The sequence below is a fragment of the Bradyrhizobium sp. BRP22 genome, from assembly GCF_020194175.1.
GTDB lineage: Bacteria > Pseudomonadota > Alphaproteobacteria > Rhizobiales > Xanthobacteraceae > Bradyrhizobium.
Genome location: NZ_JADYVX010000031.1, coordinates 1 through 57,671 on the forward strand (window position 1 = coordinate 1; position 57,671 = coordinate 57,671).

A 57,671-nucleotide genomic window follows, 5' to 3' on the forward strand; every position below is an offset into this window, starting at 1 on the left:
AGCTCCTCTCGGCCTTTGCCGAAGAACTCGAACTCGGTGCAGATCTTGGCGCCGGCCAGCGTCGCCGCCAAGGCGATGACGAGGATGTCCACCAGACTGTGTTGGGCGTTGCTGGCACGCGGATCCTTGAGCGGTGGAAACATGCGCCTGAGATTGCGCACCTTGGTCTCCTTCGGGAATCGGAAAACACCCGAAGAATCCAATTCGCACCGCTATGCAATACCCCTCTAAGGCCATATGCGATTCCCCTACATTTGCAGTGCACTCAGTCCAACCATTCGCGCGCGACCTTAAGAAACTACGCCTCGCGGATGACCTCAGCCGCCCTCGCGGATCACTGTGGCGTTCCATCTCGGGCCGCGGCCGTCGCGAGAAGCTCTACCAACGTGTCACAAACGCACACGAGGAGCATTGGCCGCCGAAGGCTGCTTGATGAATCGGAGGATGCCGACAAAATGTAAGCGGTGATCACGGCTGAGAATAACGGATACCCGATGGTCATGAGGGGCGGGGCTCAGAATGCGATGATAAAGCCGAATAAAACGGATGATGCACAAATATGTGATGTAGCGGCGCAGGTATGCGCGGCTTCCGAGATCGGGTGTGACTTGATGTAGTCGGAACAAGTGGAAATCATCGATCGGGACGTGCTTATGAACACGATCATCCAGCCCACGATGAGACTGTCGCAGCTGTCACCGCGCGAATCTCTTCCGCGGCCTGCCGGGTGTCACTACCAGATGAGCAGCTTAAGGCAGACGCTCGCATCGCATAAGTACTTCGTTCAATGCACTTCGGCAGATATTGTCTCCAGCAATCTTTGTAGCGCTTGCCCGCGATGACGCTGTGTCGCATGGCAAACGGCGCCATCCGACCCCTCTGCGGCAAGCGATTGGATGCACGTCTGCGAGCCCGTGTCGATCGTCTTCGGCACGACCAGGCCGCTTACGAAGGCGACAACAGATAGAATAATGATGAAGAAAGCGATATCCACGGCCGATCCGTAGAGAATATTGACGATCCTTGAAAATCGGCTGCCGGACGACCCCTCGATAGTGAGGCGGGTTGGGGTCATGATCGACTCCGTTAACCCAGCACTGCCCCGTGCAGTGGGGCGCTGAAGAACACAGAACTCCGGCTCACAGCTTTGAAGAGGCTGGTTTGTCGCTAACACCATAGCAGCTATCATTGAGGACAGAGTCGCCGGAAATCTACTCAACACGAAACTGGGCCTCTAGACCTCTAGATCCTGGTAGTTGAACAGTGGTCGAACGGTCGAGCTCCGACCGTGCGGTCGTTCTTGAGAGCGCGCTATCCAGCGCGTCCGACCGAATTGCGCTAACCGCGACGAGATCAAGGCGTTTTTCCTCGGCGGCTCGCCGGCGAAGTAGCGTCAGCGAGAAGCCGCTGACGCATACGTTGCCTGACTTTTGTTGACAGAGAGCGGACTGACCACGCCTATGACAATCTGCGCGTAAGATCGATCAAGGCGTCTTTTCTCGAATTATAGGCAGCGCAAGCGACATGGTCCGGGCGAGCTGCACTATGAACCCGATGATCGGCGGCATGGCGATCCGCGAGGGTTTGCGCTAGGACGACAGTGTTCATGGCGCCAGCGGGTGGATAAGCCGGCCCTCACGGTCAGAAAGTTGGAGATGAACGAGCGCATAAGCCTTAGCTCCCATGGAGGCGATCGGCGGTATCAGTTTCCATACGAGGGCAACGACTTTAGAAGTGGGTGGGACATCAGGCACCGCCGGTAGACGCGGCTGGACAGAAAACTGATCGGAGTATCAGTTTTTGTCCTGCGGGAACTGGTTGGCGCGATGGCGAGGACTGACAGAAGACCCACGTTTGCGGCAGCCGCGACACGGGGCGGCATAGATCAAGACGAACCGCGCCGAGTATTTGCCTTGCCCGCCCTCATCCACGGCGCGAGTAACGCAGCTGAGAGGCCGCACCGTTCACGGCTACCGAAAACGATCGTCCGGTTCGCCATGGACGCTGGCTCTCATCACGAGAAATCGAGATTGTCCAATCGTACTCGGAATGTCGAGCAGAAGGAGATCCGATTCGATGAGCTTGTCGAGCATCGAACGCGTGTGCTGCTAGTTTCCACTAATCTTGTGATTGTAAGTCTTAGCGCACAATGCCACCGCTTCGCTATAGTGTCTTTAGTTGGCAATCCCGTCAACTACCAGCGCTAGTATTTGATCGGAATGACGCAAGCATGTCACGTAAGCACTGAGCTGCGGTGACCCCGTTGCGCCTTGCCCTGATCACGAGCTAGGTGAAGCACCCGCTGAATGTCACGCCGATCGAACGCCCCTGCAAGGAGCGGCATGCAAGAGCAGTCACAATCCTTTGTCGCCAACGGCCCCAGTCGAGCGGCTGACTACTCACTTGCGGAGATGCTGCGCACTGAGATATGCGGCAAGCCCGACCTCACCTTTCTCATGGAAGCCCATGATGCCCTCTCCGGCACGATCGCCAAGCGCGCGGGCTTTAAGGGCTTGTGGGCGTCCGGCCTGTCAATTGCCTGCTCTCTCGGCTACCGCGATGCCAACGAAGCGTCATGGACCCAAATCGTCGAGATGGTCGAGCGCATTGTGGGCTCGACCGAGCTGCCTGTGCTCGTTGACCGCGATGGCGGCTTTGGGAATTTCAACAATGCACGCCTCTTGGCACGTAAACTCCGCCAGCGCTGCGCTGCTGGCGTAGCGATCAAGGACAGCTGTTTTCCGAAGATGGACTCTTTTGTTGGCAATCGGCATCCGCTGGCCGACATCGATGAATTCTGCGGCCGCCTGCGGGCGGTGAAAGATGCAGTCGCCGACGACTTGGTGCTCGTGGCGCGGATCGAAGCACTGATCGCCGGCCACGGAATGGAAGAGGCACTTTTACGCGCTAGCGCTTACGCTGCCTCGGGAGCCGACACGATCCTCATTCACTCGCGTAAGAGCACGGCGGACGAGATCCTCTCGTTCGCGAGCGCTTGGGGGAACTGCCTACCTGTCGTGATCGTTCCAACGAAATACTATCGAACACCGGCCTCTAAATATCGGGATGCCCGCATCTCTACAGTGATCTGGGCCAACCACTCCATGCGGGCTGTAATAGCGGCAATGCGGCATGTCTGCGACCGCATTATCGCAGAGGAAGGCATTGCCGGCATTGAGAAAGATATCGCGACTCTTGACGAGGTGTTCGACTTGTTGAGGTACGATGAGCTTGCCCTTGCGGAAGCGCAATATCTCCGTCCCCCTAGCTGCAGCGATAGCATCTCATCCCGGTAACCAGATACTCGCCTTCGAGCGACTGCCGCATACAAGCGCCTGCCCGATTGGCTCTGCTGCCATCCTGAGCGGAGCATCCGTTTGCCATTTCTATGATGGGAATGTTGTCAATGCCGCAACAGAACTTACACGCTCGCACGATGCAATCCTGCCGTGTTGGATCGGTCTGCTCACCCACGCCTATGGCTAGATGTCGACGCACAGGCATGGGCTCATTTATCGTTCGGAGACCGGCCAGCGAGGACCATGATCCGGCTCTTTCAGCCGTAGCTCGCTTTTCAAGCACGCCGGCAGCTGCGGCAACCACAAGCGATAACAGGAGCTGCTCATCGATTCGTCGGCAATTGGGACGGCGGGACAGGAACTCCCGCGAGGATGGAAAGAAGTAAAATGATTGCCACTGCTCCCAAGAACGCCATCATTCTCGCAGCTGGGTTGGGCTCCCGCCTCCGTCCTCTGACCAATATCTGCCCGAAGCCGCTGGTCACGGTCAACGACACTCCGATCCTTCACAACGCTCCGCACAATCTGCAATCCGTCGGCGTGGAGGAGGTGACGATCGTCGTCGGTTTCCGGAAGGGATGCCATTCAATATGCCTGCGGCAGCCGTTTTGGCGAGCTCAAAATCAACTACGTCGATTCGCCCCTGTTCGACCGTACTGGTAGCGCCTATTCCCTATGGCTTGCGCGTGAGGTGCTTCTTTCGGGAGACTGCTTTCTTCTCGAAGGCGACGTGTATTTCGAGGAGGATGTACTGCGTTACCTGATGAACAGCGAAGCGGCCGATGCGGCCGCAGTTGCTCCCTTCACTGAGTTGATCGAGGGTTCGGCGGTTCTGGGAGCACCGCGCTTCTGTCATTGTTCGGCACGCATCTGGATTTCCTGCAGATCCTTGCGCCCGATGGCGCAATGCAGGTGCCCGCGCGCTCAACTTGGCATTCAATGCCGTGCTTTTCGATGAGCTCGAAAACCTTTTGCGGTCCACGACCGAGCAGTTCGATCAGCCGCTCCCCGAACGGAGAGCCAAGTGTATCTGCGAGCGTGTCGGGCATGACCCACATACCTGCATTGACCAGACCGACGTTACGCCCGGAACAACCGAATCCAATTTCGGATGCCTCGAGCAAGCCGACGCGTATGCCGGCCTCCGCAAGGTGAATGGCCGAAGAGAGCCCAGTATATCCGCCGCCAATCAAAACAACGTCGGCGTCCGCATCTGCCACAAGAGGACCGGAATCGGCCAGCAGTAGCTGCGGCGCTGCAACCTCAACAACCTGCCGCAGCTGAGCGGACGGATAGGCCGGATCGAGCGGCAGATAGGCGGCCCCTGCCTTAAGGATCGCGAGCACCCCCACCACCATCGCCACACTGGGTTGAAGGCAGATCGCGACCGGCTGATCCGGCTTCACCCCGAGCGCGATCAGATGATGCGCCAGGCAGTTCGCCCATTGAGCTCGCCATAGCTTAAGCGCTCGTCGGCATGGAGCACCGCCACTGCGTCCGGCGCGTTCCGCACCTGCGCCTCGAACAGCTGATTGATACACTGCTCTGACGGATAAGGTGCCGCCGTCCGGTTCAGCTCCTCGAAGAGGTACGCGCGCTCTTCAGGCGGCATGATGTCCAGGTCTCTCGCACCGGCGTATTGGGCGCATGCTCTAGCGCATCAGCCAGCCGCTCGAGTGCCCGCTGCATATAGCCGCAGACCCGATCCGGAGAGATGACCGCGACCACCCTCGCCGTCAACCCGAGCGCCTCGCCAAAATCCTCCACCGCCAATGTAAGGGGATACTTGGTGCGCTCCTCGCCGCCGAGCCATTCAAGGCCCGACAGGACCTCATCGACTGCGGAGACGACCGGTGGCGTGTTGTGGCGGTAGCTTAACAGTGAACTGAACAGCGGCGCCGGGGCCGCAACGCCGCTGCAGCGTTGCGCCAGTGCCAGCGGGGCCTGCTCGTGCGCCAGCAGCGCGGCCAGCCGGACGTGTGTGATGCGCAGGCTCGCCTCGACGGCGGTCTCGTCAAGATCAAGCCGCAGCGGCAGCGTGTTGATGAGCAGGCCCATGGTGCGGTCGCCACCCGCCCCGCCATCCACGGGGCCGAACAGCACCTTGCCGAACACCACCTGCTCGCGGCCGCTGCTGCGCGCCACCACCTGCCCCCACGCCAGGTGGCACAGGCTCGCCAGGCTCACCCCAAGCCGCCGCGCCTGGCTGCGCAATCGCGCGTTGAGCGCCTGCGGCAGCCTCCGATGCGCCTCATGAACCCTGTAGCCTTCGCCGCGGACCTCGCTTAAGCCGAACGGCAGGGTCGGCTCATCGATATCTGCGAGCCACGACCGGAAGAACTCTTCATGCGCCTTTGCATCAACGCCCACGCGCGGCTCCGTCACCAGCTGCAAAAGGGGGACTATCAGCTCATGTTCACGTCCATCAAGCATGGCCTGAACCTCGGCATGAATTACTTCCAGCGTGGTGCGATCCCCGAGCGAGTTGTCGAAATAGCGCAGCACAAAGCCGCGCCCGATTGCCCAGGGCCGCGAGTCCAGCCACATGTACCAGGGATAGCCGGTGGAGAAAGGCTTCCGGGAATGCAATCGACTTGGCGCCTTTTGAGGCGGCTTCCTCGATCAGCGCGATGGTCCTGTCGACGGAGGCATCAAGGTCGAGCCAGACGGGCTCCGCATGCACTGCTGCGACCTCGTATTTTGGATGCTTAATGCCAACCGCTCTGCACCTTAGTGTCATACGCCTGGCCGATCGCCTGTGAACGGCCGAAATGTGCACGCGGCTGCTCGGTCAGATCTGTTTCAGTCGCTTCCTGCAGCCAAGGTAAATCACGCTAAAACTGCGGAGATGCTGGCAAGCGTGCTTTGGTCTGGCCTGGCCCCGAGAGCTGACCAAACTCGACGGCCTGCCGCTCGAACAGGCTGCGATAGATGCCGCCGGGTTGCGTGGTCAGCGCGGCATGGGTGCCCTGCTCGACGATCTCGCCGCGATCGAACACCAGGATGCGCTCGAGGCCGCGCACCGTCGATAGCCGGTGCGCAATCACGATCGAGGTGCGGCCCTTCATCAGCCGTTCCATCGCCTCTTGGATCAGCGCCTCCGATTCCGAATCCAGGCTCGAGGTCGCCTCGTCCAGGATTAAGATCGGAGCATCGGCAAGGAACGCACGCGCCAGCGCGACGCGCTGCCGCTCGCCGCCCGACAGGTTTATGCCGCGCTCACCCACCAGTGTGCCGTAACCCTTTGGGAATCGTATGATGAAGTCGTGCGCATTGGCGAGCTTCGCCGCCTGCTCGATCGCCGCCATGCTGGCGCCCGGCCGGCCATAGGCGATGTTCTCAGCCAGCGAGCGATGAAACAGGATGGGCTCCTGCTCCACGATCGCGATCTGGCTGCGCAGCGACTGCTGCGTGGCTTTCGCAACGTCCTGGCTGTCGATCAGGATTCGCCCGCCGGAGACTTCATAGAGCCGCTGAACCAGCTTCACGAATGTGGTCTTACCGGAGCCGGAGCGGCCGACCAGACCGATCCGCTCTCCGGCGCGGATGTTGATCGACAATCGGTCGTAGAGCGGCGCGCGATCCCTGCCATAGAGGAAGGTGATGTCCTCGAACGTGATCCTTCCATCGTGAATGTCGATCGGCTTGGCGTCCGCGGCGTCGACAATGCCGATGGGCTCGCCATGGATGGTGACCAGTTCCTCCATGTCGTTCGCCGAGCGCTGCAGGTTGTTGATGTGCATCCCGACATCGCGCAAATAGGCGTGGATGATGTAATAGCTCGACAACACATAGGTGACATCGCCCGGCGAGGCGCGCCCCGCTATCCAGAGCAGGACAGCCCCGCCGATCACCGAAGCGCGAAAGCACAAGAGCATTACGAGCTGCACCGCGCTCGTGCCGTTGGAGCGCAACCAGGTGCGCTGCACCCGCGCCCGCCAGCGTCTGAGGACACTGCCAAGCCGCGCATCCTCACGCGCCTCTGCGCCGAAGGATTTCACCACAGAATTGCAGGTGAGTGAGTCCGCAAGCGTACCACTGACTTTGCTGTCCCAGGCGTTGGAGACGCGCGCCGCCGGCGCGATGTAGCCGATCGTGAATGCCGTCGTCATGGCGACATAGATCACTGCGCCGAGACCGACCACACCGCCGAGCACGGGCCAATGCAGGCCGAGCAGGATCGTCGAGCCTACGAGTACCACGAGCGACGGCAACAATGCCATCAGGATCGTGTGGTTGAGCAGGTCGAGCGCCCACATGCCGCGGGTGATCGTGCGCACGGTCGAGCCGGCAAACGAGTTGGCGTGCCAGTGGGTTGAGAACCGCTGCACGCGCATGAAGGCCTCACGCGCCACATCCGACATGGTCCTCAGCGTGAACGGCACGATCGCCTGCAAGCCCGTAAGCCGCAATATGATCGAGAGCAGGCCAAGCGCGAGGGTAGCAACGAACGCAATCAAGGCGGCATGTCGCGCCGCCTGATCGGAGGGGTCCGACGTCAATGCATCCACCAGACGGCCGGAATAGACGGGCATGAACAGGTCGGCGACTGTCGCCCCTAAGAAGCCGACGAGGATGATCGTGGCACGGACTGGCTGCTTCAGCCAGTGCTCCAACACAAACGGAAGAACAAGGCCGATGGCTGCGGCTCGTTTGTCATCTTGACTGGTCATGGCGCCGGGGGGTTGTGCCGCACGCGGTGTAAAGCCCTTCGATCCAGACGCGATGTGCCCAACGCGCCGTCCGAGGGACACAAGAAATGCCCGGATTCTGCGGGCTGCGGCCGAAATCTTCTACCCATTTCACCCACTCTTTACGTAAGCGTTTAGCTGAAGCGGCTCACGCTTTGCGGACTCTCCAGCTGAGAGCATCCATTTTCCACATCGGCCAGCCTTGCGCGATCTGTTCGAGAGCTTGTGTGAGCCAGGTATGCGGTATCGATGTCACTTATCTTTGCCCGTCTGCAGAACCGTGGCTCGTTCCGGCCGCCGCCATGGCTATACGCAAAGCTGCATTTCGATGAAGACGTGTTCAGCATATGACCGTCAGAGGCTTTGCATTATGGGATCGCGGCGCAACTTCACCTCGAAGATCACCTCCGCCTCGATCCGGACTGAGATCATCGCAATCCGAATCTCCAACGTGCCGCAAACGATGCACCGCTGTGCTCCTTATCGTTAGTTGCCGCCGCCCGCCGGATAAATGGACGAATTGGCCAGTCGGCAACTCCGATCGTCACCCTTTTTCATGTTTTCTCCTCCGGCGCCTGCGCCTTGGTACTTTGGCAAAGCCGGGTTGCGGAGTGGCACAAACTGACCCGTAGCAGGCCTTCTCACCCTTGTAGTTGGCCAGCGTTTGGACCAATGCCGACATAACCTGCTGTTTCAGCTTGTCCGGGATAGGTGCGGGGCCGTCCAGCGACTTCAGCGTCACCTCGACCAACTCGATCGCGCGATCCTTGTTACCGCTCTCGTAATAGTACTGAGCGACCGCCCCATAGGACAGGAACCTAGGGCCCTCGCCGCGTTGTGGAGGATTCACTGCCAGAATGTGTTCGGATAACTCCTTGCCCATCGCAAAGCGCTCGGCCTGCGGCAAGTGAGAATTGTCATTCGCCGGATCAAAGAGCTGGCGCATCGCCCCGGCCATCCACACCTCGGATTTTTTGTTGATCGCATCACGAACCAATTGGCGCATCACCGGCAGGCCGGCCTGCAAGTCGTGCATTTTGTGAAGCAACAGATCCGCGTGGAGCACGCGGAAGTTCACGTCATCGGGAAGAACAGCGACGGCTTCTTCGAGCACTGAAACCGCCTTCGCCCAATCCTGCGCCTTCATCGCCGGCGTCAGTTTGGCGAAGATCGGCTTTGTGCGTTTGCCTTCGGAGATCCGCTCAGCATCGCGGGCTTTCGCTTCATCGCTGGTGCGCCAGCTGCCGCTCAGAATCTTGGGCAAAACGTCAGCAAGTTTCGCCGGAAAACCGATAAAAGCGATGTGGCCGTCACGGTCGACGACGAACGAGGTGGGAATCCCGACAGAAAAGCTGGGATCCATCCAAAGCTTGTCCATTTCGCCTATGTAGTCGAACCCGATCCTGTAGTTGAGGTTCGGCAACTTTTCGGTCAACCATGCGTCCAACTTGCTTCGGGCCTTGTCCGCTGTTTGAGCGCGTTCAAGAGCTGCTATTCCGACAACCTCAACTCCGCTATCTCTGTATTTCTCTTGCAGCTGTACCAGATCGGACAGCGCCGCCACACACGGTGCGCACCAAGTCGCCCAAAATTCGACGATGTACACTTTCCCGGGCTGAAAGCTCGTGAGGGGCTGGCCACGCAGCCAGTTCTCCACCTTGATCGGAGGAGCTGGAGATTCTAAGCCCAGCGCCATGTTACTCTCCAAAACTATTGCCAAAAGTTGCGCGACTTTTTTTCGCTAGCTGATCTCTGATCGCGGCCGCGACCGATGGAAGTGGTGCCTTGGGGTAGACCGCCTGCCGAGCGAGATCCGCCGCGAATGTCGGTGCCGCCGCGCCAAGCGCGACGACGCACGAAATCACAAGCAACAAGTTCTTCCTCTCAGGAGCAGCAAGGAAGGAGAGCACCGCTCATCTCGCGTCTGTGTGCACGCAGCACCCGTTCAGTATTGCTGCACCTTAGTAGCAACCTCCGTGCCAGCATCGTCTGCGCGCGCTAAGCGCCTGATTGCGCATGAATACTCGACGGCACTCCACGCCGACCAATGTTTTGAACCCGACGGGCTTTGTGCCGCTGTCGGAATTTGAACAAGAATTGCGCGCTTCTCACCGCGAGATAGCTGATTTGGTGTTGTGAGCCGCCGAACGGAGACTTGGTAATCCCGCTGCCTGCTAGACAGGATTAGAAGCGAGCGACGATGTAGATCGGGCTCGAACGAGCCAACGCCGTGGACCGGCGGTTCGTATTCGTGGTCGCTGACGACGGAATTATTCGTCGGGCACTTTCGCGGGTACTGCGGATGTCGCGTTTCCCACGTATGTCGCATTTGCGCCGATCGCCGAACATCGGTCATTGGATCGCAAATTCTCTCATCGCTTGTCTTCACGTCAGATTTTCGGAAGCGCTGCGACTGGTACGAGGATTGCTATTCTCATCCCAGGTGCCCAGAACCTGTGGACGGCCGCATGCACGATACCGCCTGGACCAAGCACGTCTCCTATTTCGCCCAGGGTCATGTGCGACATGTGGCCACGGGCAACTCCAAGCAGAGGGGGGATCGTCATCAACTCACACGATCTTCTTACGACGTGAGGCGTGCTGCAGCCTGGCTATCAGATCGACGGCGGGTTCGCCGTCATCATGATGGGGCTCCTGATGCCGCGCAGTTCTTTACGGCGCCGCCCCGAGCCTGCGGTCGCTCATCCCGTCTGCCGCCGGCGTCGGCATAATGGCTAGCACTCCGCATCATCCAGAAAACTTGGCACCGCGTTTCGAAAGAGACCATTGATAAGCAGAAGGCTGAAGCGTTGCGCTCCTATCGTGGACACCAACTACGGAGACTGACTCATGAATATCGAACCCTCACATCGGCTCGAGGAGAAGCCAATCTATAACGGCGTTCCCATCGATCTCGCTCGTCTCCTTGTCGGGGTGCGCTCGCCCAATGCCGCGGCCGCAACGGTTGTTGCTCGTGAAGGCCGGCCCCCGTGCGGTGTTAGGATAAGGCAGAGCGCGATGTGGAGATCACCCGAGAGGGCTGCGTCGAATGCGGCGACTACCGCGTCGTCGGCGAGGCCGCCGGCCGACATCAGATGGAGCCAACCGCCGAGAGTTATGGTGTCCTGTTCGCGTGTAGGTGCACGTAATATCTCCGTTGCTGACCGGCGGACTCGCGGGTTCGGGTTGACCCTGTCCCTTCTGAGCGCCTGATGCGACAGGTCAACGAATTCGGGAACGGCGTTTGCCGCAGCGCCCGAATGCTCAGGCTGAATGAAGGCTCCCCGGGCAAGGGCTTCCCTGGGCGGAAATAAACTCGAGTCTGCCTAAACACGCTCAATCGAACGGCGCAATACCGCGTCTTCGCGGGCCTTGTGAGGCGCCAGATGGATTTATTCGGCTTCGTCGAATGCGCTCAGCGAACGCGCTCTACTAAATCGCTGTTCGATCTTCTTGTGAGCTGTGCGAGCGAGGAGGGCTTCAGTGAAGTCGCTTACGGAGCACTCACCTTCGCGGAACCGCCTCGTCTACCGGAATATCTGCCACCCGCAGTAACCGTGAACTTCCCGGCTGACTGGTGCCATCACTATTTTGAACGCAACTATCATGTCATCGACCCGGTGGTCCGGCGGACACCAACGCGCCCTGGGCCGTTTCTGTGGGACGAACTCGCCAAACACTATCAACTGCAGTCCAGCGAGCAGCGCGTATTAGACGAGGCCAGAGAGGCGGGTCTGAAGCATGGTATGAGCGTGCCATTGTTTGGAGCATTGGGCCGAATATCGGTGGTATCCTTTGCATCACCTTTCGACGACGCCGATCCGCAGTATCGCATGAGCCACCTCAAGGCGCTGGCTTGGCACTTTCACGTCGCGTTTGGGGAGATCGAGCCGCCCTCGGATAGCAGCTGCAACGGGAAAGTGGTCCTATCCGAGCGCGAAAAAGACTGCCTGCGCTGGGTTGCAGAAGGAAAATCGTCGTGGGAAATTGGGAAGATACTGCAGATCAGCGAGAATACAGTCAATTTTCATCTTAAGAACGTGATGCGCAAGCTGGGGACGACGAGCCGCACCAAGGCCATCGTGAAGGCGATTCGCGACAATCTCATTTGAAATCTAAGCGGCAGCAGCGTTGGCAATTGAATGTGGGGCTGCAAACTGATTTGCGCGGCAGCCCTAGCCTGGATTGATGCAAGTTGGATGAAAGCGATAGCTGACGGCAAGCCCCCGCGGACAGCAGTGAACAAGCTCCGGATATCCAGGTGGCCGCGGTAAGAACGAATGCGCCCTGCAGACGCAAGGATGATGGAGCTTCATCGGCCCACTGCAGCGGAACGACACAGGAAATGCAGTGCCCCCCAAACAAGCGCGCTACCACAAGCAAAAAAAGCCAATCGCCGGATCAATTCGACCTCGATCGTTGGAAGATCGCGGCACGTTCGCATTCCGGCTCTTCGCTTGGGAGGTCGATCGGATTCGGATAAAGCGTGCGCGAGAATAACGCGATCCTGAGCACCGGCGTCTGGATCGGACGCCTCGGTGGCGGTTGCCGGCGGCCATTTCTCGCTACCTGCATTTCAGGGCTGCTGATCGAAGCGGTGTTTGCTCCAGAGCGCTGCCTGAAGCAGTAACCCACGACCTACAGAATTGCGACAAAAGTCTGCACCAGGCCGAAATTCAAGGAGTTTCGAGGGATCAGGAGCGCTGCAATCGGCGCGGCCAGGATCAGCATGAGGCGGTGCCGCCATCGCTGCGCTCCCCGTTTAACCGGCCGCCTTGATGTCCGCGCGCGATTCCACATAGTAGCTCGAGTAATTGTCGAAGGAAGAAAGATGATGGCGAACCTCCTTAACGCCTGCGGTGTTCTCCGCAAGGACGACGGCCGCTTTTCGGACGTTCTCGTCGAGGATGAGGCCGTGCAGGTGAACAACGCCCTTCCGTACCGCCACCTGGAAGCCGGTGGGACGCCGATCCGTTCCGTCGATCTGACGGATGATGCTGTCGTGGATGCGCTCGTCGTCAGCGGTCGGATTCGGGATTTCCTTGGCCAAGCTGGCGACAGCCTGAAGAATGTTGGCGCGGGTGACGATGCCACCAGCGACTTGCCGCTGATCACGGGAAGGCGTTTTACCCCTTCATCTCCATGAGACTTACAAGCTCATCCAGCGGGGGGCCTGCTCGTTCATCGTGATGGGGTCGCGCGTCATCACGTCACGTCTTCCACGCCGCGTCCGCGCTCGCGCACGAAATCGATGGCGGCGCGGCCGGGGCCGGTGAAGAACTCAAGCCAGGCGGGCGGCATCCGGTGCCGATCTCACTGCGGCGAAGGAAATAGCTCTTGGAGACGATTCCCTCGAGCGTGCCGTCCTCATCCATCACGGGCAGGCCGCTTACCTGGCAGCGCAGCATGATATTGGCGGCATCCGTGATGGAAGTGTGAGGCATCACCGTGATGACGTCTCTGGTCATGATCTGGTGTGTGCGCGCATAGTGGTTCCTACAATTTTGCGCCGACCTCTCGCGGATGAGGACGAGGGCGGTCACGCGTTAATAGCCAGCGGCATCGCACTCTTTGTTGAGCCAGATCAACAAGCCATCGGTCCTCCTCTGCTGTTGTCTGCAACAGAGTGGCGGTCAAAAGGGGCAAGGCATGGCGCGCGTTGCGTTGGTTACTGGCGGGATCCGGGGCATCGGAGCTGCAATCGCGCGGGCGCTCCAATCCGCCGGCTGTCGCGTCGCCGTCACTTTTTCCGGAAACGCAGAGGCCGCCCAGGCCTTTCAGGCTGAAACCGGGATACCCCCTTTTCAGTGGGATGTCGGCGATTTCGCGGCCTGCATCGGCGGGGTGAGACAGGTCGAGGCGGTGATCGGGCCGATCGACATTCTCGTGAACAGCGCCGGCATCGGCCGCGACAGCGCCCTGCACAAGATGACGAGGGAGCAGTGGGATGCCGTGATCAGCACCAATCTCAATGGGATGTTCAACATGTGCCGTGCCGTGATCGAGGGCATGCGATCTCGCAAGTTCGGCCGGATCATCAATATATCATCAATCAATGGCCAGAGGGGACAGTTTCGGCCAGACGAACTATGCCACCGCAAAGGCGGGTGAACTTGGCTTCACGCGCGCGCTGGCGCTCGAAAGTGCCCGCAAGGGAATCACCGTCAACGCGGTTTGTCCCGGCTATATCCACACCGAAATGCTTAATGCGGTCTCACCGGAAATTATGGCCAGCGCCATCCTGCCGCAAATTCCGGTCGGCAGGCTCGGTCGGCCGGACGAAATCGCACGCGCCGTTGTGTTTCTGGCCGCCGATGACGCCGGCTTCATCACTGGCTCGACGCTCTCGATCAATGGCGGCCAATACATGAGTTGAGTGCCGATTCGAGCCTGCTTGCCGGAGAGGTGTCACAATGGCGGAACCTGTCATGACCGTCGAAGTGCGCGATCTACCGGTTCTGGATGTTCCCGCGCCGTTGCCAGCCAGTTCGAACGTCACCACGCGTCCTGAGCAGGCGCCGGCTAAGGCGCTCGCAGCACTGGAGGTGATGGATCGCCCGATTCATGCGATGGCCGCGCGCTGGACCGGTGGACTCTCGCCCGCCGCGGTTACGCTTGCACTTCTTCGACTGGCAACTTCATCTCGCGAGCTTGCCGAGCAAACAACTCGCCCTGGCAAGCGAGGCGGTTCGCGACGCCCTGCGGTTTTTCGAAACATCTGGCGGCCCCGCATCCGTTCTTTCCGAGTTGGTCGATGATTGCGCCGGCGGCCAACGATCGTCGATTTTCTGATTCGGATTGGGAACTACCCGCCTTCAACATGCTGGCACAAGCGTTCCTGCTCCGCCAGCAATGGTGGAAATCCGCGACATCTGATGTCCGCGGCGTGGCGCGGCCGCATGCGGCGGTCCCGCAATTTGCGATCAGGCAATCCCTGGACGTGCTGGCGCCGTCGAATTTCCCGCTGACCAATCCGGAAGTGCTGCGCAAGATCATAGAGACCGGCGGCGGCAACTTCGTCGCCGGCCTGCACAATTGGCTGGAGGATTGGAAGGCGCTGGTGACCGGCCACCGACCGGACCACAATTTTGTGGTCGGCAAGAACGTCGCCGTTACCAAAGGAAAGGTCGTCTATCGCAATGAGCTGATCGAGCGGAATCAATATTCTCCGACGACGGCCACGGTTCGGCCCGAGCCGATCCTGATCGTTCCGGCCTGGATCATGAAGTACTACATTCTCGACCTGTCGCCGCGTAACGCTGGTTCGTTTCCTGGTCGAGAGCGGCTTTACGGTCTTCATATTTCGTGCCGCAATCCGACGCCGGACCATCGGGATTTTGGTCTTGAGGACTATCGACGCCTAGGCGTCGAGGCGGCCATCGAAGCCATAGGCCGCATCGTTCCCGGGCAGCCGATTCACGCCACCGGCTATTGCTTGGGCGAACGCTGCTGTCGATCGAGGCCAGCGCTGCTGGGCAAGGAGAAACCCGATCGTCTTCGCTCGGTGACGCTGCTCGCGGGACAAACCGACTTCACCGAGGCTTGGCGAACTCACGCTGTTCATGAATGAAAGCCAGGTGTCATTCCTGGAAGACATGATGTGGCAGCGCGGCGTGCTCGAGTCCGCGCAAATGGCCGCTGCATTCCGAATCATTCGCTCGAACGATCTGATCTGGTCGCGCGCTGTTCGCGACTATCTGGTCGGGGAGCGTGAGCCTTTGAGCGATCTGATAGCCTGGAATGCAGACGCGACGCGGATGCCCTATCGCATGCACTCGGAGTATCTCCGGCAGCTCTTTCTCAACAATGACCTTGCAGCGGGACGTTATCTCGTCGATGGCAAGCCAGTCACACTTTCAGATATCCATGCGCCCATTTTCGTTGTGGGGACGGTGCGCGATCATGTCGCGCCCTGAAGGTCGACGTTCAAAACGCATTTCCTCGCCGATGCCGACGTCACCTTCGTGCTCACAAACCGTGGACACAACGCCGGCATCGTGGCCGCTCCGGATGAGGAGGGGCATTCGTATCAGGTCCTAACCAAGAGAGCCCATGGACCTTGTGTCGGGCCTGACGGATGGCTGAAGGTGCCGCCAAATCGCGACGGCTCATGATGGCGCGAGTGGGTCGCTTTTCTGGACACCCATTCGGGTGAGCCCGCTCCGCCACCGACACCGGGTGGACCTGGACGAGGTAGCGAACCTCTGGACGATGCGCCCGGCACGTACGTGCTGCAGCGCTAGCACGTTACTCGGGTTCATCTCGCCTGCGGCTCGATCTTCGCCAATTCGAGTTGTGAAGGGTGCCAAAGCGCGTGCGACCATCGCTCTTTCGGCGAAGCTCTTGGACCATAGGCGCCAATTGCAGGCGGCTCGGATCTTTCGACGCGACGCGCCAATCGAAACTCTCGCCGCCTGGCCGGCAGCAAGGGCGTTCAACAAGGCCTTCGATGCCCTCGCGCGGGATCTGATCTCGTGGACTGTGCGCTGGGTCGGACGTGAGAAGGAACGGGTGCTCTCCGAGCTGATGCTGACGTAGGCGTCGACTCTTCCCAGAATGTGCTTGAACTCGGACAACACCCGTTCCTGCGCCGCGAGCCGTAGACCGGACACTTGGCTGAGTAGGTCGCTAAGATCGATATATGGTACGGATATGAAATACTTACTTCGGAATATTCAGCCCAATTGTCGCGGCTTACATTCGTGAATTGCTCCTGTTAGCTGGTTCGTATATCGTCAGTTCCGAGTGAGCGAGGCCCTCTTCACCGTCAACGGCCGGATGCGTGATGAACTGTTCAAGAGCCCTTGTTCCTCGGTCAGGATGACGCCCGGGCCAAGATCGCCAATTGGATTCGCCGATACAATATGAGACGGCCTCACTCTGCTTCAACCACCTAACCCCTGCAGCCTACGCCACTCACCGCAACGGACGATCGGCTACGCAACGCCGACCAGCTCGCGGATCGTCCGTTGCTCCACCTGTGGCCAGTTGCCACACAAAACTCTAAAGCTCTAACCACCGCCGAATAAGAGCTCCGTGGCCCGTTACTACCGCAATGGTTTGTCAGGTCGCAGCTTCAGCTCTCCAGAACAAGGGCCCGATAAGTATGCAAACGCTCACGATGTCAGGGGTTGCGATCTGCGCTGCTTTGTTGCGTGACATCAGCTTTTCGGGCGGGCCAATACGTGATCCGGCTCCTCGCCTATACCCTGCTGAATCTGTGATGTTGGGGAATGTCTCGCCACGTCGTCGGCGTGAGTTCGCCTGGGGACGGCATCACGCTCGTGAAGCGTTGCGTCATCTGGGCCTTACCTCTGTCCCGATTTTGCCGAGAGCAGATCGGGCTCCGCTTTGGCTTCCGGGAATCGTCGGGAGCATTTCTCATTCTTCCTGCAATTGCGGAGCTATTGTTGGACGCTCAAGCAACCTGCTCGCTCTGGGATTAGACATTGAAGAAACAGAACCGCTCGGAGCGGACCTTTTGCCAATCATATGCACTCCAGCGGAAATGCATCGCAGAGAATGGGCCAGCAGTCGCTTCGGCCCAAAATTGATCTTTGCGATACAGGAAGCCGTATACAAAGCATATGCGCCAGCAACAGGTGAGTTCCTGGAGTTTCACGATGTCATGGTTAGGACGAATGACGAGAATGGGGTGTTTGAGGCGGAGATCGTCAACTTGGAAAAACCAATGAGCTTCGGCAGTCGAACTATAAATGGAATCTATCTCCCATTCTTGGGAGGAGTTCTTGCGTTAGCTCTGCGATTTCGAGGCGCCTAATGCAGCCTGCTGCGTCCTCACCATCTCGTTTCCCAGATTCTGCGCGGCGCAGCTCAGGGTAATACGTCGCGGTCCAGACAATGAGAAACAATTGTCTGTTGGAATATTTTGCAAGGCTTGGATAGGAAGCATCACGGGTGTGATCAGTTTGAAAGTTCTGCTCGCTACCGTCCATTGTGGGACGCGCCAGGGTTTTGACTTCCAGCCCGAGTACTGCGTGTGCAACCTGCACGCTTCACTGATGTAAGAAGGGGATCTTAGAAAGGTCTGCCTGGAACGCGATCTGGTGGGCAACAATACCGTGGTGCTGATGATACCCATCAGGGGCGCTGAAGGAGAGAATGTCACGGGTAGGCGACCTCAGTGCTGTCTTTTCGCATCAGGAAGAAGATGCTGTGGGTGATCGTCTAGTCCTTTCGCGACCACCCTCTGCGACAGCCTGTCTCGCGAGCTGCTTACGGCACGCAAGATCGAGATCCATACGATTGCAGCGCGGCGGACGATCAATAGTGCAATTGGCGCCTGAGGATATCGTGTCCGCCGCAATGGGTACTGTCGACCGCGAGAACCGCAAATGATGGGAAGCTGGATTCACCCAGCCCCTGCACTGACCAATCCCGAAGATCGGAAAGCTCGTCCTTCTAGGAAGTGTCCTGAACCGGCCCGATCTGACGGCGGAGCGGTTTTTGGCCGATCCATTCAGCACTGAGCCTGGGGCGCGGCTGTACCGCACCGTCGATCTGGCGCGCTATCTGCCGGGCGGCAATCGCGCTGGCAACGATCTGGGCCGAGCTTCTGGGTGTTGAGCGGGTCGGACGCGACGACCACTTCTTCGCGCTCGGCGGGCACTCGCTGTTGCTCAGTCGAGCGCTCGATCTTGGGCTGAAGCTCAGCACCGCCGACCTCGTCCAAGCCCCTGTTTTGAAAGAAACTTACGTCGAAAATTCAGCTGCAGCAACCGCACCGCAATGCAGCTGGAGTGCTATCCGCTCGTGAACGGGATCGCAACGGCCACTCTTCTTTGTTCCCACAAGTGTGGGGGATTGTTCCTATGTCGTCATTTTGGTCAAAGAAATGGACATAGACTGATCTGCCATGGCCGTCCTTTGAACTTTGTTCGCCAATTCTTGAGGCGATCGCTTCGCAACTAATCTCGGCGATCAAGGAGATTCAGCCGCAAGGTCCATATCGCTTCGCCGGATAAACGCCAATTTGGGAACTTGAATCACAGGCGCTCGGCCACCGCAATATGCGGTGTCGAAGGTGATCGGGTGGCGACCTCGTCAAAGGCGAAGGCGATCTGCTCATCGCTCGGCTGCTCGCTACGCAGGCGTTCCAAGCGCGTGCCGTACAGGCGTGCGCTTGACATCTTCACGATCACTGTCAACTCCACGAGACCAATCTGACGAGCAGAGATAACGTCGGGCGATTGCTTGTTTCGGTGATCGTCGCCTTTCGTCGGTGTTGTTGTTTGAGCTGTGTCTGGTTCACGACATCGATGTCTCAAGTCGAACTGTAAAACTCCTCTATCGCGGCTATAGGCGCGGTGTTCTTTGAGGAACTCTCGCGCAACATCTTGGCACGTCGGTTGCTTAAGATGCTTAGAACTCTATGACGATCATCTCGCTTCGCAGGCGCTGACCTGCCACTGCATTTTCATCCAGCGGCAGTTAGAGCCTCGGGGTTTTGTACGCCAAGTGGCACGGTTGTAGCAACGGACGATCGGCGGAGCTGGTCGGGGTTGCGCAGCCGATCGTCCGTTGCGGTGAGGTGGGCGGCGTAGGCCGCGGGGGTCAGGTATTTCAGCGACGAGTGGGGACGCTGGAGATTGTCGTCGGCGACCCAATTGGCGATCTTGGCGCGGGCGTCATCGAGATCGAAGAACAGAGTCTCGTTGAGCAGCTCATCGCGCATCCGGCCGTTGAAACTCTCGATGAAGGCGTTCTGCATCGGCTTTCCTGGCGCGATGAAGTGCCAGTCGATAACCGTGTCCTTGCTCCAGGCCAGCATGGCGTTGCAGGTGAACTCGGTGCCATGGTCGGACACGATCATTCCTGGCTTGCCACGTCGTGCGACGATCGCCGTCAGTTCGCGGGCGACGCGCCGTCCCGAGATCGACGTATCCGGAATGGCGCCCAGGCATTCCTTGGTGACGTCATCGACGATGTTGAGGATGCGGAAGCGCCGCCCGTTGGCGAACTGGTCGTGGACGAAGTCCAGCGACCAGCGGGCATTGGGCTTAGCCTCCACCAGGATCGGGGCCCGGGTCCCCACGGCCTTGCGGCGGGCTCGTCGCTTGCGGACGGTGAGCCCTTCCTCCCGATAAAGCCGGTAGATCCGGTTGATCCCCGATGGTTCGCCCTCCCGCCGCAGCAGGACGAACAGGCGGCGATAGCCGAGACGCCGCCGCTCGTTGGCGAGATCGCGCAATCGGCCACGCAGAACTGCGTCCGGCGGGCGGCTGGAGCGATAGTGGATCATCTTCCGGTCCGCACCCACGATCGAGCAGGCCCGCCGCTCCGACAGGCTCATGACGGCCTGCAGATGCGCGACCGCAGCGCGCTTGGCGGCGGCCCCTACCATTTTTTTGAAAGCAGCTCGCGAAGCGCGGCCGCATCGAGCATCTGCTCGGCCAGAAGCTTCTTCAGCTTCGCGTTCTCCTCTTCCAAGGCCCTCAACCGCTTCGCCTCGGAAACCTCCATGCCGCCGAATTTGGCCTTCCAGTTGTAGATCGTCGCTTCGGAAACACCGTGCTTGCGAGCCAGGTCGGCTGTCTTCGCCCCAGCCTCATGCTCCTTCAATACCGCGATAATCTGCTCGTCCGTGAACCTTGCTCGCTTCATCTGTCCGTCCTTGTTCGGGCCGGACTCTAACTCCTTCTGGAGGAAATACGCAGTGGCAGGTCAATACTAATCCGGCGAACAACCCGCGGCCTCCGGCGCAGTATCGCAAGTAGGAGACACCGCGGCCGCCCAGCCGCCGGCGCGAAGTATGTTTATGTTTGCGGGCGAGAGTAGCAGTTCAGCAGCCGCTTGCCGGGCACCAGTGCCACGGTCGCTCTTTCGAAGCCGATCCTCTCCCGAAGCTGCAAGCCCCACGTGCGCGGCGTGCTGTTGGTTGTGCTGCGCGTCAGAATGACCGTCGCTGCTTCGCAGAGAAGCCCTCTCAAATGGCGGTCGCCACGTCGGGATATATGGCCGTCATAGTCGGCGTCTCCGGATTGATAGTGGCGCGTCGTCAAGCCGATCCCCACACCCAACAGATCGGGATTTATTAAAGTTGTTCGGCTCCTTAATGGCCGTGGTAAATGCGCTTGCGGTGATCACACGGGTGCCGGAATGGACATAAGGATGAGGCAAGCCTGACTCTGTTGCGCGTCGCGGACCAGCTGGCGTCCGAATTCGGCCGCGCGGATGCGAATGCCACGCCAGGCTTTCCAACATCGGAAGCAACATCCGACTTAGTGCCGATCTTCTTCAAAAACCACTTGTATCGCATGGGGCGCGCACAGATGAGTACATGTCCTAACTTACCTGAGCGTGTAGCGTCCGCTCGCAGGGGCGAGCATGGGCATGATGATCTAATCTCCTTAAAATAGCAGCGATTTGCATGCGGCATCGGTACAGCCACAAAAGGCCACGCCGGTTGCCCACGAAACGGCCGCCACTCGTTCGTGGCTGTCGCATTTCTGACGCCGCACAGCTTCTGGCGGTGCTCAAGTCGCATCTTCTATCCGCTGGGTCGTACTTGGTTTGGGAAACAGATCAACGGCTTAACTGTTGCGAGTGCCATTGGCACGGACGTTGCTATCGAGATCCAGAAACACTGGGCAGGCGTTAGCGCGGCGACGTAAGACGCGCGATGCCTCCCGTCTCGGTGCCGATGAGATTTGTTGAAGAAGTTTAGCGATGTGGGCGCTTTACCGTTTACGCAGGTTATCCGTTGCGGCCGTTGCGATGCTGGCCTCATCACAAGCCAGCGCCGATGATGAGTTGATGGGAGCTGCTAGGCAGATTTTCAAACCGATCCCCTCGATTGTGCCTGTCCTGAAGGACAATCCGGTCACCCACGAGAAGGTTGAACTCGGCAAGATGCTGTACTTCGAGCCGCGGCTGTCGGCCAGCGAGATCATTAGCTGCAATAGCTGCCATAATCTTGGCACGGGCGGAGTCGATGCCGGTCCGACGTCGGTCGGGCACGGCTGGCAGCAGGGTCCGCGCCGGGCGCCAACCGTTTACAACGCGGTATTCAACGTGGCGCAGTTCTGGGATGGACGCGCCGCAGACCTGAAGGCGCAAGCTAAGGGACCGGTCCAAGCGCCGGTCGAAATGAACGCGACTCCAGATCATGTGCTCGATACGTTGAACTCCATGGACGGCTATGTGGTCATGTTCAAGAAGGCATTCCCAGACGAGGCGTCACCGGTCACCTTTGACAACTTCGCAAAAGCGATCGAGGCTTTCGAAGCGACTCTGATCACACCCGCAGCTCCCTTCGATCGATACCTTGAAGGCGATACGAATGCTATTAATGATCAGCAGAAGGCAGGATTGAAGCTGTTCATCGAAACGGGATGCTACTCTTGTCACAACGGAATCAACGTCGGTGGACAGGATTTTTTCCGGTTTGGTGTGGCCGAAAGGCCGGGCACAAGCCTCCTTCCGACCGCTGACAAGGGCCGACACGTGGTCACCAAGGCGGCCAGCGATGAATACGTTTTCCGCGCCGCGCCGCTCCGCAACGTCTCGTTGCGCGCCCCATACTTCCATTCAGGCCAGGTTTGGAGCCTTAAGGAGGCGGTTGGCGTCATGGGTGAAGTCCAACTTGGCATCGAGCTTAGCGACAAAGAAAAGGACGATATCGTTGCGTTTCTGAATTCGTTAACTGGGCAGCTACCGAAGATTGAGTATCCGAACTTGCCCACGCGTACCGACGCGACTCCGCCCCCGTCTTTAGGCAAATAGTAAGTTCTTCACGGACGCGGCGTTGCGCCCTATTTGAATGAAGGAACTCTGGGTCGCCGTTCGGACGACTGGGATGCATCCGGCCAAAAGGCGGGGCAGGGTGGGAGCAGGGCACCAAACCAAATGCCCCTCAGCTAGCGACCAAGGGCAGCGATGACAAAGCATTCTGCTAGCACCAGCCAGGAGGCCAAGCGATTAGAGGGATATGGCAGCGCTTTTAGGCAACAGTCGCTCCGGTTGGGCTTGAGTCAACAGGCGCCAACGAGCTTCTCCTCGCGTGTTGAGCTCGGGGTCAATGGGCAATGACAGCTCAGATTAAATGATCTGCACGATCGGCGACCGCAGAATACCAAAACACCTCGATCACAGGTCGGAAGATACTCTCAGCAACTTGACCAATCCGGCGCTTTCAAACGTGAGATGCGCAGGCTGAACAGGGCTTGTGTACGCCGAATGAAAGTGGGCTTCGGCTCGAATGTTCGCGGACGCATAGGAGAAGCTCTTGAACGGGCGACTGTCCGGCCGTCTGCGTGCTCATTGTCTGTCCTGCTTCACTCGTATGCCCGCGCCGCGTCAGGTTCGCCGTTGCCATTTACTCGTTCGAGGCGGGACACCTTAAACAGGCCTGACCAGTCGGTCTGCAGCAAAAAACGCCCTTGGTGATGTCAAAGCCTGCATCCCCGGAAATACAGAACGCGGTTAGCGGCACATGAATAGTTACAGAAAGCCCCGGCCCGAGGGCCGGGGCTTTCGATCCGCCGTTTGAACACGAAGAGATCAATATTTGAGAATTACCGGGCTGAACTTGTAATTGAGCCGCGCGGTTACGAGATCGAAATCCTGGCGGATGCGATCGGTTGTAACCGTACCTGTGCCCGTGGTGAAGTTCACGTTGCCATCCGGCATGAATAGATGGTCGTACTCAACGCCAACCGACCAGTTCGGCGCAAAGCCGACTTCCACGCCGGCACCGACCGTAGCGCCCCAACGCGTGCTGTCGGTATTTGCCAGCTGCGCGCCAGTGAGGGTGGAGGTGACATGATAGGTGTTGCTCGTCACCGCAGCACCGCCCTTGGCGTAAAGCAGCACGTTGTTCGAGGTGAAGCCAATCAGGCCGGTGATCAGGCCGAAACCATTGGTCTTGGTGCGGTTGATATCGGCTGGGAAAGCGATGCTGATATTGGACCCAGTGAGATCAGCCCAGTTGCCTTGACCTTCAATGCCAAACACCGTCTGGCCCATCTGTGAGCGATAGCCGATCTGACCACCGATGGTGCCGCCGCTAACGTCGTGGGAGCCCTCGGACGTGAGGCCCGCGAGATCCCAGGAGCTATGGCTCGAGCCCCAGCCGCCGTTGGCACCGATATAGAAACCACTCCAGTCGTAGATTGCGGTCGCAACCGCCGGCGGTGCTGGCGGCGCCTTGGTGTACACGGGCTGTGCGGCGAGATCCGCGCTAAATGCGGGCGTCGCCGCGGCAAGCGCGACGATGCTTCCAGTCACGAGCAGCAAGTTCTTCATTTCCAGTTTCTTTCCTTTTAGATGGCCCCCGGGCCGCGCGCGTCTTAGCAACGTCATCGCGAATTGCTGTAACGGCAGCGCAACACTCACTTCAAAGAAAGAGCTTGAACCTTCCGCTGCGTCAGGTTGTAGAGGCCTGATCGATTCAAAATCGTAGATCGAGCATGGGGCTGATGCGCGTCAATGCCGACATCGACTGGAGGGTACGCGAACCGAAGCTTGTTGATAGAGACGAGCGTGGGCCAAGGGCAGCGATGACGTAGATCGATCTTCGAACTGAGTGATGTTGCCGCTATTGCAGCGGGATGGGTGCATCACCGCTGGAGAGGCTCGCTTGATCAAATCGCAGAGACTCGACTTCATCGCGCACGCTTCTGATTAAGGTTAATAGCGACGTTCACGTTGGAACTCGCGGTGCGATGAGCTGAGGGACGATCGCAGTAGGATCCGCCTGAGACCCGTTGGTTGATTTTCTTAGGATGCCGCCGGACGTTCGCTGGACGACCAAATGCTCTCTGATGAGAGCTGCCCCCTGCCAGCTCTGCTCTTACACGTCCGGGTTTGCTGGTTCCAATTACTGTACCAAGTTTGGGGAGAGGCAAATCACATAGTCACTCTCTATGTCAGCTCAGCGTCGTGTTCTCAAGCAGGTTGTCCGGTTTCAGACATGGTGTGTTTGGTTTCGGACAGAGCAGGCGGATAAGCCGAGCTGATTCTGCAAATTTTCGAAAAATCAGTCGCACGAGCGTTAGCGCTTTTTGGCCTCGCTCTTGCAGTTGGCTTTCAGGGGGAGTGGGCCTGACAAAAGACGACGAAGTTGCGAGCGCTGTTGCGTGTTGATCACGCGGATTTTGTAAGCGTCACTGGAGCAGCGAATGTGGAGCAAGGAGTGGCGGCGGATTCTCGATCAGATAACGAAATGCGACAGTTTCGATAAATCAGAGACGGGATCTAATCGCATAAAATAGAGGCGGCCACGAACTAACGAGCCGCTCATATCATCGAACGAGCACTTTGCTTCAATCAGACTGGCTGGCGACTGTTGCTGATGTCCGCTGGCAGGTAACGGCAAACTTGATAGTACACTATGAAGAATCTGAGCGGCAGCAACAATCGACGACAGACCGAGACGCAACTCTCTCACCTCGGCCGGGAACCGGCTAAACACGCCGGAATGGTCAATGTGCCCATCTATCGGGGCTCTACAATTCTTTCGGAAACGCTGGAAGAATGGGAGTCGCGGAAACGCGACCCGACGCTCACCTATGGCCGGTTCGGCTCGCCGCTGTCTCGCGCGCTTGAGACAGCCGTTTGCGAATTAGAGGGTGGCTATCGTTCGATCCTATTCCCGTCAGGGTTATCTGCTTGCGCCCACTCGCTTCTTGGGGTCCTGAAAGCAGGCGACCATCTGCTGATCAGCGATAGTGTCTATCAACCGATGAGAGCCTTTGCCGAGCAGGTCCTCGCGAGACTTCAGATCGAAGTGCAGTATTTCTGTCCAACGATAGGTCCAGAGCTCTCGGCGAAGATCAAGGAGAACACTCGGGCCGTTTATCTGGAGTCGCCCGGGTCCATGACCTTTGAAGTGCAGGATGTGCCCGTACTCGCTGCTATCGCGCACCAGTCTCATGCGGTCGTGATTATGGATAATACATGGGCGACCCCTCTTTTGTTTAAGCCTTTTCAGCATGGTGTAGACATCTCGATCCATGCCGCGACCAAGTATATCGTGGGGCATTCCGATGTCTTATTGGGCATTGCCACTGCGAATGAGGCCGCCTGGCCTGCGCTGCAGTCGAGTGCACATCATTTTGGAGAGACAGCAGGGCCAGACGATATCTATTTGGCCCTGCGGGGACTACGTACGCTAGCAGTGCGCATGAAGCAGCACTGTGACAACGGCCTCAAACTGGCGCAGAGCCTGCAGGCGCATCCGGCTGTCGACAAGGTATTGCATCCAGCGCTTCCCGGCGATCCCGGCCACGAGATTTGGGAACGAGACTTCTTGGGCGCAAGCGGGCTATTCGGGGTTGTGCTAAAACCGATGGCGCGACCGCAACTTTCGGTTCTCTTCAACAGCTTGCGGCTTTTTGGTATCGGTGCGTCATGGGGAGGTTATGAGAGCCTCGCTCTAGCAGTCGACCCGCCGAAACGAACGGAGACATCGCTTGCTCTTGCAGGGCCGCTACTTCGGATTCACGCGGGCCTGGAGGACGCGAGCGACCTGATTGCTGATATGCATCAGGCGCTGCGAGCGGCCAGCGAATTCCTCCCTGGCAGCGTCGTTCACCGGCGCGAGGTGCTCAGCTAAAAGAAGAAGAAAGAGAGATGCTTCTTCGCCAGCAAGATCCGGCAAGTCACCAGGATTTGCTTTCACGACAAGAGATGCATAAACAAGATAAACTGAGCTTTCGTTAGGGATTCCACGATCTGACCAGAAAATGTTCGGCGGGCGACGGAGCCGGGACTTACCTACCTGCCGAAAAAAGTGCATGCGTCAAGTTGCGGCGCTGTTGAGCGTTCCGGGCTCCTCCTCTTTGCTGTTCGAAGGTTGCAGTTAACGTTCCTTCAAACGCAAGACGAGTTTATCGAAGGCGTTTCACGCGCGTTTAGCCTTGCTGCGCGGCGGCGATCAGGGTGAGACCCAGCGACATCAGGGGGTTCTTCCGCATATTTGATGCAGCTTGAGCGACTGGGGTTGGATAGTTGCTCGGTCGTTCTCAGGCAGCCAGAAGGACGCGTCGACGCAATAGTGGGTAACTTGCCCGGCCATACATTTGTCGTTTGATGGCTTTGATCCTGCTGATCTGGCCGTCCACCGGACTGGTTGTCCAGGAGGTCGTTATTGCGGCTCGGACCGGATCGATGTCGCGCGCGATGCCGTTGGCCAAGCTCTTGAGCTCGCTGCCTGGCTGCTTGAGTGATCCATTCATCGAGCTCGGCGATGTCGCTACCACTGAGAAGGGACACAAACCGCCTCGCCAGCTCAACCGCCGTGGCGAGTTCCGGAGCTTGCGCAAACAAGTGGCCGAGGAACAGCCTCGCTTCAGCGTCGATCTGATCCAGATTGTGGCTCAAATACCAAGCACAGCGACGACGCGTGGGAGCTTCCCAGGTCGCGTGCGGTTGTGCGCGAGGTGCCTTGTCCGACGCGATCCTCGTGCGGCATTCTTAAAAACTCCGCATCTCTGTTCAACACAACATACACGTCGCCGAGGCTATTTGAATTGGGGCGAGGGCGCTCGTGCGGATGCAACTCGTTCAGATGCTGCTGAAACCCCGCTTGGTCCGCCTGCTGCTGTTCCAGCCTGTCGTAGTACGTCCGCTCGACATCTGGGACCTCGAATGGGTTGAGGTTGTTCAACGGATCCATCCCATCTCCTCTGACAGATCTGAGCAGCTAACGCCGGACCTGGACGTTCTCGCTACGAGGCTTAGCTTTCGAGAAGCTGACGAGGAGTCGAAATGATCGTAACTGTCTTGTTAGGCTTCGGTGGGGCGCTTAACGATTGAATGCCCGCGCTGTAGTTCGACGTGCCAAGGCTGGACCATGTCGGCATTTCGAGAAGCCGCCGATTTCTGAGCCGCTCCCAAGAACGTCCGCGCTTGGGGGCAGCATCCACGCGGCTGCGATCTCGATCGCCAGGTCCTACGGCGTGCATGATTTCGTCATCAAGGAGGGCAAGCTAGACACGGCCTCGACTCGGCGTCAGGTTCTCGACAGCTATCGCACATAGAGCGGGGTCTCCAGAGGCGATCATAGCTGGCGATCGCTGCAAGAATACTGGAGCGCGCGGTTGGGGTGCTTGGACGCGGCATTTTGGGGCCTTCAGGGTAGTTTTTTGCTGCGTTCGATGCTGCCGAGTCGAGTCCGTGGCAAATCACAACCGACCTCAGGCTTCAAATTGGCCTATATTCCGAAAGTGAGAACGAATGAAGTTCCAATCCACCAACTGGGTGCGTCAACAATCGGGCACCGCGGGCCCGCAAGAGAGCTCACCGGCTCCGTCCACAGAAGCGGCGGCCTTTGAGCAGCAGCTGAGCGAGATCGCTGTCCCGTCTGCTCCCGTGCTCATGCAGGTCCGCGCCCATCAAGCGGAGGCATCGCGATCTGAGGCGCATGCCGGAAAGGATGAGGCGGTGCTGGGCGCCGCAGCGCTCCAGACCGCTCAGTCAAATTGGGTCTTGGTAGGTCGCAGCAAGGAGCCGCTCTATGCTGAGGATGCGCGCCTTATTTCCGGCCTTAAGCAGGCGCTCCTTGGAGCCGCCGAGAGCACCGCCACGAGCTACGTCGGTTATCTGCTCAGCTTGAGCCGCTGGCTCTTTGCAAACGACAAGCCGGGCATTGCTGATCGGCTTCATGACGAGTCGATGGACAAGGATGTCGAGGAGTTCATAACCAAAGGTGGGACGGCGAACGTCCCTTGGGCACTAGCTCATCTGCGGACCTCTCAATTGACGGGGGGAGTCGTACCGATCGCAGGCCGCCCTGACCTGACTCCTTATCCCAAGGACGGAACTCTCATCAAAGAGTACAAAAAGCAAGCAGTGGCGGCCGGAACTTCCAGTACCGCCAAAACCTATGCATCTATTCTCACGGATTTCAGCCACTACCTTCGTACAAACAACAAGCCTGGGATTGCTGCTCGGCTTCAGGACGAGACATGGAACGAGGACGAACCGCTCAATGAAGAGATCGAGCGCTACAAGGAGGCCGGGGGTAACAAAAGTATCGGCGCGGCACTTGATCATCTCCGTAATGGAGCGAGAAAACTCAATGGTCCGGCTTTTCATCCCGAAGACGCGCCCTTGATTTCCGGACTTCAAGAAGCACTCGTTAAGGCTGGGTACGAGGAGATCACCGCTAAGACGAATTATGTTGGTCCTCTTCGCAGATTCAGCCGGTGGCTCTTTGCAAAAAACAAGCCGGGAGTGGCTGCTCGGCTTAACGACGAATCGCTCAGCAGCGACGCTGCGATCTTCGATCAAGGTCGCAGGCACCTCGTTCTTACCGCACTAGATCGTCTCCGCGCCTCTCAGTCGCCGGGCGGAGTCGCGTCAATCACTGCCCGGGCAGGGGCCATTGAGGCCGCGGCTAAGCAGGGCGGGTCGCAGCCCGCCTTCAGTTGGCCAGCGGCACTCGCTGAGGGGGATGATCAAGATTTATTCTTTGGGACGGGTGACGAAGCCGGTGCATCGTCGTGTCTTCAGCCACCGCGGCATGGCCTGGCATTGAATCCTACGGAGACCCCTAATCCCGTGAACTGGCGCCACCAGGACGAACTGACAGGTGAACGTTACATCCACATCCTCGTGCCAGGCGAGCAGATTCCCATCATGCGGGCGAGCGGGCACCCATCTACGCCGGCTCCGCACAGTCAAGGCGGTGGAACGATGCTGAATTCCTCGGCGCTACCGCCCGGCCATGCAAATTTGGTTTTCGCAGGTAGCAGCCTGGATCCTGTTTATTGCGAAGATGCCTCTCTTATTGAGGGGCTGAGGCCGGCGCTCATCAAGGCTGGGGCCTCCGAGAGCACGGTCGGCCGCAATCTACGTGGTCTTCTCAGCTTGGGGCATTGGCTCGTGAAGAACGACAAGCCGGGCATTGCTTCCCGGCTTTACGACAAGTCGCTGGACAAGGATGCCCAGGAGTTCGCCGAGAAGAAGGAGCAGGCCATCGCTACCCCGCTGGATCATCTTCGAGCCTCCCAATCGCCGGGCGGCATCACACCGTTTGCAAGCCGGGTTGAGCGGAATCCCTATCCCCGGGATGCGGATCTCCTCAAAAGGTACAAGGAAGAAGCACCCCCAAGCACCGCCAACACGGCCAGGAGCTATGCAACTCTTCTTATCGATTTCAGTGATTACCTCCGTGAAAACGATAAGCCCGGCATTGCTGCTCGGCTTGGCCACGACTCGCTGGATGAAGATGTCAGCCGGTATAAGGAGGCGGACCCCCATGGCCGCAGAAAAGCCGGAGCCGCACTGGCTCATCTCCTGAGGTCGCCGGCGGGTGCTAGAGCGATCGAACTCCTGCGTCATATTCGCCCCCTTCCTGATCTCGAAGACGCGGTTCGCGCCGAGACGAAGCCGACCCTCACCGCGACTGCGCAGCACAGCGGGCCGAACGGAGCTGTCAGCTGGCCGGAGACTCTGCCTGCGAACCAGCAGGATCTGCTTTTGGAGACGATGAACGGACCCAGCTCCTCGCCGCCCCCGCAGGGCGACGCGGTTGAGCGGCAGCTGATGCAGACCCCATCCCATCAACTGGCGGCGTCACCATCGCAGAGGCAAGCTCCGGTGTCCTCGCCGGACGAGCTGATCGGCGAGCAGCTTCCGGCCGAAGACGCGGAGCTCTTGGCGAGGTTTCGTGTAGACGCCGAGCTGCGCAAGCTCACTAGAGGGGCCATCAACAACAGTGTTTCCGGGCTTAGGGCTTTTGTCCGCTGGGTCAACGCAAGTCATAGGGGCCCTGTAGCTTCTCGGCTGCGAGACGGTTCATTGCTCGATGAGGAAATAGCGAAGTACAGGAGCTTGGGCCGTGACCGCCAGAACCGCATTAGATCGGCTCTGGGCGTTCTCAGGCGGCTGCTACGTGGGGGGGAAGAAGTCGAAGCACCCGAACCCCGCGTTCTCGGTGCCCCCCGTCACAACGTTCCTCATCCTGAAGATGCGCCCCTCATCGAGGGCGCGCTGAGCCAAGCCCTGAAAGATCTTAAAACCCCGACTGCGAAGCTGAGGCAGTCTGCGCAACAGCGGGCGACACGTCTTCGTGCGCTGAGTGCGTGGCTTAGAGGGAATGGCAAAGGGAGCATTATTGGGCGACTAAACGGCTCCAGCAGGCAGCAGTTATCCCTCGACAATGACGTGGTAGCATTCCAACGGACTGGAGGCAGAGTACACGGTCCCGATTTGTCGCACCTTCGTAGCTACTTGAAACTCATCGAGGCGAACCGAGAGCTGGGGCTGCCAGGCCCTGAGCAGCCGAGCTCGCCGGCCGCGCAGGGGGATCGGTTTTCCGGCTCTTCGCAGGATCTTCCCTCAACGCCGGCCAGCCGAAGCGCTGGAGCTTGGGTTTGGTCGAGTGAACAGCGGCAAGAACCAGGATCACCATCCAGGCCCGCGTCAAATGCTAAGGGCAGGCTTGAGCCATTTGTTGATCTGAATGCGCTACCGCCGTCCGAATTGCGCGACGATGCTCACTTTGCGCCAGCCCATCCTGCCAGGGGTCGCTCAGACACCTACGCTGGTCTTGAGCCATTTGTTGATCTGAATGCGCCAACGCCGTCCGAGGTGCGCGACGATGCTCACTTTGCGCCAGCCGATCCTGCCAGGGGTCGCTCGGACACCTACGCTGGTCTTGAGCCATTTGTTGATCTGAATGCGCCAACGCCGTCCGAGTTGCGCGACGATGCTCACTTTGCGCCAGCCGATCCTGCCAGGGGTCGCTCGGACACCTACGCTGGTCTTGAGCCATTTGTTGATCTGAATGCGCCAACGCCGTCCGAGTTGCGCGACGATGCTCACTTTGCGCCAGCCCATCCTCCCGGGGGTCGCTCGGACACCTACGCTGGTCCCGTATCATTTATTCGGGATGCGCCCAGACCGCAGGTGATTGATCTAGATCCGCCCACGCTGCAGGAGCTGCGTGATGATGCTCGTTATGCGCCTTTCCCGCGCACATCCACCGATGCTCAGATCGGGGCTTTGGATCCGACCGCCTCCTCCCACGGCCGCAGTGGACTAGAGCTCGGCGCCAAGGAATGGCTGGGCGACAAGCATATCCACAGGGATTACGAGCTCCTGGCGGAGGAGTTGCGGCGGGGCCGTCCGGAACTCGCCGCCCTGACGCAGTTCGTGGATCCCCTGATAGCTCACTATCAACTGCGCTTCGGCGCCGAGCCCGACATGCTCCGCGCGTTCCAGCGCATCGTCTACGATCCAAATGGTAATGATACGGCCGACTTCCTGTTCCTGCCAGTGAACGACGCTATGGATCCTAATCGCCTCGGCACGCATTGGTCGCTGCTGCTCCTTGATCGCCACACGCGAGGAGAGCCGGTTGCCTATCACTACGACTCTGTCCGGGGACACAACCACGAGGCGGCAGCGCAGCTCGCACGACGGCTGCGCGCCCGCCTGGAGTCACCGAGCATGGCCCAGCAGCGGAACAGCTATGATTGCGGCGTCTTTGTGGTGGACGGCACGCGGGCGCTGGTTCGACGATTGGCCCAAGGAGAGCGGCCAGCGCACGAGCCGCTGCACCTTGACAACCTCGTCGCCAATCGGCGGTCCCTCCAGAGTCGACTGGCTCATCCCGGCTTGGGCTAATGGAGCTGGCTGGAGCGGCTCTCCCGGACACTACACCGGGGCTCGCTCGAGCGAGCGGCCTGTTTGGCCGCGGAAGCCGAAGCCCAGGGGGGCCTCGCTGATCGAGAAGCTCAAACTCACGATCAAGAAGCTCCGCCACGAGCAGTTCGGACAGTCCTCCGAGCGACGCGCATTGCTGGAGCAGCTCGAGCTAAAGCTCGCCAACGTGGAGGAGACCGCGGCGCAAGCTAGAGCATTCGCCGATCATGTTGCAGCGTATCCTGCGGCGATGAAGTAGTTGCGGCATTCGGTTGCTGTGAAGCGATCAATGATGCGACCAATCGCGGTCCAGAGGCCTTCGACGGTTCGTTCTGCGGCCTGACGCAAGAGCGCTTTGAGCTTGGCGAAGGCATTCTCGATCGAATTGAAGTCAGGGCGTACGCATCCGGCGACGGCCCTGGTCAGGTCGCTTTCGGCGGATAAGCGCTCGCACGCGAACGCAGGATCTCGTCGTGACGCTCAGTCCCGCACCTAACGACGGCTAGGCTGCCGTCGTCTCGGCCCGCTCCAGCCTGGGAGACGCGGCATGACCAGCAGAGCTACCTCCATCGATGCCGCCCGCGTAGCGGGTTCGTTCAATAGCGGGCGACATCGAGCGGAATCCGCAGGGCACCAATCAACAAGCGCTGCTCGAGGAAACGGCTGCTGCGCAGAATCCCGGACAATGCGTTATGCTTCCAACCACACCTTGCGGCCAAAGAGGTTCACGATGTAGGCCCCTGGGATCGGGCAAGGAGGAATGCCTAACTCAGACAGCGCTGCTCTTGCACAGGCAGGTCCGATCGCAAACTCATGCCTTCTCCTGTCGATGGCCGTGGCCACGGGCCCTACTTCCGCCGGCAGGAGCTCAGTTCGGCCGTTCGAGTACCAGGACAGGTTCGCACAACGACCTCCGATGGCAGCCAGCTGACCGCCCGATCGCCAGGGCCGCCGCTCAAGACCGCTACTTTAGCTGCATGGCTCATGCACGTTACGCTCGCCATTTTCTTGGAGTGCAATACCTTCCCGGCTATATTGGCTCAATGCTCTGGTCCCCGACGTAAGGTCAACTCGCGATCTCGACCACTCTTGAAGGAGGGTGCCGGAGCGCTCGTCCGAGCTCAGCGAACTGTTGGAACATGACGATCAGCGCGATCATTCCGGCGCCCAGCTCAGCGATTGCCTGACTGGCCAACAGTCCGTTGAAGCCCCATATGGCCGGGAACAACAGTACGGCCGGTATGAAGAGATAGCCCTGCCTCGCCAAGGACACAACCGCACTGAGGCGTGCTCGCCCGAACGACTGAAGCATCGTCGTCACGAAGCTCTGAACACCAAGAAGACCAAAAAAGAGATGGAAGACGATGCAGGTCGAGACGGCAATTTCCGTGACCTTATCGCTATCGCTGAACAGTCTGACCAAAGGCCCGGCAAAAATCACAATGGCCGCAGAATACGCAACGGAAAGAGAGACAGTCATCGAGAGCAGAAACTTCGCGGCCTTCAATACGCGAGCAAAGTCGCGTGCGCCCCAGCCGAAACCCAGGACAGCTTGAGAGCCCATACAGAAACCGGTGATAGGCAGCGCGCCGATCGTCAAGATTCGCACGGCTATTCCCACGGCCGCGATGGACTCGTCGCCGAACCGCGCAGCAGCTCCGTACAAGAGCATAACGGAAACAGCAGATAAGATATTGGTCATGGTCGCCGGCGCCCCTATGAACGCGAGCTTTCTGATGCGATCTGCTCCCAACGAGACGTGAGATATCCTGACAAGGACCATCCCGCGTAGCTTTGTAAAATATGCGATATAGAGGCTAATAGCAGCGATCTGAGATACCAGCGTTGCCAGAGCTGCGCCTCGCACACCGAGGTCCAGTAGGGATATGAGGACAGGATCAAGCACGGCGTTCAGTATGAAGGCGGTCATCATCGTCCACATGCTGAATCGTGTGTTGCCTTCGGCTCGGGCGATGAAGCCGTTGACGATGTTCAGAAGCATCAGGGTATACCCGAACAAAATCGTCGCCGCGTAGTCGAGCGCCAGGGGCATGATGGTTGGCGTAGCCCCCAGCGTTACGAAGATCCCTCGCAGGTTTAGAAGCAGAGCGACCGTAACCGCGATGCCGATCGGAGCGGCGAGCGCGAGTGCGGTACTCGCGGCTCGACTCGCCTCCAGGTACTCACCAGCACCAAGATCACGAGATATGACCGACGCGGTTCCAACACCGATCCCCTGTCCGGCTGCCGCGAGCAGGACCACGATCGGCAAGGTCATGCTGACAGCTGCGATCGCCTGCGCGCCAAGTGCGCCAACAAAGATCGCGTTGACGAGTTGTTGCAACGCGTTGATCGACAAGCCAGCAGCAGACGGAATGGCGAGCCGCAGGATAAGCCTCGAGAGATCGGGGTCTGATAGATCGATGTGCTGCTTTTTCTTCGGCATCAGGTCTCGGTCCCGAGCGCGAATTCCGCATCGGGCTCATTCATGGATGAAAGTGTCCCGAGCTCTTCCGAATTCGCTGATCGTCTGCAACAGCTCCTGTCGCAACACCGTGCAAAGATTGCGGGTCACCTCATAACCCACTTGGGTTGGATTATACCTCGTTTCGATCTGTAGATGGCCGGCTTCATAGCCGACACTGAACCAGAAGAGGTAGTTCACGCCTGCTTCATCCATGTCTGTGCCGATCCAGAGTGGAGAAGGGCCCTTGGCTAGGAAGTGCCGTGGAAAATGGCGCTGCAAACCCACTCGGTAATTCAATCCAATTCGGGGTAAGGGCAGGCGATCGATCCGGCTCCGCACGGCGGGATCTCGGTTCAGGAATTTCATGGCCCGAAAGCCTATTGCCCTGCGCGGCAGCGCATTGCGCTGACGGTAAATTGAACGAGCACGATCGGGCCGGGGCTCCGTTCCCGTGAGAGCCAAGGGAAGCGGAACGATCTCGCTGATGACGCCGATAATCTGAGATGGATCGAGATCATCAAACAGTCGACCTCGTGTGGAGGTGAGGCTATCAATCCAGAGCGAATAGCTGCCGAAAACGTGTCCAAAGGCGCCAGATATCGCGGCAAGGAACACATCAACGTCCTGGCAATGCGCCGATCTGGCTGCAATATTGAGGAGACCAGCTGTCGCTTCCTTGTCAATCTCCAGATAGTACTTGGCCTGATCTTCCCAAAGGGACCGGCAAGCTGCTTCATTCAAGCGACCTTCAAGGCCTGCATAGTGAAGCTCTCTCGCGGTCACTTCCGAAAAGCTCGCAGCCACCGATGAAGTGTCGCTGACATGTAAATCGAACTGATGGTAGTCAATCCCTCCCAGTATGTGAGTTCAGCTGGCGCTTCGCTGTTCGCGTAGTGCTCAAGGCGCTTCAACCATGGAGAAAGCATTTGTATGTTCTCGGGACCACTCACGGCGTGGCCCGAGGCGAGGGCGTTGTACGCCGCATCCAATGCTTCCAGGAACAGTCGATAGCCTATCCCGTCCGCTACAAAATGATGCAAAAGGAAGAGAAGATGGTAATCGCCGCTTTCCGAGGTGCGGAACGCCGTGACGTTAACAAGAGGCGTCTGGCCGTCAAACCGAAACATATGTTGACGTCTGGCTGAGATGCTCTCGATTGCCTTACGCTGCTCTAGGCCGGTCATTCCGACAAGATCGATCTCCTCCACGATGCGTTCGGCCACGGAAGGTCCGATTGTCAGACTTAAGACCATCGTCGGTTCGGGCAATGCGGAGTCTGAGGCCTTCGTGCCTATCCGTGACGTGGGCAAGGGCATGCTCGAGCGTTCGGATATTCAGGAGTCCGCGGGGCAAGAAGAACAGATCGCCGATGTTGAAATGCTCATCGAAGCCGGCGAGACGGTTCCAAGATGAGATGGCGGGGGTGACTGGCAATGAGCTGCCCCCGGAAGGGAAGGTGTCGAGTGTAACCGCCACGCCGTCTGCCGCCAATTCCCTGATGGTCGGTGTTCGATAAAGTTGGTCGACAGTGAGAGTCAGCCCGACTTTGCGCGCCAGCGTGACGCAGCGCACGCTCAGAAGAGAGTCTCCGCCGATATCAAAGAAGTGTTGATCGATTCCGACCCACTTGGCGCCTAATAGATCCTGCCAGATTGCAGCAAGAATATGCTCCTCCCTCGTGCGGGGCTCAGCAGATGGGCCAGGCCCGACCTCGCGGTAAGGAACGGACGACAGGCGAGCACGATCTATCTTTCCGCTCGCTGTAACGGGGATACTGTCAACCAAACGGAAGGCGGCGGGAATCATGTAGGACGGCAATGTTTGGCGCAGGTGGGTGACAATATCTCCAGAGCTCAGACTGTCGCGAGCCGGAACTACGCTAGCGATCAAGCGACGATGATCCTCCATGCCGTCCGCGACGACCGCGGCCTTTGCGATTGCCGGATGAGACTCAAGGGCCGTTTCGACCTCCTCTAGCTCGATGCGAAAGCCCCGTACTTTGATCTGGTTATCCGATCGGCCGCAAATCTCGAGAAGGCCGCTGGTTGAGATGCGTGCGATATCGCCACTTCGATAAAGAACGCTGTATTGTCCGTCATCATACGGATTCGGCACAAAACAGCGGTCGGTTCGATCTTGATCCCGCCAGTACCCAGCACTCACGCAGCGTCCCGCGACGCAGAGTTCGCCGGCGGCTCCGACAGGGGCTCTCTTCAACTGGGCATCGAGCACGTAGAGTTTGACGTTATCGATTGGGCGCCCCACGGGGACGAGTGACGAGCCGTCGTCGGCATCCGATGTTTCGTAGATTGCGGCATTGGACGCACATTCTGTAGCACCATAGAAGTTCCACAACGGCACGTCCGGGAAATGCGTACGCCAGCGAACGGGGAGCGAGGCAGGCATCGGTTCGGCGCTGCTTGTGACCAGCCGCAAGGCGGTCGGTCGCGGGTGTCGTTCCTGGGACGCAATGAGGCCGGACAGGAGTGGGGGCGAGGCAAATAAGTGTGTCACGCGATGTCTCGCCAACGTGCACAACAATAGATCTGGATCCAGCAACTGCTCTTGGGTCAGGATCAGCGCGGGCACACCTCTCAGAAGCCCCCCAAAGTACTCCCAAGCGGACGCAACAAGTGATGCGGACTTCTGGACAACCATGACGTCGGTACTGTTGAAGCGAAAGCTTCGCCACATCCAGTTCAGTCGATTGAGAATTGCCGATTCCGGTATAAGAACCCCTTTCGCCTTCCCGGTTGAGGACGACGTGTATATAAGGCTCGCAATTCCCTGATCTGATGGTTTGTCGCTGCACTCAAAATCGTGCGCGGGCGCGCCGCACCCTTCTAGGGTCAACAGACATATCGACGGCATGTCAAAACCAAGGTCAGCGGCATTTGCGTGGACCAAGAGCTTTGCCTGACTATCTCGCAGGATATGTTCGATCCGATCACGCGGATAATCCGGTGATACAGGGACAACAATGGACTGCAAGGCTCGTGCCGCAAATGATCTTATCGAACGCTTCGACAAGCGGACATTCAGCCTCATATGGCTGCGCCGAGCCATCCAGCGAGTCCAGCATAGTGACGTCTGACGCGCTGAGGCAGCTCAGGTCTTTAATAGGCGCAAGCGGCTCCTCGACGCAGGCTGCAATCAGACAGCGCAGATTGTCGGCCATGCGGAAAATCAGATCGCTGGAAAATATGTCCTCGGCATACGCCAGCTGGAGGGCAATTTCATCGTTCTGATCTTGTGCGTACAAGGTCAGACCGAATTTTACATAGCCGGTCTCATATTCGCGGAATGTCAGATCCAAGTCATGTTGGCCAAGTGGCTCCGCAGCCTCGGAGTACATGTTGAACATGACTTGGAAGATCGGCGATCGTCCCGCTTCGCGATATAGGCGGGTATCCCTTACCATCCAGCCGAATGGATATGCCGAATTTGCGATCGCATCACTGACCAGGCCCTGGATGCGCAGGGCATGAACTGCAAAGGACTGGTCGACATCGACCGCGGTGCGGATTGGCAGCATATTCAGGAAGAAGCCGACAATTTCGGCGCTGCCAGGTTGATCCCGTACGACGTGTGGCATGCCAACGATAATATCGTCCTGACCGCTATACATCCGCAGCAGCAGCTTGAAGCATGCGAGGAGAGTTGTCGACGTGGTGCACCTATGTCGGCGCGCGAACTGCCCTACCTGCTTGGACAGCTCGCTACCAAGCAGCACCGCATGCGAGGCGCCGCGGTAGGAATTTGTCTGCGGCCGCACTCGTCCCGTTCCAAGCGAAAGTACCGGCGGATCATCGCCAATCTGACGACGCCAATAGCAGCGCTGGCTGGCCAGCGCCTCTGGCGTCATGTGTTGTGCTTCCCAGACGGCGTAGCTCGACAGTGATGCGCGGTTCTCTGGCAAAAACGCCGCGACATCTACGTACCTTTGTCGAAGGTTCCTGAGCAGAAGGGAGATCGACCAGGCATCGATGATAATTTCGTGAGCAGTGATCAGGATGAGATGGTTGTCAGAACCAAAACGGATCATGCGCGCGCGAAACAGCTGGACCCGGCTGAGATCAAAGCTGCCGTTCAGCTCCGTTCGCCGTAACTCTGCAATCAGCTCCTCAGCTTCCTGTGCCGTGAGATGAGATGCATCAGTCAATTCAGGACTTGCGCATTGCGGAGCATCAAAGAGCTGAACCGGACCGTCCTCGTCGATGAAGCGTGCTGAAAGTGCCTGATGGGAATGAACGACATCGGTCCAGGCGCGATTGACCGCGGCCAGATCGATGATTCCCCTTATTCGCAGGCCGCCCTGAATGACGTAGTTCCTGGCCGACGGTGCGAGAGAAACCATAGGTGCTCCTGAACTCGCGTCAGAGGCGATCGCGTAAGCTTTCCGTACGTCGGGGCTGCGCACGGTTTGGATTCGACTCGGGCCGAGATCGAAGCCGCGAGAGATCGAATCGATCCATTCAGCACCAGCCTGAAATCCGTTCTCACACCGAGCTGGGTCTGCAACTGGCCCAATATGAGCATTGCCCGGAGCGAGCCTCCGCAGAGGCTTATGAATTGGTCATTCACGCCAATGTTCTCAATACGCAGAACGCCGGACCAAATTTGACACAGCTGGGCTTCGAGTCCTGTTTGCGGCTGCTCGAATGGCGTCGGCAATGGAGGGCGAACACTGGTCGGGTCCGGCAATGCTCCAAGATCGACCTTTCCGTTTCTGGTCAGTGGAATATGGCCGACGTGGATGATCCTCTCTGGCAGCATGTAGGTGGGAAGCGCTTCGGCAAGAAAGTTCCGAAGCTCGCCTTCCGCCAGTTCAGCCGGAGCTGATACATACGCGATGAGTCGTCTCGATCCAGTTTCCCCCTCGACCCCGGTTATGTCTCTCGCCATAAGCTTTACGCCTGCGCAGACAGAGGCGACCGCGACGGCGGCACGTACCGAATGATGAGCGGAGAGGCGGGCCTCGATTTCTCCCAGCTCAATTCTGTGCCCGCGGATTTTGACCTGACGGTCCCGTCGACCGAGACATTCCAAAAGTCCATCGGAACGAACGCGCCCGAGATCACCTGTCCTGTATAGGCGCCGGAACGGCGGGTCGTTTGAGAACGGGTTTGGCACAAAGGCATCATTGGTGCGGACATCGTCATTGACGTAACCAGCAGCGACACCAACGCCGCTAACACAGATTTCGCCGACCTCTCCCGTGTTGCACCGCCGCGATCCGTCGGCGACATAAACCTCAAGGTTAGAAATCGGCTTGCCGATCGGCACATAAAGGTCGGCCAGCGCAGGCGGTACGGAAACCAGATGATGCGTAACGCCGTCCGCGCACTCGGTCGGCCCGTAGTGGTTGAGAATGGGGACCCGGGGATATAAGGCAAGCCACGCGCGCGCCAGTCCGGGTGTTAGAGGCTCTCCGACCGTAGAGATAATCCGCAAACTGTCCAGAGCTCGCTCAGCCGCCGCAAGCGACTGCAGATATTCAACAAATATTGCAAGCATCGACGGAACGAATTGGACAACCGTCACGCCGCACCCTTGAATTGCTTTGAGAAGGGATGCTGGCGATTTCAATCTCGCATCATCAAGGATCGCGATACAGCCTCCGACGCAAAGCCCTGCCAGAAGCTGCCACAACGAGATGTCAAAACAGTGCGATGCCGTCTGCGCGATGCAATCCGTCCGAGTGAGGGCTAGCGCATCAATCTTTGCCACCAAATGATTGTTTAGGGCTGCGCGCTCGATCATTGCGCCCTTAGGCTGGCCCATCGAACCAGACGTAAACAGAATGTAGGCTAGTCCATCCTCGTTCGATGATGGCACGGCAGACGAAGTCTGGCCCTGTCGTAACGCTGCCTCTATCGGCATGAATTGCGTGGCGACTTTGCTATTCGCCTGGAACAGGCTGAGCGAATCCGGCTGGTGTGGGCCAATAATCAGCGCGCAGCGGCTCTGCTCGATCATGAATGATGCACGCGAAGCCGGTAACGATGGATCGAGCGGCAGGTACGTTGATGCCGCCTTCAAATTGCGACGACCGCCGTCGCCCAGTCGAGGTCCCGCTCACCCCAATAGCCGACGACCGCGCCCTGAGCGCCATGCTCTCGTAACGCCCTTGCGAGGGCATCCGATCTTGATTGCAGCGCTTTGTAGGTGAGTTCGTCTGGGCCGACCCTCAGCGCAACCCTCTCTGGATCCGATCTTGCAAGGCGATCGATCGCCATGATCGCGTCGATCGGCTGACATTCCACAAACCGATTCTTGCCGGATCGATTTTCCGTAGCCATACGAGTGCCGCCATTCATCGCTTTGTGCGGCCCTTAGATCAGAAATTTGTTGGGAGTCCATCGCATCCGATGCAACTGCCCGCCGGCAGTGACCGACGCTCGGTGAACTGAATCCTCACCAGCTCTCAGCATCAGACGTGCCAACTTTGCCAAAGGACGGATTCGTATGCTTTGCGCCGGCCGGGCGGGGCGCCTCGCGTGTTCATTGTCTGGCCCTGAACATAACCGTCTTCAACCGAACGCGGTCATGTTAGGTCATTGCCAATCAATCCTGACTGGATAGGGCGACGGTATGAACACTTCGTCGTTTGCGCCCAAAAGCGAATATGGCCGAGCCGGATGGCGCGCGAGTCACCCTCCGCGCTATGACCACTCGACCACACCGCTTCGATCTCGCCGCTTCATGGCGGCAAGGGTGGGCGACGACTTTATCGGTGTGGACACAGCGCGGTAGCGCCGAGGATACATTTTGAGCTGTCACTGGTTCCACGCTCGCTTCGAGCTCGAGAACGGCTGACCCCCGACCTATCGGACGTGCCGATCTGCCCGGAGACGATGCGCACTGGTGGCATCTGGATGGAGGCCACGTTCACTCATGCCGATCTCGCCGCGCGCTGACATCGGCAGCTTGTGAACGGCCTCGCCCTCGACTGCGTCCTTGCAAAGGCCAGATGCTATCAGCTCGCGCCGCCGCAGCCAGACGAACGTACGGTTTCATAGCACTCCTACTCCCGATTGCGCGCGGAGAGCAGGACGGTGCGGACCGGCTGCCATGAGCCAACAAAGCGCCGAGTCCTTCCAGATCACCGGACGGGTCGTGGTGATAGTGAGTTGAATAGAGCAAGCAGCGTGCCGATTGAGGACTGCAGCTCACTCGCGCCGTGGCGCCTTAGAGGCCGCAACGAGCTATGCGGGAAAGTGGGTGATGACGGAATGAGATAGGCGGCGTATCGAGGCGGGTGTCGAGCCTGCCAGAACCTCTCGAGGAGAGCGATACGCCATGAACGAGACTAGCAACATTGTCCCGCTTCGTCAGCCCGACGAGATCGATGATCCACTGACCAATATCCTGCGCGCCGGTGCGCGGCAGCTTCTTGCGCAGGCCGTCGAGGTCGAAGTCGAGACATTTCTTGCCGCGGTGAATGATTTGAAGCTTGCCGACGGACGCGCCCGTGTCGTGCGGCATGGTTACGGCCCGACGCGAACGATCCAGACCGGCGTCTGCCCGGTCGAGGTCGCGCGGGCGAAGATTCGCGACCGTGGAGCGTCCAGCGAAGGCGAACGCATCCGGTTCAGCTCGGCAATCCTGCCGCTGTGGGCGCGGCGAACCAGAAGTCTGGATGCGCTGTTTGCCAGTGCTCGATCTGGGGGGCATCTCGACCGGCGACTTCCAGGAGGCGCTGACGGCCTTGTTGGGCAAAGATGCTCCGAACCTGTCGCCGGCGGTGGTGTCCCGGCTGACGGCCGAGTGGCAGGGCGAGTACGAGCGCTGGCAGAGACGCGATCTGTCGGCGCGGCGACACGTGTACGTGTGGGCCGATGGCGTCTTGCTGCAGGCCCGCATGCAAGACCACGGCGAATGTATGCTGGTGCTGATCGGCGCGACGCCGGAAGGCAAGAAGGAACTGATCCGCTTCCAGGTCGGCGTCCGGGAGAGCAAGCAGAGCTGGCGCGAGCTCCTGATCGACGTCAAACAGCGCGGATTGCAGATCGCGCCGGAAATTGCCGTCAGCGACGGCGCGCTCGGCCTCTGCAAGGCGCTCGACGAAGTCTTTCCCGGCACACGGCACCAGCGATGGTGGGTACACAAGACCGTCAATGTCCTGGACAAGGTCCCGCTCTCGGTGCAGGCCACCATGAAGAAGGATCTGCGCGAAATCTATTGGGCGTCGAGCCGGGCGTCCGCCGAAGCGGCGATCGACGTCTTTGCCGAGAAATACTGCGCCAAATACGGCCGGGCGGTCGAATGCCTCGCCAAGGACTGCGACGCGCTGCTGGCCTTCTGCGACTTCCCTGCCGAGCATTGCGATCATCTGCGCACGACCAACTCCGTCGAAAGCGTGTTCTCGACCGTGCGGCACAGAACCGTGCGGACGAAGGGCTCGTTGTCGCCGACCCCCGCCAAGCTCATGGTGTTCAAGCTGGTGATCGCCGCTTCAAAAACCTGGCGGCGGCTCAAAGGCACAAATCAGTCGCCCACGGTCATCGCAGGTGCCAGATTCGACGACGGCATCGGGGGTCATCCACGTGCCGACAAACCACGCCGCCTGATCGCCTCATCACATCCCGCATAGCTCGGCCGCAACCGCACGGAGCGTCACGTCGTTGGGAAGTGCCTCTGGCATCGGCCTTTATTGGTGGCGCAACTCTGGCTAGACGAGTTCGCCGTCTCCGCAGGGAAGCTCGGGCATCTGGAGCATGCGAAGCGTCTCCGAATTCCGCTCAACAAGCCGTTCGCAACATTGGCGTGAGTGGCGGCGAAGAACCGTGCTGTATCTCTCCAATAGCCTTGAAGCCGTGACGTTGGTAAAAGGGAATGTTTTCCGGATTCGAACTTTCGAGGTAGGCAGCGATGCCCTGCTCATCACATCGTTGAAGAGCGTATTTCATCAGCAATGTGCCAAGCCCTTGTCCGACCCAGTTCGGATCGACGGCAATGAGAGGCAGATGCCAATGTGGTCGGGGGGGTGATGTTCGGCCATTCCCTGCCGTAGGTGTGCCATATCTTCGGTGATCTCCGGGCGCAGGGACAGCGCCATGATTGCGTCCAGCGCATCCTCATCTTGCTGCACGTCGGGAGGCAGCCACAGGGCCGCGGCGCGACTCTTCCCCGTGACGTATGCTGTGCCATGCTCGAATGCTCGTCCGCCACACGCGTTAACGAACTGAGGCATGCTCCTAAGATATTGCCTTGGATCAGGCCAACTCCAACGCATCAACGGATCGGCGGCAAAGCCGAGCACAATTGTCCAGACGATGCTTGCCCGAATGCTTGCGTTCGCAGAGGTAACGTCCGAACCCGCTGTCATGATGTCGTTTTCGGGCGTCAGAGTTGCAAGGGTAGAGCACAGAACCGATACCTCTGAACGAGAGCAAAATGGATGCACCACGGAGGTTTCGTCGGATGCACTTGGTCTCCGTTCCGGGCTCTCCTCCTGCCTCAGAAGGCTGCCTTCGACGGCCGCTTCGGACGAAGGCTCCTCGTTGGGTGACCCTTGGATCTGGGTCTTCGTGGTGGCGAGCACCCGTGCTTCCGCGCCTGGGAGCGTCATCTGGATCCTGCCCTTCCTAAAGGAAGCTCGACTTTCTCGGCGTCGACAACGTTCGGCAGCCCGCTCGAAAGAAATGACAAGGACGTTTTGAGATTGCACGTGCGAAGAAGTCACGGCACGCGCTCGATACGAACATCGTGCGATGGCTGCGCTTGAACCGGGCTCCCGACACGACCGAGCAGGTTAGCAAGCGTCGCGCGTCGAGATCGAGATTAGGCAACAATTCTTATGAGGCATCACCTCGTCTCCCATTGAGCTGTTCTGCGTAAGGCCTCTTGTTCAAAACACGTGCCAAACTGCGAAACCGCACAGACTATTGCCCTCAGTCTGTTCGCCGTCAGTGCCCTTGAGACAAATTGAGAGACTTTCCGAATGGAGGATTTCTGGTTCATCGTAGCCATAAGGTGCGAAGCTGAAGCAGCGGGATGTCCCGATCAGTGTTGAACCAAGCAGGTTTCATCTTACTGGCCAACTGATGCCGGGCGTGATTCCGTCTTCACACTGATTCGTGGAGGCGGGGCATGGCAGGTAAATCTCCAGTCGTAGCGAGTGAAGAGCAGCAGACGGCTTTGCGGACTCTTACAGTTTCGCGCGGTAACGGGGAGGCCGATTGGGCGAGAGCCGTATTGCTGACGTTATCGGGTTGACCAGCCCACGCATTGCGCAAACGGCTTCGGTGTGAACGCGCGAACGACGGCTCACCATCCACTTTGGGCGAAAGAGGGCACTGCATTCCGGACAGGCCGTTTTCATCACTCTGGCGGCTGCGGATTGTTGGCGGGATTGGTGTCGGGCTTGATTATCCGCGCAATCAGTCCGCAGCCGACCAGCCGCTGCAGGGCTGTCTCCAATGCATCGGCGGCTGCCTTGGCATAGACTTCGCGGTCGTCCACGTACACTGCGAAGCTCTTCAAATACTTCTCTCGCTTCGCCGGATTCTCGATCATCGCCTTTGTCCATTCGTAGAGCGGATACCGCTCGATGCCGTATTTTTTGCCGGTGGCCACATATTCGGCAAAGGCATCGAAAAGACATTTTGGCGCGGCGCGATGGGATACGAGAGTATCGAACAATGGGCCCCAACTTCGGCTCTTGGGTCTTAGTCGTATCGCTTCCGCCGCAGCCGAATCGCTTACATCTAAGCTGGTATTCCCAGTGAGACGTCACGATTTTCCTCCAGTCGCACCCGACGTGTCCTCTCCAGCTACTCCAGGCCCTTCCGAAGCAGGTCGTTCGGCAAGTTTAGGGTGTCAACTAGCATCGCGCCTGGGCAGACCGGGATCTTACAAGAACGAACAAATTCTGCGCTGCAAGTATTCGGCTGTGGACCAGTTCCGCCTCCGGTTGGGTGTGCGTCGGCGAAGACGACGTCAATCTCTGCGACGTTTCCAGCCCCGACCGTAAGCTTGAGCGTCTCAAACGTAAGCTGCGGCATACAATGCGGTCAATCGAATCCCTAACGCGGATCGTTGCGTCAACGTTTGACGTCCTGCCAGAGCGGACCTCGATAGGCCTGCTTCTGCGTCGATTCGGCAACTCCACAGAACGTCCCGCATTTCTGGCCTGCGAGAGGTCCTTCCTCTCTGGCCCGCGAGAGCTTCTTCCTCCGAGACCATTTAACATCCTCCGTACAGGCCGGCCTGCCGCTGCATAGTTCGTGAGAACTCATCTCCCTTGGGGATCACAATCAACTCTTCCACATTTCACTCCCGAAGGTCGTGCTGCCGACCAACAAAACGCAAGCGTGATGTGCCCAAGGCGTCGCATTCAGCGATCTTAACGCCGTGGCCACTTATGGCCGTCCATGTCCTCTTCGCCGCGCCAGTTGGTCAGCAATGCAGCTGCGATTAGGCTAGGCCGTGTCACTAAATATACAAGTGAAAGCAACCTTGCGCTCCTACGGGAAATGGTAGGGAGCGTTCGCTCCACTTTCGGATATCGTCCGCCGCCCACACTCAGGAGCAAGAGCGGGGCGAACCAAAAGTCGGGCGAGCAGCGCCGGGAGAAAATCATGGATACGTTACACGCAGATCACGGACGTGAGGATCTGTGTAACATCCAGCTGAGTGGTTTGGACGTAAGCGAGCCCACGCGCTTTCAAGACGATAGCATATGGCCTTACTTCGAGCGGCTGCGAAGGGAAGATCCCGTTCACTACTGTCAAGACAGTCCGTACGGCCCATATTGGTCGATAACAAAATACCGCGACATCATAGCCGTTGATACAAATCATAAAGTGTTCTCGTCAGAGCAAGGCGTCACCATTGTCGATGTGCCGGCGGAACATCTTCCTCCGAGTTTTATTAAGATGGCCCCCCCTAAACATGGCGAGCAGCGTGGCACCGTAAGTCCAATCGTGGCACCGGAAAATCTGGCCAAGCTCGAAAGCTTAATCCGATGTCGCGTTAGAGCGATTCTTCACGGCTTGCCGCGCAATGAGACCTTCAACTGGGTCGACAAGGTCTCGATTGAACTGACGACGCAGATGTTGGCCACGCTATTCGACTTTCCTTTTGAGGATCGACGGCTGCTGTCGTATTGGTCGGATGTAGCCATTTCAACTCCGAAAGAGGGCCACACGATTGACAGCTGGGACAAGCGAAGCGCAGTCCTGTCCGAGTGCTTGGATTATTTCGCACGGCTTTGGAGCGACCGGATCAATGCCGAGCCTCGGCTCGACTTGATTTCGATGATGGCGCATTCACCCGCGACCCGGAATATGGATTCACGTGAGTTCCTTGGAAATCTCATCCTCCTGATCGTGGGCGGAAACGACACCACGCGCAATTCGATTAGCGGTGGCCTCTTGTTCATGAACCAGAACCCGTCCGAGCTACGAAAGCTACGAGACAATCCTATGCTCGTGTCGAGCGCTGTGTCCGAGATTATTCGTTACCAGACGCCCATCGCACACATGCGCCGCGACGCCTCGGCCGATATCATCATAGGTGACAAACAAATTAGAAAAGGCGATAAGGTCGTCATGTGGTACATCTCTGGTAACCGGGACGATGAGATCATCGAGAACGCCAATAGCTTCGTCATCGATCGCAAGAACGTGCGGCAACATCTCTCGTTCGGATTCGGCATCCATCGCTGCGTTGGTAGACATCTTGCGGAACTGCAGCTGAAGATCCTTTGGGAGGGGATGCTGAATGGACGCTTGAAGGTCAAGATCGTCGGCGAGCCCGTGCGGGTCGCATCTAACTTTGTGCGCGGTTATTCCGTAATCCCAGTGCAGATTGTAGCTTAGGCTGCGATGCTCTGAGTTTAATGGGGACTTGTCCGTCGTCAGATAATTTGAGACTGATCAGGCGTTTCGAGAAGGGAGGCTCTGGCTCAGCGGGGGTTAGAATTTAAGCTGCTTGCAATTGATGCTGCAAGCGGCGGTTTGCGACGGTGTTGCGCTTAATGCGTTTTTGTTCGGCGAGGATCGCCTCAGCCCTGCGAAGAGACATCGGCAGGAGTGAGGTTGCCGATGCTCTCATCATCGTGGACGTGATTGTAGTGTTCGACGAGGGCCCGTAACTGGCGTTCGAGGTCGTCTGGCAGGTAGTAGTTGTCGAGCAGAATGCGGTTCTTCAGGGGCTGGTGCCAACGTTCGATCTTTCCCTGGATCTGGGGATGATACGGAGCGCCACCCACATGTTGCATGTCCTTCTGTTAGGAGAATGCAAACATCATCAAGCTGATTATACCAATAAGCATCGTCGGGGTCCGTTTTGGGCGCCATCGTGCTTGCAATCCTCCCCAGACCCATCCGTTCGAACAAAATGCCTACCATCTTTGACCCTTCACGGCCGTTTTTGCTGAGGGTAGGAGCAGGTTCAGCTGTTGCCGCGAGCCAATCGATCGATATGACCAGCGATGCGTCTGATCGTCTGATCGAGTAGGCCCTCGCGCCGCTTCGACAGAGCTCGGGGCCTATAGTCGAAACAATGTCGGAGAGTTGGAGGGACGCTACATCTGTTTCCGCCCGACATCCGCCAGTCCTGCTGTCGTCAACGCCTACGAGGTGACGATTCGGATGGGACGACAAACGCGCGAGCCTTGTGTTCGAGGAACGCAACCGGCCCGACAGCAGCCACTCTCAGGTCGGGCAGGTTTACATACCTGACGGTAAACCTTTCATGATCTCGGTGACGGCGGATAAGGGGCCGTCCGTGTCATTATGCTTGCCCGGCCCGACCAAGCCGGCGTCGCACGTGGATTAATTCTCGCGCTTTCGAATCCGGGTGGTACCCACTTCATTCCGGCTACTGCTCCGGTCGTGTTACGACGGCTGAACGAGACAGTCCCGCAACTGGGATTTGTGCACCAAGACTCCACTGATTATGCGATGTATGTCAGTCAGCTAAGCGATGTTTCGCCCGACTTTGCAACCTTTGCTTCCCTCGCGCAGGCTTTGAAGCGAGTGCAGACCTCAGCGGCTTGATCGCAACGTGACACGAGGTGGATTGTGCCTCGGATTTTGCGAACACCGTGATCGCGCGATCGCACGGGATAGCTCGCTGAGGTCGAAATTTCATAACTAATCGAATAACGTTCTGTCCAAAGCCGTGCGGATCTTGGTTGCCCTCGACGTCTCGATAGATGCGCTGTATTGGCGGGAGCCTCGCTGGACAGCAAAGGCTTCGAGCCGCCGGGCCAACGACTCCGTTTTCGGATCGCGCCTGCTGGTGCTCACATCTTCGTCTCTGATACCAGGTTGGTAGCTGGCGACACCATCGATTACACCGCGCGAGTGGGAGTGCTTGTAAAAGAGCGCTGGAAGTAACTTTTCCCCGTGAAACAGATTAATTTCGGCGTGTTCCAGCATGGCGTCGGGTGAAGGAATGTAGTCGCTGGAATCTTCCCCCTCGTCGGCAATCGTTCCATGCCGATGAAGATTGTCATGCCAGTCATCGAAAGTTGACACCTCTTGGTGTGCCGCCAGCGCAAATTGCATGCCAAACATCAGGCAATCGGCAGGAGATTTCTGCACGCCAATTCCGATAAAGGCCCACTTCGGCTTCGTTCCCAGCTGCTGTAGCGTCGTCCGTCGCAATCTGGAGTATGGGGTTATGAAGGTGTAAAGATCGGTCGGCTCCATCACGATGACCGTCGGCGGTGCTGCAGCGCGGGTTCGAACATCAGCAGCAAAGTGGTGCATCTCGTCGTCCGCCAACCGCACGACCGCGCGCCAAGCACGATCCGATGATCGGTCCGCCAACGCCTCGAGAAACTTGGCGGACGAGTCCATGTGCTTAAGATTAAGGTCCCGGTAGCGGCTGTTATAGCTGTCCGCTAAGCGATGGAGATTGGCGAGATCGAGGGACAACAATTCCTCGTCGGGCTGCATGCTGGCAGACAGATAGCGAGCTACCTGCTGACCGTATTCCATTAGACCGGACGAAGTTCCAGCCTGGCTGGCACGCTCAAGTGTTTGCGTAAGCAACCGGAGCTTCTCGTTAACGCGGGCTGGATGAACACGGTGAGATGCGGTTCCGCCACCGGCCTCGCGGGATGGTCCGGGCGAGTGCTGCCATTCAATGCTGGATCGAGGCGGACTCGATTGTACGGAATCCAGGTGAGCAGCAAACTCCGCTTCCTGGGCGCTTCCATCATCCTGAGAGTTCTCATGCCGTCCGCTCAGTCGTGAAATGCAGCCGCCCATATCTATCTCCTGTCAAAGGGATCACCCGACCAGGTTCGCCACGAGTTCATCCGCAAGGGCTGCTTTGAAGTCGTGATCGCGCTCCTATCGGCTCAGTAGCTTCGCACGATTTTCGGGTTGGTTAGCTGACATAGCATGATGCGCGAGGTCGCTGACGAGAAGCTGACGCCGCCCTGGGCGTCGAGCGTCTGCGGCGCGTTTTTGCGCAAAGGTCAAACTATCGCAATCGCGCCAATTGGGTCGCTCGCGCGATAGCGCACATGGCGTTCGCGGTACCCACGTGCCGCGCCGCGAACAGGGTGTGTAGCGCGACAATCTGGGGTTCCTCCGCATATTTGGTGCAGGGCGTGGGATTCACGGACAGTGCGAATGAGGGCATAAGGTCTGAATCGCAGTCGACGCCCGTGATTCGCCTTGCTCCACGCCTTCCGCTCGCTGATTTCCCCCGAGCTTTCGATTCTCCAGATCCTCCCCCCGACCGACAGGATGGTGCTCGTGGCTTGACCGAAGTCAGCGGTCTCGCTCTGTCCCTGTTGCGGCTGCCAGACGGGTCGGGTCCCCAGCCACTCACGAGCGACGCTTAGCCGATCTGCCATGGCAGGGTCGGGTGGTCGAAATTCGGCTTCACGCGCGACGGTTTCGATGCGCGAATCCGCAATGCCCGCGTCGGATATTTACCGAGCGGCTACCGGCAACGGTGCGACCGAAAGCAAGACGCACGACCCGCCTCGGCGAGCGCCAACTGGCGATCGGTTTTGCGGTCGGCGGAGAGCCCGGCGCGCGTCTGTCGCACAAACTGGCCATGCCAGTCAGCGGCGACACCTTGCTCCAAATGATGCACTCGGCTCCCTTGCCGGATTTCGTTGCCCCGACCGTCGGCATCGACGATTGGGCTTGGCGTCGTGGCCAGCGATATGGAACGATCATCTGCGATTTAGAGCGCAATTGTGGGCTTGATCTGCTTCCCGATCGTAAGGCCGACAGTGTTGCGCGCTGGCTGAAGCGTTGGCCGGGGATCAAGGTCGTCGCCCGCGATCGTGCCGGACTTTATGCTGATGGCGCACGCTGCGGCGCCCCCGACGCGGTGCAGGTGGCGGACCGCTGGCACCTCAACAGTCTGGGTGAGGCCCTGCGCCACGCGGTCGGCCGCTATCGTCACAACGTAGCTGCCGCCGTGCAAATCATGGCGTCCGCGCAACGCGCGACGACCGCCAGTTCCACGCCGCCACCCGGCCTTGCACAGTTGCGGGCGGATCGAAAGGCTGCGCGACGCGAACGCTAGGATGAAATCTGTCGCCTACGCGAGCAAGGTTGGCCGACATCCAGGATCGCCCAACTGCTCGGCGTCGACCGGCGCACTGTTCAGCGCTGGCTGGTCGCTGGTGAACCGGAGCATTCGCGTCCTCACAGGCCTTCACATCTTCTCGCGCCCTTCGCGGCATGGCTCGAAGCGCGGTGGGTTTCCGGCTGCCAGATCGGCCAGCAGCTTGGCGGGAGCTTCAGCAACAGGGCTATACTGGAAATCGGGTGACCGTCGCGCGATGGGCCACGAACAGGCGTGCACATGCAGGCGCGGGAGGCGCAGCACAACCGCACGCGACCTGGAAAGCTCCCACGCGTCGTCGCTGTGCTTGGTATTTGAGCCACAATCTGGATCAGATCGACGCTGAAGCGAGGGCTGTTCCTCGGCCACTTGCTTGCGCAAGCTCCGGAACTCGCCCCGGCGGCTGAGCTGGCGAGGCGGTTTGTGTCCCTTCTCAGTGGTAGCGACATCGCCGAGCTCGATGAATGGATCACTCAAGCAGCCAGCAGCGAGCTCAAGAGCTTGGCCAACGGCATCGCGCGCGACATCGATGCGGTCCGAGCCGCAATAACGACCTCCTGGACAATCAGTCCGGTGGAAGGCCAGATCAGCGGGATCAAAGCCATCAAACGATGTATGGCCGGGCAAGTTACCCACGATTGCGTCGACACGTCCTTCTGCCTGAGAACGACCGAGCAACCTATCCAACCCCAGTCGCTCAAGCTGCATCAAATATGCGGAAGAACCCCTGATTGTCGCGCTATACCTTGCATAGTCAAATCTTCTCGCTGTGTGTTTTGGCTGCACGCGCTCGTTCTTAATAGTGTGTTCTGCAGAGAATGATTTGCCCATGACGATCGCGGCCGCCGGGGTCGACTTGACATGAACTTGTCCATTACTAATCGAGCAGCCTGTACGCCGGATCGCGGACCTCCGCTGCCAAATCAGGCGTCGTCTCGATCGCAGCACCGGCGTCGGTAATGATCATCTCGTTCGCCGCCTCAGCGGCGCCGTGTCTGTCGCGCGCCGCCTTCGCTTCCATCAACTCTTTTAGCTTGCTACAGTACGCCTCCTGCAGCCTGGCAAGCGCACTCCTTTTGCGGGCATACACTGCTGCCATCGCTCGAAGCTCCGCCTCGATCTGTGAAACTCTTTCCATGATTTTCCCATGTCGTCTGACGTTGAGGCGCAGCGATGCCGCGCAAGGGCGGCATTTTCATCCACCAGCAACGGATGCGCTTCTCCCTGGCTCCTCGAACGCGGCAGGGTACAGCATCAAGGCTGATGTGATTGGTCTCCGCAAACCGCTGAATACCGATCGTCCTCACCGAGAGGGGGCATGGAGCCTTCCCGTCGATCCACTCGATCTTGGGTGAGTGTCGGTGCGCAGAGGAAGGGTGGTGACGCCGCCGATTGCGGAGATGACCCGCGTCCTGAACTCCAGCGGAAGGCCGCAAATCTTGAGCAGCAAGTGACCACGCGAGCGGACGCGAAGCGCTCCTGGCAACGGCAAGAGCCTCAGCACCTGAAACGGCCTCAGAGATTCTCATCACCGTTGCGCCTCCTCGTTCGTAATGCGGCCGCGAATTCTCGCTCTCGCCAAAGAACGAGATCCTTATCTAGCAAAGCGTGCAGCGTATCCCGGACGCAGGGCGAAATCGAGTTGTCAGTATCGATCACTTGCCGAAAGTTCTGGAATACGCGATCGATTCTCGCGATCAAATTGCCTGCCGCGATCATTCGCTGCTCAGACACTTGATCGTCCTCCTCCTCGTCAATGGTTGAGAGTGGCATTCCTGCATTTTTCGGCTTCATGTGACCGCTTGTTGAGAGCTCGAGCACTCGCGGTGCGCCTGGAAGTAAGCCAGGGTCCGGTTGCAATGATGGATGACATCGCGAGTTGTCCATTTGAATAGACGCAGTTCTCATTTGAGGAGTTGCGAACTGTGGCTTGACCTATATGTGTTGCCAGCGCCGCTGCGCGCTCTTTCTACGCGAGCGTTGAGCAGGCGCTATGGGCGGGGCTTTTGTTGGCGTCTCGCTTCGGCGCCTTCACGCGCTTCAGCAGGTCGCGGACATAGCCGCCGAGCATGTCGCGTCAATTCCGCTCGTGCTAGCGCCGCTCGGCGATGAGCTTGATTGGAACTGATTTGTGGTGCCTCGCGACAATTGCAAGGGTCATCGACGAATGTCCCGAGCATATCTACGTCCATTCTCTTTTTGAGTCCATCGTTCAGATGCAAATGCAGCCGAAGAGACCCGCGCCTAGAACAATAAGCAGCGTACGCGCGAGTCTCGCGCGCGACTTGATCCATGCCCAATGCCGGAAGAGTTGCCCGTGATGAGCGCTGAGCAAATAGGCCATCGTCGTCAATGCTGCAGCCGCGTCCAGATGAGCTTACGGAGTTCCCGCTCTGCTCGCGCGAAGTTGCCGACATTGAAGCGAGTGCGCCGATACGCAGCGGCCCGCTCCGCTCGTGATGCCATGAGTCCGGGTCTCTCGCGCTCATACATCTCGTCGCGCGCTTGGCCAACTGCGCCGCGCACAGCAAGTCGGATTTCCGCTTTGATTCGAGGAATTGTGGTTGCGGTGGGCCGAAAGCTAGTTAGCAGTTGCAGCGCGCGCGCCTTGATCTCCTCGAAATATGGGCTGACGCGCACGTACGGTTCTCCTCGAGCCACGATGAAACTGCATTCCATGCTCCTGATAGCCTGGTTAATGGCATCGCTATGGCAATCCGCAGCCGAGGCTAGCTCGCGCCTTTGCGCAGCGCAGCGTCCTTGCAGGCCGGCCGTTAAGCCCATTAGGACAGCGCTGTGTCGAGTTGGGCAGCGGGTCCCGCGGACAGATTTATGGGCGCCTGGCGCCCACGAATGCCTCGCCCGAGGGGCTGCTTTATTGGAAAGGGCACACCTGCGGCGATGCGTCATTCAACGCCTGCGCGATATCTGCAATCAGATCAGACGGATGTTCTATGCTGATCGATAGCCGGATGGGGAGTCGAGGACGGCTATTTTATGCGAGTATCAGGCGGAGCACCTGAGTGCTTGCGGGTGGGCCAGCAAGTGAGTCGGTGCCGCCCAGGCTCACTACCAGCTTGAACATTTTCGGCGCGTTCAGAAATTCGAAGGCGGCTGTTTCCAACAATATCGAACGAAACTGCGGAACCTGCCCCGGGCACGATGCTGAGGCGAATTCCGCAATTGCCTTTTTGCCGCACCGTAGGCTGCGCTGCGGTCAGCGGACGCACGAACGGATTAACGCTGTCTCACCAGACTCCATTTCTTGATGACTGCCTCGCTCATCTGCCGAGCATCCTCAGCGCAGGAGATTTCGTCGACCCTCACCGAGATTTTCTTGCCGATCAGTGCCTTGAGCTGATTTTCATGCTCCGCGCCGGTTGTGAGGAGCTGAAACGTCACCGGTCCGGTCTCCAGATTGCACAGGGCGTTCGGCTCGGGTAGCCTCCGCGGCGCGGTGATGATTTGGTAGGCGACCTTCCTGCCATCCTTGGCATCCCGTATACGCAACGCGTAGAGTTCGCCTGACAGAACTTCGCCAGTATTGATTGGCGCGACGGTCTTCAGCCGCGCGTCCGCGGGCTCCTCCGCGCGAACAGCGGCCCCAGGAAAGCTCGCTAGCAGAACAAATGCGACGGCAAAATCCATGGCGAATCGGCGTTTCGTCATTAGTCAGTCTTCCTTGAGGTGTGCTGGTGAGAAAAGCGTGCGTGGCCGGATCGCGGCAACAGCGTCAGTGCCCGCTGACTGTGCGGCCAGCATCTTAGCGCGCTGCTACAAACTGTGGTGCCCGAAGTTGGACAGGCGGATCATCTTTGACCAAGTCCACCCATGATCTCGGATTGGATCGCGGTTGCCGTGCATAGGGAAGCATCCAACGGCAGATTTCCAAACGCAAGTTGACACAGAAGGTAGTTGGCGCCGGCCTCTTCAAGGTGATTAAGCAGACTTTGTTTCACGGCATCTGGTGTTCCAACAACACACAATTCACTCTCGATTGCTGCATCGAAGGTCAGCGGCAGGTTTGGTGGTGTCGGGATGGCATTGAGCTCGTAAAGGAATTTGAAGCTCTTGAGCCACTGTGTGTAAGCAGATGCCGCCAGCGTATAGGCATCGCTGTTGGAACGCGCAATCACGATCATGCGGAGTAAACCGACGAGTGGTGTCTGATCGCCAGCATCGCCATTCGTCCCGCGATGAGCGCGAAACGCATCAGTAACTATGCGGATAGCAGAGGAGGGGCCCACGCACGCAAGATTTGCGCCATTTGCAGCGGCCCAGGCTGCGGACTCGGGCCGATTGGTGGCAATCCATAGCGGCGGTTTTGGACGCTGATGAGTGTTTAGCGTCAAAGGAACGCTGTTTAGCTCAAAATGATGGCCATGATAGGATAGGGTGCCGCCCTTCATAGCATTGATAAGGATTTCGCTGGCTTCTTGATAGCGGCTCGGTGCTGCGTCAGCGGTGATCCCGAAGTAGCCCAATTCAAGCGGAAGTGAGCCGCGTCCGATACCCACTTCGAGCCTGCCGCCGCTCAAGTGATCGAGCATACAGATCTCTTCAAACGCGCGCAGCGGATGATAGAGGTTAAGCAGCATCACCAATGGCCCAAGACGAAGGTGCCGTGTGCGTTGTGCGAGGCTCGACAAGAACAGGTTCGGCGATGGACCCCTCCCATGCGGCGTACAGTGGTGTTCTGCCACATGGTAGGCATAAAAACCAAGTCGATCGTACGCCTCTGCCAACACGAGGCGATCGGCGTATTGTCGGGCGGTATCGCGGCCATCCTCGTCGAGGTGATCGAAGATGCCGAAGGCGAACTTTGAAGGAAAGACGTCTTTCACTCGATTATCTCCAGTAGTAGGTGCGAAGGCAGGAACGTTGGTGCTTCCGGCGCAACGGAGCGGTCAAAGAGCCAGAGCTCTCGTACTGTGGCTGCGCATTTCGTTGTGCTGTGTTGTTAGCCGCAGTAGTGCGGCGGTGCCGCTGATCATGAGGCAGTTGTCCTTCGAAGCCTCGGTGACCTTGGCAGTTAAGGGATTCATCCGTTGTCGGTTTTCGTCATCAGTCAAAAGAGATATCGGTGATGCGCCGACAGCACTCATCTATCGGCGGCGCTATCGGCACGCGTGACGTAGCACCAGACATTACTGCTGCGCGGCAGGCGATATCTCCAATTTCGGACAGCCACAAATGTCGCTGACTGCTGCGAGAAACGCGTCCATTTGCGTCGTTGTGCCGAGGCTAACGCGTATACAGTCTTCAAGACCCTTATCAGGAAAAAAGGCCACGAGCATCTTTTGCTTTTCCAGAGCGAGCTGCCACCACCTGCCGTCGCGTCCCGCGGGCACGCGAACTAGCAAGAAATTTGCCTGGGATGGCGTTACAGAGAAGCCAAGTCGCGACAGTGCGCTCGCAACGCGTTCTCTTTCCTGCCTGATGTGCCTGTGGTTCTCTTCGTAGATGGCGCGATGCGCAAGAATGCTAATGCCGACCGCGTGACCGATCACATTCATGTTGAAGACGTTCTGGATGTTACGAAGCCTCCCGATAACCTCGGGGTGGCCTAGTCCGAAGCCGACGCGAATGCCAGCGGCGGCATAGCTTTTCGAAAGTGTTCTTAAGATCAGAAGATTCGGGTAGCGGCTAAGGAGGCGCAGGCCACAATCAGGCGCAAAGTCGACATAGGCCTCGTCCAAAACGATGAGGCGGTCCGATTCTGCCACAAGGCGTTCGATATCTGCGACCGGAATGAACGTTCCGGTCGGATTGTTCGGATTAGCTAGGAGAACGAACTTGGCGGCTTTTGTGCACCCCAACAGCAATTGCTCTATAGGCAAGGGCTGAGATTCGTCGCATCTGATTTCGAGAAGTTGCGCCCCTTGCAACATAGCAAGTTTGCGGTTGAAGGAAAAACCTGGAGATAGCATGGCCACGCTGTCCCCCGGGGTAAGAAAGGCTCTGTAGATGAGTCCCAGAAGCTCAGATGATCCATTGCCGGCAATCACGTGATCCGTCGCAACCCCGTACGCGTTGGCCGCTGCT

Annotated in this window: 41 protein-coding genes and 12 pseudogenes (1 of these 53 running past the window's edge); 17 read left to right on the top strand and 36 right to left on the bottom strand. The window is 58.6% G+C overall.

The window, feature by feature from the left end:
* Both I6F35_RS29680 and I6F35_RS29685 read right to left on the bottom strand, forming a co-directional pair.
* The coding region (locus I6F35_RS29680) for a transposase family protein (RefSeq protein ID WP_225121250.1) at positions 1–143 on the bottom strand (143 nt) is incomplete at its 3' end.
* A 641-nt stretch (positions 144–784) separates the two neighbouring features.
* Positions 785–1,075: a hypothetical protein gene (locus I6F35_RS29685; RefSeq protein ID WP_225121205.1), complete on the bottom strand. Its 291-nt coding sequence runs from the start codon at positions 1,073–1,075 to the stop codon at positions 785–787.
* Between the two features lie 1,336 nt (positions 1,076–2,411).
* On the opposite strand from I6F35_RS29685, the gene I6F35_RS29690 reads away from it, so the two are divergent.
* Together I6F35_RS29690 and I6F35_RS29695 are read left to right on the top strand one after the other, a co-directional pair.
* Complete coding sequence (locus I6F35_RS29690; RefSeq protein ID WP_225121251.1) at positions 2,412–3,296, top strand: isocitrate lyase/phosphoenolpyruvate mutase family protein; 885 nt, start codon at positions 2,412–2,414, stop codon at positions 3,294–3,296.
* Positions 3,297–3,686: 390 nt separating this feature from the next.
* A pseudogene (locus I6F35_RS29695) lies at positions 3,687–4,134 on the top strand (sugar phosphate nucleotidyltransferase); the annotation flags it as partial.
* Positions 4,135–4,154: 20 nt separating this feature from the next.
* On the opposite strand, the pseudogene I6F35_RS39975 reads toward I6F35_RS29695, so the two are convergent.
* From I6F35_RS39975 to I6F35_RS29725, 7 genes and pseudogenes are all read right to left on the bottom strand, one after another.
* Positions 4,155–4,543: pseudogene (locus I6F35_RS39975) on the bottom strand (FAD-binding oxidoreductase); the annotation flags it as partial.
* Positions 4,544–4,588: 45 nt separating this feature from the next.
* Positions 4,589–4,705, bottom strand: a pseudogene (locus I6F35_RS39980) (AMP-binding protein); the annotation flags it as partial.
* An 11-nt stretch (positions 4,706–4,716) separates the two neighbouring features.
* Positions 4,717–4,911, bottom strand: coding sequence for a hypothetical protein (locus tag I6F35_RS29705; RefSeq protein WP_225121262.1), 195 nt, complete (start codon positions 4,909–4,911; stop codon positions 4,717–4,719).
* Complete coding sequence (locus I6F35_RS29710; RefSeq protein WP_225121253.1) at positions 4,872–5,732, bottom strand: condensation domain-containing protein; 861 nt, start codon at positions 5,730–5,732, stop codon at positions 4,872–4,874. Before I6F35_RS29710 ends, I6F35_RS29705 begins: the two co-directional genes overlap by 40 nt.
* Positions 5,733–5,777: 45 nt before the next feature.
* Positions 5,778–6,039, bottom strand: a pseudogene (locus I6F35_RS29715) (nitrilase-related carbon-nitrogen hydrolase); the annotation flags it as partial.
* Positions 6,040–6,133: 94 nt separating this feature from the next.
* On the bottom strand, positions 6,134–7,972 hold the full coding sequence (locus I6F35_RS29720; RefSeq protein WP_225121206.1) for an ABC transporter ATP-binding protein: 1,839 nt from the start codon (positions 7,970–7,972) through the stop codon (positions 6,134–6,136).
* A gap of 562 nt (positions 7,973–8,534) precedes the next feature.
* A complete protein-coding gene (locus I6F35_RS29725) occupies positions 8,535–9,686 on the bottom strand; it encodes a TlpA disulfide reductase family protein (RefSeq protein ID WP_225121207.1) in 1,152 nt (383 codons plus the stop codon).
* Positions 9,687–11,376: 1,690 nt separating this feature from the next.
* On the opposite strand from I6F35_RS29725, the gene I6F35_RS29730 reads away from it, so the two are divergent.
* A complete protein-coding gene (locus I6F35_RS29730) occupies positions 11,377–12,102 on the top strand; it encodes a LuxR family transcriptional regulator (protein ID WP_225121208.1) in 726 nt (241 codons plus the stop codon).
* A gap of 650 nt (positions 12,103–12,752) precedes the next feature.
* On the opposite strand, the gene I6F35_RS29735 is transcribed toward I6F35_RS29730, so the two are convergent.
* Both I6F35_RS29735 and I6F35_RS29740 read right to left on the bottom strand, forming a co-directional pair.
* The gene (locus tag I6F35_RS29735) at positions 12,753–13,040 is read right to left on the bottom strand and encodes a BON domain-containing protein (protein WP_225121209.1); all 288 of its coding nucleotides are present in this window, start codon (positions 13,038–13,040) and stop codon (positions 12,753–12,755) included.
* A 160-nt stretch (positions 13,041–13,200) separates the two neighbouring features.
* Positions 13,201–13,533, bottom strand: coding sequence for a CBS domain-containing protein (locus tag I6F35_RS29740; RefSeq protein WP_225121210.1), 333 nt, complete (start codon positions 13,531–13,533; stop codon positions 13,201–13,203).
* A 106-nt stretch (positions 13,534–13,639) separates the two neighbouring features.
* Here I6F35_RS29740 and phbB point away from each other — a divergent pair.
* From phbB to I6F35_RS40290, 6 genes and pseudogenes are all read left to right on the top strand, one after another.
* Positions 13,640–14,366 (top strand): annotated as a pseudogene (phbB, locus tag I6F35_RS29745) (acetoacetyl-CoA reductase).
* Between the two features lie 52 nt (positions 14,367–14,418).
* Positions 14,419–14,748 (top strand): poly-beta-hydroxybutyrate polymerase N-terminal domain-containing protein, encoded by a 330-nt coding sequence (locus I6F35_RS40590; RefSeq protein WP_346283211.1) that lies wholly within the window; start codon positions 14,419–14,421, stop codon positions 14,746–14,748.
* Positions 14,745–15,560, top strand: a complete 816-nt coding sequence (locus I6F35_RS40595; protein WP_346283212.1) for a hypothetical protein — start codon at positions 14,745–14,747, stop codon at positions 15,558–15,560. The genes I6F35_RS40590 and I6F35_RS40595 overlap by 4 nt, the downstream gene beginning before the upstream one ends.
* Entirely contained in the window at positions 15,553–15,906 is a 354-nt protein-coding gene (locus I6F35_RS40600) for a hypothetical protein (protein ID WP_346283213.1), read from the top strand. Before I6F35_RS40595 ends, I6F35_RS40600 begins: the two co-directional genes overlap by 8 nt.
* An 847-nt stretch (positions 15,907–16,753) precedes the next feature.
* Positions 16,754–16,997: pseudogene (locus I6F35_RS29755) on the top strand (integrase core domain-containing protein); the annotation flags it as partial.
* 1,554 nt (positions 16,998–18,551) lie between these two features.
* Positions 18,552–18,767 carry a phosphopantetheine-binding protein gene (locus tag I6F35_RS40290; RefSeq protein ID WP_346283217.1) on the top strand — a complete coding sequence of 72 codons (216 nt, stop codon included), beginning with the start codon at positions 18,552–18,554 and terminating at the stop codon, positions 18,765–18,767.
* Positions 18,768–18,996: 229 nt separating this feature from the next.
* Here I6F35_RS40290 and I6F35_RS29770 read toward each other — a convergent pair whose 3' ends face one another.
* From I6F35_RS29770 to I6F35_RS29780, 3 genes and pseudogenes are all read right to left on the bottom strand, one after another.
* The gene (locus tag I6F35_RS29770) at positions 18,997–19,152 is read right to left on the bottom strand and encodes a hypothetical protein (protein WP_225121211.1); all 156 of its coding nucleotides are present in this window, start codon (positions 19,150–19,152) and stop codon (positions 18,997–18,999) included.
* A 275-nt stretch (positions 19,153–19,427) separates the two neighbouring features.
* Positions 19,428–20,614, bottom strand: a protein-coding gene (locus tag I6F35_RS29775) for an IS3 family transposase (RefSeq protein ID WP_225121212.1) whose coding sequence is annotated in 2 segments (ribosomal slippage) — positions 19,428–20,362 and positions 20,362–20,614 — 1,188 coding nt in all. Because the reading frame shifts where the segments join, the coding sequence is not laid out codon by codon here.
* Between the two features lie 152 nt (positions 20,615–20,766).
* A pseudogene (locus I6F35_RS29780) lies at positions 20,767–21,235 on the bottom strand (transposase); the annotation flags it as partial.
* Positions 21,236–21,679: 444 nt separating this feature from the next.
* On the opposite strand from I6F35_RS29780, the gene I6F35_RS29785 reads away from it, so the two are divergent.
* On the top strand, positions 21,680–22,735 hold the full coding sequence (locus I6F35_RS29785) for a cytochrome-c peroxidase (RefSeq protein ID WP_275945511.1): 1,056 nt from the start codon (positions 21,680–21,682) through the stop codon (positions 22,733–22,735).
* A gap of 777 nt (positions 22,736–23,512) precedes the next feature.
* Here the strand turns inward: I6F35_RS29785 and I6F35_RS29790 are convergent.
* Complete coding sequence (locus I6F35_RS29790) at positions 23,513–24,256, bottom strand: outer membrane beta-barrel protein (RefSeq protein WP_225121213.1); 744 nt, start codon at positions 24,254–24,256, stop codon at positions 23,513–23,515.
* A gap of 1,087 nt (positions 24,257–25,343) precedes the next feature.
* Here I6F35_RS29790 and metC point away from each other — a divergent pair.
* Complete coding sequence (gene metC / locus I6F35_RS29795; protein ID WP_225121214.1) at positions 25,344–26,567, top strand: cystathionine beta-lyase; 1,224 nt, start codon at positions 25,344–25,346, stop codon at positions 26,565–26,567.
* Positions 26,568–27,302: 735 nt separating this feature from the next.
* Here metC and I6F35_RS29800 read toward each other — a convergent pair.
* Entirely contained in the window at positions 27,303–27,629 is a 327-nt protein-coding gene (locus tag I6F35_RS29800) for a hypothetical protein (RefSeq protein ID WP_225121215.1), read from the bottom strand.
* A 560-nt stretch (positions 27,630–28,189) separates the two neighbouring features.
* On the opposite strand from I6F35_RS29800, the gene I6F35_RS29805 reads away from it, so the two are divergent.
* Both I6F35_RS29805 and I6F35_RS29810 read left to right on the top strand, forming a co-directional pair.
* Positions 28,190–32,587 carry a Ulp1 family isopeptidase gene (locus I6F35_RS29805; RefSeq protein WP_225121216.1) on the top strand — a complete coding sequence of 1,466 codons (4,398 nt, stop codon included), beginning with the start codon at positions 28,190–28,192 and terminating at the stop codon, positions 32,585–32,587.
* Positions 32,523–32,864 carry a transposase gene (locus I6F35_RS29810; protein WP_225121217.1) on the top strand — a complete coding sequence of 114 codons (342 nt, stop codon included), beginning with the start codon at positions 32,523–32,525 and terminating at the stop codon, positions 32,862–32,864. The genes I6F35_RS29805 and I6F35_RS29810 overlap by 65 nt, the downstream gene beginning before the upstream one ends.
* Here the strand turns inward: I6F35_RS29810 and I6F35_RS29815 are convergent.
* The 8 genes and pseudogenes from I6F35_RS29815 to I6F35_RS40610 all read right to left on the bottom strand — a co-directional run.
* Positions 32,831–33,001, bottom strand: a pseudogene (locus I6F35_RS29815) (IS630 family transposase); the annotation flags it as partial. The gene I6F35_RS29810 and the pseudogene I6F35_RS29815 overlap by 34 nt on opposite strands.
* Positions 33,002–33,671: 670 nt before the next feature.
* Positions 33,672–35,051, bottom strand: a complete 1,380-nt coding sequence (locus I6F35_RS29825; RefSeq protein WP_225121218.1) for an MATE family efflux transporter — start codon at positions 35,049–35,051, stop codon at positions 33,672–33,674.
* Positions 35,052–35,087: 36 nt separating this feature from the next.
* Positions 35,088–35,813: a hypothetical protein gene (locus tag I6F35_RS29830; protein ID WP_225121219.1), complete on the bottom strand. Its 726-nt coding sequence runs from the start codon at positions 35,811–35,813 to the stop codon at positions 35,088–35,090.
* 38 nt (positions 35,814–35,851) lie between these two features.
* Positions 35,852–36,295, bottom strand: coding sequence for a condensation domain-containing protein (locus tag I6F35_RS29835; RefSeq protein ID WP_225121220.1), 444 nt, complete (start codon positions 36,293–36,295; stop codon positions 35,852–35,854).
* Positions 36,234–38,063 carry a non-ribosomal peptide synthetase gene (locus tag I6F35_RS29840; RefSeq protein ID WP_249792773.1) on the bottom strand — a complete coding sequence of 610 codons (1,830 nt, stop codon included), beginning with the start codon at positions 38,061–38,063 and terminating at the stop codon, positions 36,234–36,236. The genes I6F35_RS29835 and I6F35_RS29840 overlap by 62 nt, the downstream gene beginning before the upstream one ends.
* Positions 38,020–39,429 (bottom strand): condensation domain-containing protein, encoded by a 1,410-nt coding sequence (locus I6F35_RS29845; RefSeq protein ID WP_225121222.1) that lies wholly within the window; start codon positions 39,427–39,429, stop codon positions 38,020–38,022. The genes I6F35_RS29840 and I6F35_RS29845 overlap by 44 nt, the downstream gene beginning before the upstream one ends.
* The gene (locus tag I6F35_RS40605) at positions 39,372–39,977 is read right to left on the bottom strand and encodes a phosphopantetheine-binding protein (RefSeq protein ID WP_346283218.1); all 606 of its coding nucleotides are present in this window, start codon (positions 39,975–39,977) and stop codon (positions 39,372–39,374) included. Before I6F35_RS40605 ends, I6F35_RS29845 begins: the two co-directional genes overlap by 58 nt.
* 93 nt (positions 39,978–40,070) lie before the next feature.
* Positions 40,071–41,392: pseudogene (locus I6F35_RS40610) on the bottom strand (amino acid adenylation domain-containing protein); the annotation flags it as partial.
* 982 nt (positions 41,393–42,374) lie between these two features.
* On the opposite strand from I6F35_RS40610, the pseudogene I6F35_RS29855 reads away from it, so the two are divergent.
* A pseudogene (locus I6F35_RS29855) lies at positions 42,375–43,668 on the top strand (IS256 family transposase).
* Between the two features lie 148 nt (positions 43,669–43,816).
* Here I6F35_RS29855 and I6F35_RS29860 read toward each other — a convergent pair.
* The 3 genes from I6F35_RS29860 to I6F35_RS29870 form a co-directional block, all read right to left on the bottom strand.
* The gene (locus I6F35_RS29860; protein ID WP_225121256.1) at positions 43,817–44,041 is read right to left on the bottom strand and encodes a GNAT family N-acetyltransferase; all 225 of its coding nucleotides are present in this window, start codon (positions 44,039–44,041) and stop codon (positions 43,817–43,819) included.
* A complete protein-coding gene (locus I6F35_RS29865; protein WP_225121224.1) occupies positions 43,984–44,646 on the bottom strand; it encodes a hypothetical protein in 663 nt (220 codons plus the stop codon). The genes I6F35_RS29860 and I6F35_RS29865 overlap by 58 nt, the downstream gene beginning before the upstream one ends.
* Before the next feature lie 752 nt (positions 44,647–45,398).
* The gene (locus tag I6F35_RS29870; protein WP_346283214.1) at positions 45,399–45,719 is read right to left on the bottom strand and encodes a hypothetical protein; all 321 of its coding nucleotides are present in this window, start codon (positions 45,717–45,719) and stop codon (positions 45,399–45,401) included.
* Between the two features lie 938 nt (positions 45,720–46,657).
* On the opposite strand from I6F35_RS29870, the gene I6F35_RS29875 reads away from it, so the two are divergent.
* On the top strand, positions 46,658–47,899 hold the full coding sequence (locus tag I6F35_RS29875) for a cytochrome P450 (RefSeq protein ID WP_225121225.1): 1,242 nt from the start codon (positions 46,658–46,660) through the stop codon (positions 47,897–47,899).
* A gap of 103 nt (positions 47,900–48,002) precedes the next feature.
* Here the strand turns inward: I6F35_RS29875 and I6F35_RS29880 are convergent.
* A pseudogene (locus I6F35_RS29880) lies at positions 48,003–48,306 on the bottom strand (integrase core domain-containing protein); the annotation flags it as partial.
* Between the two features lie 871 nt (positions 48,307–49,177).
* The gene (locus I6F35_RS40295) at positions 49,178–50,302 is read right to left on the bottom strand and encodes a YopJ family acetyltransferase (RefSeq protein ID WP_275945512.1); all 1,125 of its coding nucleotides are present in this window, start codon (positions 50,300–50,302) and stop codon (positions 49,178–49,180) included.
* Between the two features lie 607 nt (positions 50,303–50,909).
* Between I6F35_RS40295 and I6F35_RS29890 the strand changes: the two genes are divergently transcribed.
* The gene (locus I6F35_RS29890) at positions 50,910–51,584 is read left to right on the top strand and encodes an ISL3 family transposase (RefSeq protein ID WP_346283215.1); all 675 of its coding nucleotides are present in this window, start codon (positions 50,910–50,912) and stop codon (positions 51,582–51,584) included.
* Between the two features lie 6 nt (positions 51,585–51,590).
* On the top strand, positions 51,591–51,833 hold the full coding sequence (locus I6F35_RS40615) for a helix-turn-helix domain-containing protein (RefSeq protein ID WP_225121258.1): 243 nt from the start codon (positions 51,591–51,593) through the stop codon (positions 51,831–51,833).
* On the opposite strand, the gene I6F35_RS29900 is transcribed toward I6F35_RS40615, so the two are convergent.
* From I6F35_RS29900 to hisC, 7 genes and pseudogenes are all read right to left on the bottom strand, one after another.
* Positions 51,717–52,457 (bottom strand): hypothetical protein, encoded by a 741-nt coding sequence (locus I6F35_RS29900; RefSeq protein ID WP_225121226.1) that lies wholly within the window; start codon positions 52,455–52,457, stop codon positions 51,717–51,719. The two genes, I6F35_RS40615 and I6F35_RS29900, sit on opposite strands and share 117 nt — an antisense overlap.
* 46 nt (positions 52,458–52,503) lie before the next feature.
* Positions 52,504–52,725: a hypothetical protein gene (locus I6F35_RS29905; RefSeq protein WP_225121227.1), complete on the bottom strand. Its 222-nt coding sequence runs from the start codon at positions 52,723–52,725 to the stop codon at positions 52,504–52,506.
* Between the two features lie 416 nt (positions 52,726–53,141).
* Positions 53,142–53,420 (bottom strand): hypothetical protein, encoded by a 279-nt coding sequence (locus I6F35_RS29910; RefSeq protein WP_225121228.1) that lies wholly within the window; start codon positions 53,418–53,420, stop codon positions 53,142–53,144.
* Positions 53,421–54,501: 1,081 nt separating this feature from the next.
* A pseudogene (locus I6F35_RS29915) lies at positions 54,502–54,781 on the bottom strand (PLP-dependent transferase); the annotation flags it as partial.
* A gap of 82 nt (positions 54,782–54,863) precedes the next feature.
* Entirely contained in the window at positions 54,864–55,295 is a 432-nt protein-coding gene (locus I6F35_RS29920; RefSeq protein WP_225121229.1) for a hypothetical protein, read from the bottom strand.
* A 140-nt stretch (positions 55,296–55,435) separates the two neighbouring features.
* Positions 55,436–56,470 carry an LLM class flavin-dependent oxidoreductase gene (locus tag I6F35_RS29925; protein WP_225121230.1) on the bottom strand — a complete coding sequence of 345 codons (1,035 nt, stop codon included), beginning with the start codon at positions 56,468–56,470 and terminating at the stop codon, positions 55,436–55,438.
* A gap of 303 nt (positions 56,471–56,773) precedes the next feature.
* On the bottom strand, positions 56,774–57,671 hold the 3' portion of the coding sequence (gene hisC / locus I6F35_RS29930) for a histidinol-phosphate transaminase (RefSeq protein ID WP_225121231.1). The gene runs 221 nt beyond the window's last position; only the last 898 of its 1,119 coding nucleotides appear in the window; its start codon lies beyond the right edge, outside the window — the gene reads right to left on this strand; it ends in the stop codon at positions 56,774–56,776.

Bases quoted from the DNA above. Each gene is read 5' to 3' on its own strand.
- I6F35_RS29685 (WP_225121205.1), bottom strand. From the start codon at position 1,075: ATGACCCCAACCCGCCTCACTATCGAGGGGTCGTCCGGCAGCCGATTT.
- I6F35_RS29690 (WP_225121251.1), top strand. From the start codon at position 2,412: ATGCTGCGCACTGAGATATGCGGCAAGCCCGACCTCACCTTTCTCATG.
- I6F35_RS29705 (WP_225121262.1), bottom strand. From the start codon at position 4,911: ATGCCGCCTGAAGAGCGCGCGTACCTCTTCGAGGAGCTGAACCGGACG.
- I6F35_RS29710 (WP_225121253.1), bottom strand. From the start codon at position 5,732: ATGCTTGATGGACGTGAACATGAGCTGATAGTCCCCCTTTTGCAGCTG.
- I6F35_RS29720 (WP_225121206.1), bottom strand. From the start codon at position 7,972: ATGACCAGTCAAGATGACAAACGAGCCGCAGCCATCGGCCTTGTTCTT.
- I6F35_RS29725 (WP_225121207.1), bottom strand. From the start codon at position 9,686: ATGGCGCTGGGCTTAGAATCTCCAGCTCCTCCGATCAAGGTGGAGAAC.
- I6F35_RS29730 (WP_225121208.1), top strand. From the start codon at position 11,377: ATGGATTTATTCGGCTTCGTCGAATGCGCTCAGCGAACGCGCTCTACT.
- I6F35_RS40590 (WP_346283211.1), top strand. From the start codon at position 14,419: ATGACCGTCGAAGTGCGCGATCTACCGGTTCTGGATGTTCCCGCGCCG.
- I6F35_RS40595 (WP_346283212.1), top strand. From the start codon at position 14,745: ATGATTGCGCCGGCGGCCAACGATCGTCGATTTTCTGATTCGGATTGG.
- I6F35_RS40600 (WP_346283213.1), top strand. From the start codon at position 15,553: ATGAATGAAAGCCAGGTGTCATTCCTGGAAGACATGATGTGGCAGCGC.
- I6F35_RS29785 (WP_275945511.1), top strand. From the start codon at position 21,680: ATGTGGGCGCTTTACCGTTTACGCAGGTTATCCGTTGCGGCCGTTGCG.
- I6F35_RS29790 (WP_225121213.1), bottom strand. From the start codon at position 24,256: ATGAAGAACTTGCTGCTCGTGACTGGAAGCATCGTCGCGCTTGCCGCG.
- metC (WP_225121214.1), top strand. From the start codon at position 25,344: ATGAAGAATCTGAGCGGCAGCAACAATCGACGACAGACCGAGACGCAA.
- I6F35_RS29800 (WP_225121215.1), bottom strand. From the start codon at position 27,629: ATGGATCCGTTGAACAACCTCAACCCATTCGAGGTCCCAGATGTCGAG.
- I6F35_RS29805 (WP_225121216.1), top strand. From the start codon at position 28,190: ATGAAGTTCCAATCCACCAACTGGGTGCGTCAACAATCGGGCACCGCG.
- I6F35_RS29825 (WP_225121218.1), bottom strand. From the start codon at position 35,051: ATGCCGAAGAAAAAGCAGCACATCGATCTATCAGACCCCGATCTCTCG.
- I6F35_RS29845 (WP_225121222.1), bottom strand. From the start codon at position 39,429: ATGGTTTCTCTCGCACCGTCGGCCAGGAACTACGTCATTCAGGGCGGC.
- I6F35_RS40605 (WP_346283218.1), bottom strand. From the start codon at position 39,977: ATGGCGAGAGACATAACCGGGGTCGAGGGGGAAACTGGATCGAGACGA.
- I6F35_RS29865 (WP_225121224.1), bottom strand. From the start codon at position 44,646: ATGACGCTCCCAGGCGCGGAAGCACGGGTGCTCGCCACCACGAAGACC.
- I6F35_RS29875 (WP_225121225.1), top strand. From the start codon at position 46,658: ATGGATACGTTACACGCAGATCACGGACGTGAGGATCTGTGTAACATC.
- I6F35_RS40295 (WP_275945512.1), bottom strand. From the start codon at position 50,302: ATGGGCGGCTGCATTTCACGACTGAGCGGACGGCATGAGAACTCTCAG.
- I6F35_RS29900 (WP_225121226.1), bottom strand. From the start codon at position 52,457: ATGGGCAAATCATTCTCTGCAGAACACACTATTAAGAACGAGCGCGTG.
- I6F35_RS29905 (WP_225121227.1), bottom strand. From the start codon at position 52,725: ATGGCAGCAGTGTATGCCCGCAAAAGGAGTGCGCTTGCCAGGCTGCAG.
- I6F35_RS29910 (WP_225121228.1), bottom strand. From the start codon at position 53,420: ATGAAGCCGAAAAATGCAGGAATGCCACTCTCAACCATTGACGAGGAG.
- I6F35_RS29920 (WP_225121229.1), bottom strand. From the start codon at position 55,295: ATGACGAAACGCCGATTCGCCATGGATTTTGCCGTCGCATTTGTTCTG.